The 54172-nt window shown below is 73.0% G+C and carries 50 protein-coding genes and 1 pseudogene (1 of these 51 cut by a window edge); 17 read left to right on the top strand and 34 right to left on the bottom strand.

The genetic code is table 11. The features are described from left to right. The 4 genes in view from ACZ7HT_RS19260 to argC are tightly spaced (each overlapping or abutting the next) and all read right to left on the bottom strand, a layout consistent with a single transcriptional unit that may run on beyond the window. Positions 1–208, bottom strand: partial view of an acetylornithine transaminase gene (locus ACZ7HT_RS19260; protein WP_471167001.1) — the 5' portion only. It extends 992 nt beyond the left edge of the window; the window shows 208 of its 1200 coding nt (coding positions 1–208); its start codon is at positions 206–208; its stop codon lies off the left edge, out of view. Continuing rightward, the gene (gene argB, locus ACZ7HT_RS19265) at positions 205–1110 is read right to left on the bottom strand and encodes an acetylglutamate kinase (protein ID WP_391477521.1); all 906 of its coding nucleotides are present in this window, start codon (positions 1108–1110) and stop codon (positions 205–207) included. The genes ACZ7HT_RS19260 and argB overlap by 4 nt, the downstream gene beginning before the upstream one ends. Then, entirely contained in the window at positions 1107–2258 is a 1152-nt protein-coding gene (gene argJ / locus ACZ7HT_RS19270) for a bifunctional glutamate N-acetyltransferase/amino-acid acetyltransferase ArgJ (RefSeq protein WP_471167005.1), read from the bottom strand. Before argJ ends, argB begins: the two co-directional genes overlap by 4 nt. Beyond that, the gene (gene argC, locus ACZ7HT_RS19275; protein WP_471167008.1) at positions 2255–3283 is read right to left on the bottom strand and encodes an N-acetyl-gamma-glutamyl-phosphate reductase; all 1029 of its coding nucleotides are present in this window, start codon (positions 3281–3283) and stop codon (positions 2255–2257) included. Before argC ends, argJ begins: the two co-directional genes overlap by 4 nt. Positions 3284–3624: 341 nt before the next feature. Between argC and argG the strand changes: the two genes are divergently transcribed. Further along, positions 3625–5079, top strand: coding sequence for an argininosuccinate synthase (gene argG / locus ACZ7HT_RS19280; protein WP_116161942.1), 1455 nt, complete (start codon positions 3625–3627; stop codon positions 5077–5079). Between the two features lie 128 nt (positions 5080–5207). Next, positions 5208–6047 (top strand): sigma factor-like helix-turn-helix DNA-binding protein, encoded by an 840-nt coding sequence (locus ACZ7HT_RS19285; protein WP_471167011.1) that lies wholly within the window; start codon positions 5208–5210, stop codon positions 6045–6047. 99 nt (positions 6048–6146) lie between these two features. Here the strand turns inward: ACZ7HT_RS19285 and ACZ7HT_RS19290 are convergent, their stop codons facing one another. The 4 genes from ACZ7HT_RS19290 to ACZ7HT_RS19305 form a co-directional block, all read right to left on the bottom strand. Next, the gene (locus ACZ7HT_RS19290) at positions 6147–7310 is read right to left on the bottom strand and encodes a methyltransferase (RefSeq protein WP_471167014.1); all 1164 of its coding nucleotides are present in this window, start codon (positions 7308–7310) and stop codon (positions 6147–6149) included. A gap of 66 nt (positions 7311–7376) precedes the next feature. Continuing rightward, complete coding sequence (locus ACZ7HT_RS19295) at positions 7377–7952, bottom strand: histidine phosphatase family protein (RefSeq protein ID WP_471167130.1); 576 nt, start codon at positions 7950–7952, stop codon at positions 7377–7379. Between the two features lie 69 nt (positions 7953–8021). After that, the gene (locus ACZ7HT_RS19300) at positions 8022–8474 is read right to left on the bottom strand and encodes a GNAT family N-acetyltransferase (RefSeq protein WP_471167017.1); all 453 of its coding nucleotides are present in this window, start codon (positions 8472–8474) and stop codon (positions 8022–8024) included. 104 nt (positions 8475–8578) lie between these two features. Next, positions 8579–10015 carry an aminotransferase-like domain-containing protein gene (locus ACZ7HT_RS19305; protein ID WP_471167019.1) on the bottom strand — a complete coding sequence of 479 codons (1437 nt, stop codon included), beginning with the start codon at positions 10013–10015 and terminating at the stop codon, positions 8579–8581. Here ACZ7HT_RS19305 and ACZ7HT_RS19310 point away from each other — a divergent pair. Continuing rightward, complete coding sequence (locus ACZ7HT_RS19310) at positions 10014–11000, top strand: DMT family transporter (RefSeq protein ID WP_471167022.1); 987 nt, start codon at positions 10014–10016, stop codon at positions 10998–11000. The two genes, ACZ7HT_RS19305 and ACZ7HT_RS19310, sit on opposite strands and share 2 nt — an antisense overlap. Positions 11001–11093: 93 nt before the next feature. Continuing rightward, positions 11094–11297 carry a DUF1918 domain-containing protein gene (locus tag ACZ7HT_RS19315; protein WP_471167025.1) on the top strand — a complete coding sequence of 68 codons (204 nt, stop codon included), beginning with the start codon at positions 11094–11096 and terminating at the stop codon, positions 11295–11297. A gap of 1 nt (position 11298) precedes the next feature. On the opposite strand, the gene ACZ7HT_RS19320 is transcribed toward ACZ7HT_RS19315, so the two are convergent. Further along, positions 11299–12525 (bottom strand): glycoside hydrolase family 10-like protein, encoded by a 1227-nt coding sequence (locus ACZ7HT_RS19320; protein ID WP_471167027.1) that lies wholly within the window; start codon positions 12523–12525, stop codon positions 11299–11301. Positions 12526–12725: 200 nt separating this feature from the next. Between ACZ7HT_RS19320 and ACZ7HT_RS19325 the strand changes: the two genes are divergently transcribed. Continuing rightward, the gene (locus tag ACZ7HT_RS19325; RefSeq protein ID WP_471167030.1) at positions 12726–13586 is read left to right on the top strand and encodes a 3-hydroxybutyryl-CoA dehydrogenase; all 861 of its coding nucleotides are present in this window, start codon (positions 12726–12728) and stop codon (positions 13584–13586) included. A gap of 117 nt (positions 13587–13703) precedes the next feature. On the opposite strand, the gene ACZ7HT_RS19330 is transcribed toward ACZ7HT_RS19325, so the two are convergent. From ACZ7HT_RS19330 to infC, 10 genes are all read right to left on the bottom strand, one after another. Then, complete coding sequence (locus ACZ7HT_RS19330; RefSeq protein WP_471167033.1) at positions 13704–14234, bottom strand: NUDIX domain-containing protein; 531 nt, start codon at positions 14232–14234, stop codon at positions 13704–13706. A gap of 62 nt (positions 14235–14296) precedes the next feature. Then, entirely contained in the window at positions 14297–15637 is a 1341-nt protein-coding gene (locus tag ACZ7HT_RS19335) for a transcriptional regulator (RefSeq protein ID WP_471167133.1), read from the bottom strand. Between the two features lie 324 nt (positions 15638–15961). Beyond that, positions 15962–17029, bottom strand: coding sequence for a PP2C family protein-serine/threonine phosphatase (locus ACZ7HT_RS19340; protein ID WP_471167036.1), 1068 nt, complete (start codon positions 17027–17029; stop codon positions 15962–15964). 275 nt (positions 17030–17304) lie between these two features. Next, complete coding sequence (pheT, locus tag ACZ7HT_RS19345) at positions 17305–19836, bottom strand: phenylalanine--tRNA ligase subunit beta (protein ID WP_471167038.1); 2532 nt, start codon at positions 19834–19836, stop codon at positions 17305–17307. Next, the gene (gene pheS / locus ACZ7HT_RS19350) at positions 19836–20963 is read right to left on the bottom strand and encodes a phenylalanine--tRNA ligase subunit alpha (protein ID WP_471167040.1); all 1128 of its coding nucleotides are present in this window, start codon (positions 20961–20963) and stop codon (positions 19836–19838) included. Before pheS ends, pheT begins: the two co-directional genes overlap by 1 nt. Positions 20964–21119: 156 nt before the next feature. Next, entirely contained in the window at positions 21120–22391 is a 1272-nt protein-coding gene (locus ACZ7HT_RS19355; RefSeq protein WP_471167043.1) for a sensor histidine kinase, read from the bottom strand. An 80-nt stretch (positions 22392–22471) separates the two neighbouring features. Continuing rightward, entirely contained in the window at positions 22472–23311 is an 840-nt protein-coding gene (locus ACZ7HT_RS19360; protein ID WP_116161927.1) for a TrmH family RNA methyltransferase, read from the bottom strand. Between the two features lie 181 nt (positions 23312–23492). Beyond that, a complete protein-coding gene (rplT, locus tag ACZ7HT_RS19365; protein WP_056566486.1) occupies positions 23493–23879 on the bottom strand; it encodes a 50S ribosomal protein L20 in 387 nt (128 codons plus the stop codon). Positions 23880–23985: 106 nt separating this feature from the next. Next, complete coding sequence (gene rpmI, locus ACZ7HT_RS19370; protein ID WP_015032399.1) at positions 23986–24180, bottom strand: 50S ribosomal protein L35; 195 nt, start codon at positions 24178–24180, stop codon at positions 23986–23988. A 123-nt stretch (positions 24181–24303) separates the two neighbouring features. Beyond that, complete coding sequence (infC, locus tag ACZ7HT_RS19375) at positions 24304–25053, bottom strand: translation initiation factor IF-3 (protein WP_471167049.1); 750 nt, start codon at positions 25051–25053, stop codon at positions 24304–24306. A 285-nt stretch (positions 25054–25338) separates the two neighbouring features. Here infC and ACZ7HT_RS19380 point away from each other — a divergent pair, with 285 nt between their 5' ends. Further along, positions 25339–25707: a DUF1844 domain-containing protein gene (locus tag ACZ7HT_RS19380; protein ID WP_041128341.1), complete on the top strand. Its 369-nt coding sequence runs from the start codon at positions 25339–25341 to the stop codon at positions 25705–25707. A gap of 8 nt (positions 25708–25715) precedes the next feature. Here the strand turns inward: ACZ7HT_RS19380 and ACZ7HT_RS19385 are convergent, their stop codons facing one another. The 3 genes from ACZ7HT_RS19385 to ACZ7HT_RS19395 are packed head-to-tail and all read right to left on the bottom strand — an operon-like array spanning position 25716 to position 28694. Beyond that, positions 25716–26450, bottom strand: a complete 735-nt coding sequence (locus ACZ7HT_RS19385; protein ID WP_471167052.1) for an SseB family protein — start codon at positions 26448–26450, stop codon at positions 25716–25718. Positions 26451–26484: 34 nt separating this feature from the next. Then, positions 26485–27666, bottom strand: a complete 1182-nt coding sequence (gene mycP / locus ACZ7HT_RS19390; RefSeq protein WP_471167136.1) for a type VII secretion-associated serine protease mycosin — start codon at positions 27664–27666, stop codon at positions 26485–26487. Next, a complete protein-coding gene (locus ACZ7HT_RS19395; RefSeq protein WP_471167054.1) occupies positions 27666–28694 on the bottom strand; it encodes a hypothetical protein in 1029 nt (342 codons plus the stop codon). Before ACZ7HT_RS19395 ends, mycP begins: the two co-directional genes overlap by 1 nt. A gap of 319 nt (positions 28695–29013) precedes the next feature. Here ACZ7HT_RS19395 and ACZ7HT_RS19400 point away from each other — a divergent pair, with 319 nt between their 5' ends. Further along, positions 29014–30216 (top strand): amino acid deaminase/aldolase, encoded by a 1203-nt coding sequence (locus ACZ7HT_RS19400; RefSeq protein WP_471167056.1) that lies wholly within the window; start codon positions 29014–29016, stop codon positions 30214–30216. Positions 30217–30219: 3 nt separating this feature from the next. Here the strand turns inward: ACZ7HT_RS19400 and ACZ7HT_RS19405 are convergent, their stop codons facing one another. The 4 genes from ACZ7HT_RS19405 to ACZ7HT_RS19420 form a co-directional block, all read right to left on the bottom strand. Continuing rightward, entirely contained in the window at positions 30220–31038 is an 819-nt protein-coding gene (locus ACZ7HT_RS19405) for a haloacid dehalogenase-like hydrolase (protein ID WP_471167059.1), read from the bottom strand. Positions 31039–31510: 472 nt separating this feature from the next. After that, positions 31511–32296, bottom strand: coding sequence for a 3-oxoacyl-ACP reductase (locus tag ACZ7HT_RS19410; RefSeq protein WP_471167138.1), 786 nt, complete (start codon positions 32294–32296; stop codon positions 31511–31513). A gap of 5 nt (positions 32297–32301) precedes the next feature. Next, positions 32302–33666 carry an aldehyde dehydrogenase family protein gene (locus ACZ7HT_RS19415; RefSeq protein ID WP_471167062.1) on the bottom strand — a complete coding sequence of 455 codons (1365 nt, stop codon included), beginning with the start codon at positions 33664–33666 and terminating at the stop codon, positions 32302–32304. A gap of 25 nt (positions 33667–33691) precedes the next feature. After that, positions 33692–35056: a glutamine synthetase family protein gene (locus ACZ7HT_RS19420; RefSeq protein ID WP_471167065.1), complete on the bottom strand. Its 1365-nt coding sequence runs from the start codon at positions 35054–35056 to the stop codon at positions 33692–33694. Between the two features lie 89 nt (positions 35057–35145). Here ACZ7HT_RS19420 and ACZ7HT_RS19425 point away from each other — a divergent pair, with 89 nt between their 5' ends. From ACZ7HT_RS19425 to ACZ7HT_RS19435, 3 genes are all read left to right on the top strand, one after another. After that, positions 35146–35874, top strand: coding sequence for a FadR/GntR family transcriptional regulator (locus ACZ7HT_RS19425; protein ID WP_189804500.1), 729 nt, complete (start codon positions 35146–35148; stop codon positions 35872–35874). A 237-nt stretch (positions 35875–36111) separates the two neighbouring features. Further along, positions 36112–37545 (top strand): ethanolamine permease, encoded by a 1434-nt coding sequence (gene eat / locus ACZ7HT_RS19430; RefSeq protein ID WP_471167069.1) that lies wholly within the window; start codon positions 36112–36114, stop codon positions 37543–37545. A gap of 28 nt (positions 37546–37573) precedes the next feature. Then, a complete protein-coding gene (locus ACZ7HT_RS19435) occupies positions 37574–38254 on the top strand; it encodes a gamma-glutamyl-gamma-aminobutyrate hydrolase family protein (RefSeq protein ID WP_471167071.1) in 681 nt (226 codons plus the stop codon). 55 nt (positions 38255–38309) lie between these two features. Here ACZ7HT_RS19435 and ACZ7HT_RS19440 read toward each other — a convergent pair whose 3' ends face one another. After that, a complete protein-coding gene (locus tag ACZ7HT_RS19440) occupies positions 38310–39752 on the bottom strand; it encodes a purine-cytosine permease family protein (protein WP_471167074.1) in 1443 nt (480 codons plus the stop codon). Between the two features lie 67 nt (positions 39753–39819). Here ACZ7HT_RS19440 and ACZ7HT_RS19445 point away from each other — a divergent pair, with 67 nt between their 5' ends. Continuing rightward, positions 39820–40524, top strand: coding sequence for a TetR/AcrR family transcriptional regulator (locus ACZ7HT_RS19445; protein ID WP_471167077.1), 705 nt, complete (start codon positions 39820–39822; stop codon positions 40522–40524). Between the two features lie 187 nt (positions 40525–40711). Next, positions 40712–42343, top strand: coding sequence for an amidohydrolase (locus ACZ7HT_RS19450; RefSeq protein WP_471167079.1), 1632 nt, complete (start codon positions 40712–40714; stop codon positions 42341–42343). A 41-nt stretch (positions 42344–42384) separates the two neighbouring features. On the opposite strand, the gene ACZ7HT_RS19455 is transcribed toward ACZ7HT_RS19450, so the two are convergent. After that, a complete protein-coding gene (locus tag ACZ7HT_RS19455; RefSeq protein ID WP_471167081.1) occupies positions 42385–43326 on the bottom strand; it encodes a LysR family transcriptional regulator in 942 nt (313 codons plus the stop codon). 70 nt (positions 43327–43396) lie between these two features. On the opposite strand from ACZ7HT_RS19455, the gene ACZ7HT_RS19460 reads away from it, so the two are divergent. Beyond that, a complete protein-coding gene (locus tag ACZ7HT_RS19460) occupies positions 43397–44557 on the top strand; it encodes a TDT family transporter (RefSeq protein ID WP_471167083.1) in 1161 nt (386 codons plus the stop codon). On the opposite strand, the pseudogene ACZ7HT_RS19465 reads toward ACZ7HT_RS19460, so the two are convergent. The 4 genes and pseudogenes from ACZ7HT_RS19465 to ACZ7HT_RS19480 all read right to left on the bottom strand — a co-directional run bounded on the left by ACZ7HT_RS19465 (position 44484) and on the right by ACZ7HT_RS19480 (position 48483). Continuing rightward, positions 44484–44946: pseudogene (locus ACZ7HT_RS19465) on the bottom strand (helical backbone metal receptor). The gene ACZ7HT_RS19460 and the pseudogene ACZ7HT_RS19465 sit on opposite strands and share 74 nt — an antisense overlap. Next, complete coding sequence (locus ACZ7HT_RS19470) at positions 44943–45494, bottom strand: helix-turn-helix domain-containing protein (RefSeq protein WP_471167085.1); 552 nt, start codon at positions 45492–45494, stop codon at positions 44943–44945. The pseudogene ACZ7HT_RS19465 and the gene ACZ7HT_RS19470 overlap by 4 nt, the downstream one beginning before the upstream one ends. Positions 45495–45635: 141 nt before the next feature. Further along, on the bottom strand, positions 45636–47444 hold the full coding sequence (locus tag ACZ7HT_RS19475; protein ID WP_471167088.1) for an ABC transporter permease/substrate binding protein: 1809 nt from the start codon (positions 47442–47444) through the stop codon (positions 45636–45638). Beyond that, positions 47437–48483, bottom strand: coding sequence for a quaternary amine ABC transporter ATP-binding protein (locus ACZ7HT_RS19480; protein WP_471167091.1), 1047 nt, complete (start codon positions 48481–48483; stop codon positions 47437–47439). The genes ACZ7HT_RS19475 and ACZ7HT_RS19480 overlap by 8 nt, the downstream gene beginning before the upstream one ends. Before the next feature lie 337 nt (positions 48484–48820). Here ACZ7HT_RS19480 and ACZ7HT_RS19485 point away from each other — a divergent pair, with 337 nt between their 5' ends. After that, on the top strand, positions 48821–49726 hold the full coding sequence (locus ACZ7HT_RS19485; protein ID WP_471167141.1) for a 5'-3' exonuclease: 906 nt from the start codon (positions 48821–48823) through the stop codon (positions 49724–49726). A 91-nt stretch (positions 49727–49817) separates the two neighbouring features. After that, positions 49818–50654 carry a siderophore-interacting protein gene (locus ACZ7HT_RS19490; protein WP_471167094.1) on the top strand — a complete coding sequence of 279 codons (837 nt, stop codon included), beginning with the start codon at positions 49818–49820 and terminating at the stop codon, positions 50652–50654. 40 nt (positions 50655–50694) lie between these two features. Here ACZ7HT_RS19490 and ACZ7HT_RS19495 read toward each other — a convergent pair whose 3' ends face one another. After that, a complete protein-coding gene (locus ACZ7HT_RS19495; protein ID WP_471167097.1) occupies positions 50695–51345 on the bottom strand; it encodes a MerR family transcriptional regulator in 651 nt (216 codons plus the stop codon). 218 nt (positions 51346–51563) lie between these two features. Between ACZ7HT_RS19495 and ACZ7HT_RS19500 the strand changes: the two genes are divergently transcribed. Both ACZ7HT_RS19500 and ACZ7HT_RS19505 read left to right on the top strand, forming a co-directional pair. After that, on the top strand, positions 51564–52472 hold the full coding sequence (locus ACZ7HT_RS19500) for a hypothetical protein (RefSeq protein ID WP_471167100.1): 909 nt from the start codon (positions 51564–51566) through the stop codon (positions 52470–52472). A 39-nt stretch (positions 52473–52511) separates the two neighbouring features. Beyond that, a complete protein-coding gene (locus tag ACZ7HT_RS19505) occupies positions 52512–53444 on the top strand; it encodes an ADP-ribosylglycohydrolase family protein (protein ID WP_471167103.1) in 933 nt (310 codons plus the stop codon). A 22-nt stretch (positions 53445–53466) separates the two neighbouring features. Here ACZ7HT_RS19505 and ACZ7HT_RS19510 read toward each other — a convergent pair. Beyond that, positions 53467–54172, bottom strand: a 706-nt coding sequence (locus ACZ7HT_RS19510) for a methyltransferase domain-containing protein (protein ID WP_471167106.1), incomplete at its 5' end; no start/stop codon positions are given.

Genomic DNA, 54172 nt, shown 5'->3' on the forward strand with positions numbered 1-54172 from the left:
CGATCTGCTTGGACACGGCGTCGACGACCGCCGGGTGGGCGTGGCCGAGGGCGTTGACGGCGATGCCGCCGACGAAGTCGAGGTACTCCTTGCCGTCGGCGTCCCAGACCTTGGCGCCCTCGCCGCGGACGAGCGGCAGCCGGGGGGTGCCGTAGTTGTTCATGAGCGAGCCCTGCCACCGCTGGGTCAGCTCGGTGTTGCCGGTCATCGGTCCCCCTGTCCGTCCGGCACGACCATCGTGCCGATGCCCTCGTCGGTGAAGATCTCCAGCAGGATGGAGTGCTGGACGCGGCCGTCGATGACGCGGGCCGTGGTGACCCCGTTGCGTACGGCGTGCAGGCAGCCCTCCATCTTGGGGACCATGCCGCTGGAGAGGTCGGGCAGGAGCTTCTCCAGCTGGGTCGCGGTGAGCCTGCTGATGACCTCGTCGCTGTTGGGCCAGTCCTCGTAGAGGCCCTCGACGTCGGTCAGGACCATCAGGGTCTCGGCACCCAGCGCCGCAGCGAGTGCCGCAGCCGCCGTATCAGCATTGACGTTGTAGACGTGTCCGTCGTCCTGGGAGCGGGCGATGGAGGAGATGACCGGGATCCGGCCGTCCTCCAGGAGCGCCTCGATGGCTCCGGTCTCGATGGCGGTGATCTCGCCGACCCGGCCGATGTCGACCCGCTCGCCGTCGATGACCGGCTGGTGCTTGGTGGCGGTGATGGTGCGGGCGTCCTCGCCGGTCATGCCGACGGCGAAGGGGCCGTGCTGGTTGAGCAGTCCGACGAGCTCGCGCTGGACCTGGCCGGCGAGCACCATCCGTACGACGTCCATGGCCTCGGGGGTGGTGACCCGCAGGCCGGCCTTGAACTCGCTGACCAGGCCGGCCTGGTCGAGGGCGCGATTGATCTGCGGGCCGCCGCCGTGCACCACGACCGGCTTGAGGCCGGCGTGCCGCAGGAAGACGACGTCCTGGGCGAAGGCGGCCTTGAGGTCCTCGTCGATCATGGCGTTGCCGCCGAACTTGATGACGACGGTCTTGCCGTGGTGGCGAGTCAGCCAGGGCAGGGCCTCGATGAGGATCTGCGCCTTCGGGAGGGCGGTGTGCTTCCGCGCGGTGTTGCTCATGACGAGTACGCGCTGTTCTCGTGGACGTAGTCGGCGGTGAGGTCGTTCGCCCAGATGACGGCGGACTCGGTGCCGGCGGCCAGGTCGGCGGTGATGACGACCTCCCGGTAGCGCATGTCGACCAGGTCGCGGTCCTCGCCGACGGAGCCGTTCTTGCAGACCCAGACGCCGTTGATGGCGACGTTCAGCTCGTCGGGCTCGAAGGCGGCGGACGTGGTGCCGATGGCGGAGAGCACCCGGCCCCAGTTGGGGTCCTCGCCGTGGATGGCGCACTTGAGGAGGTTGTTGCGGGCGATGGAGCGGCCCACCTCGACGGCGTCGTCCTCGGTCGCGGCGTTGATCACCTCGATGCGGATGTCCTTGCTGGCGCCCTCGGCGTCGCCGATGAGCTGGCGGGCGAGGTCGTCGCAGACGGTCCGTACGGCCTCGGCGAACTCGTCCTGCCCGGGGGTGACTCCGGCGGCGCCGGAGGCGAGGAGGAGGACGGTGTCGTTCGTGGACATGCAGCCGTCGGAGTCGACCCGGTCGAAGGTGAGCCGGGTGGCGGTGCGCAGGGCGGCGTCGAGGCCCTTGGCGTCGACGTCGGCGTCGGTGGTGAGGACGACGAGCATGGTGGCGAGGCCGGGGGCGAGCATGCCGGCGCCCTTGGCCATGCCGCCGACGGTCCAGCCGTCCTGGGTGACGACCGCGGTCTTGTGGACGGTGTCGGTGGTCTTGATGGCGATGGCGGCCTTCTCGCCGCCGTGCTCGGAGAGTTCGGCGGCGGCCGTCTCGACGCCGGGGAGCAGCTTGTCCATGGGGAGCAGGACGCCGATGAGGCCGGTGGAGGCGACGGCGACCTCGCCGGCGCCGACTCCGAGGACGGCGGCGACCTTCTCGGCGGTGGCGTGGGTGTCCTGGAAGCCCTTGGGGCCGGTGCAGGCGTTGGCGCCGCCGGAGTTGAGGACGACGGCGGTCAGCTCGCCGTCGGCGAGGACCTGCTGGGACCAGAGGACCGGGGCGGCCTTGACGCGGTTGGAGGTGAAGACTCCCGCGGCGGCGCGGCGGGGCCCGGTGTTGACCACGAGGGCCAGGTCCGGGTTGCCGTTCGACTTGATCCCGGCCGCGATGCCCGCGGCCGTGAATCCCTTCGCTGCGGTGACGCTCATGGAGCGACTCCAATCGTGGAGAGTCCGGTGTCCTCGGGCAGCCCGAGGGCGATGTTCATGCTCTGCACCGCGCCGCCGGCGGTGCCCTTGGTGAGGTTGTCGATGGCGCTGATGGCGATGATCCGGTTCGCGTTGGCGTCGTACGCGACCTGCACCTGAACGGCGTTGGAACCGTAGACGGACGACGTCGCCGGCCACTGGCCCTCGGGCAGCAGGTGGACGAAGGGCTCGTCCGCGTAGGCCTTCTCGTAGGCGGTGCGTACGGACTCGGCGGTGACGCCGGGCTTCGCGGCGGCCGTGCAGGTGGCGAGGATGCCGCGGGGCATCGGGGCCAGGGTGGGCGTGAAGGAGACGGTGACCCGCTCCCCCGCCGGTCCGCTGAGGTTCTGGATCATCTCGGGCGTGTGGCGGTGGCCGCCGCCGACGCCGTACGGGGACATGCTGCCCATGACCTCGCTGCCGAGCAGGTGCGGCTTGAGGGCCTTGCCGGCACCGGAGGTGCCGGAGGCGGCGACGATCACGGCCTCGGGCTCGGCGAGACCGGCCGCGTACGCCGGGAAGAGGGCGAGCGAGACGGCGGTGGGGTAGCAGCCGGGGACCGCGACGCGCTTGGACCCCTCCAGGGCGGCGCGGGCACCCGGCAGTTCGGGGAGGCCGTAGGGCCAGGTCCCGGCGTGCGGGGAGCCGTAGTACGTCTCCCAGTCGGCCGGGTCCTTGAGGCGGAAGTCGGCGCCCATGTCGACGACGAGCACGTCGGGCCCGAGCTGCTCGGCGACGGCGGCGGACTGGCCGTGCGGCAGCGCGAGGAAGACCACGTCGTGTCCGGCGAGCTCCTCGGCGGTGGTGGGCGCGAGGACGCGGTCGGCGAGCGGGAGCAGGTGGGGCTGGAGGGCCCCGAGTCGCTGTCCGGCGTTGGAGTGGCCGGTCAGCGTCCCGATCTCCACGTGGGGGTGGGCGATGAGGAGACGCAGGAGCTCCCCACCCGCGTATCCGCTCGCACCCGCCACTGCTACTCGTACCGTCATCGAAACCCTCCTCATGGATGGCATGACTATACGTGTCGCCGAACTTTTATGCAACGACGTCGCGCTCTACGCGCCGGGCGCGCCGGCCCACACCTCCGGTGTACATCCGTTCCAAACCGGTCGCCCGCCACGGCACGGCCCGACATCCCCCGATCGGCGGCTTCCGGTGGCCCTGTCGACGGACGTGCCACAGGATCCGAACGTGGGCTCGGCGGCCGCGCCCCGTCAGGCGCACGAGGGCACCGCCGGACCGGGCGGGCATTCCCGCACTCCGGGCGGCCAGGAACCGGTCGCGAAACCCACCCTTTGCATGACCATGCGAGTTGATGCATACTCTTCCCATGTCCAAGGTCCTCACCTCCCTGCCCGCCGGCGAGCGCGTCGGCATCGCCTTCTCCGGCGGCCTCGACACGTCCGTCGCCGTCGCATGGATGCGCGACAAGGGCGCCATCCCCTGCACCTACACCGCCGACATCGGCCAGTACGACGAGCCCGACATCGCCTCGGTGCCCGGCCGCGCGAAGACCTACGGTGCCGAGATCGCGCGCCTGGTCGACTGCCGTGCCGCGCTGGTCGAGGAAGGCCTGGCCGCGCTCACCTGCGGCGCGTTCCACATCCGCTCGGGCGGCCGCGCCTACTTCAACACCACCCCGCTCGGCCGTGCCGTCACCGGCACCCTCCTCGTCCGGGCGATGCTCGAGGACAACGTCCAGATCTGGGGCGACGGCTCGACCTTCAAGGGCAACGACATCGAGCGGTTCTACCGCTACGGCCTGCTCGCCAACCCACACCTGCGGATCTACAAGCCCTGGCTGGACGCGGACTTCGTCACCGAGCTCGGCGGCCGCAAGGAGATGTCGGAGTGGCTGGTCGCCCACGACCTCCCCTACCGGGACAGCACCGAGAAGGCGTACTCCACCGACGCCAACATCTGGGGCGCCACGCACGAGGCGAAGACGCTGGAGCACCTGGACACGGGTGTCGAGACCGTCGACCCGATCATGGGCGTGAAGTTCTGGGACCCGTCGGTCGAGATCGCCACCGAGGACGTCACCATCGGCTTCGAGCAGGGCCGCCCGGTGTCGATCAACGGCAAGGAGTTCCACTCCGCCGTCGACCTGGTCATGGAGGCCAACGCCATCGGCGGCCGCCACGGCATGGGCATGTCCGACCAGATCGAGAACCGGATCATCGAGGCCAAGAGCCGCGGGATCTACGAGGCCCCCGGCATGGCGCTGCTGCACGCCGCGTACGAGCGCCTGGTCAACGCGATCCACAACGAGGACACCCTCGCCCAGTACCACAACGAGGGCCGCCGCCTCGGCCGGCTCATGTACGAGGGCCGGTGGCTGGACCCGCAGGCCCTCATGGTCCGCGAGTCGCTCCAGCGCTGGGTCGGCGCCGCCATCACCGGCGAGGTGACGCTGCGACTGCGGCGCGGCGAGGACTACTCGATCCTCGACACGACGGGCCCGGCGTTCAGCTACCACCCGGACAAGCTGTCCATGGAGCGCACCGAGGACTCGGCCTTCGGCCCGGTGGACCGGATCGGCCAGCTCACCATGCGCAACCTCGACATCGCCGACTCCCGCGCCAAGCTGGAGCAGTATGCGGGCCTCGGCCTGATCGGCACCGGCAGCCCCACCATCGGTGCCGCCCAGGCGGCCGCGACCGGGCTGATCGGCACCATGCCGCAGCTGCCCGAGGGCGGCGCCGAGGCCATCGCCTCCCGCGGCGAGGTCTCCGAGGACGAGGAGATGCTGGACCGGGCCGCGATGGAGTTCGGCACGGACTGACGCCCCGCCTGAGAGGCCGGTTCGACACCTTCGTGTCGGACCGGCCTTTTCCGTCTCCCCTGGCGCTGTCACATCCCGGCGGGTCCTCACGTCAACGCGGTGAGGGAACCGAAGAGGAGTGGGACGCCATGCACGACGACACGTTTCTGACCGCCCTGACCGGGCGGTTCGACGCCCACGAGGAACAGCTGCGGGCCGTCGCCCTGCGGATCACGGGGTCGCCGGAGGAGGCCGAGGAGGCGCTCGCGGCCGCGCGGGCGGGCCTCGGACGGGACGACGGCGCGACGGTACGGGCCTGGCTGACGGCGGCCGTGGGGCAGGCGTGCGTACGGGGCCTCCAGGGACGGGAAACGGAGGCGCGGTGGCGCGGCGGACCTGAGGGGGCCGGCCGGTCCTCGGGGTCTCTCCCGGACGGGGTCGACTCCCTGTGGCTGATGTCGCTCGTGATGCTGGAGAGGCTCGGGGACGAGGAGCGGCTCGCCTATGTCCTGCACGATCTGTTCGGGCTGCCCGCGCACGAGACCGCGCGGATCATCGGCTGCTCCGCCGATGCGGCCGCGCGGCTCGCCCGGCGGGCCCGGGAACGGATCCGGGGTGGCGGGGCGGCCCGTACCGAGGGCGAGCGGGGGCGGCAGCGCGCGGTGGTGGACCGGTTCCTGGCGGCCGCACGCGCGCGTGACGCCCGCGCGCTGGTGGCCGTCCTCGACCCGGACGTCGTCGCGTACTCCGAGGGCGGCCCGGTGCACGGGGTCGCGGCTGTCGCCGAGGCGGCCGCGGCCTTCGCGCGGTGCGCGGACGTGTCACGGGCCGCGCTGGTCGACGGGGCCGTCGGCGCGGTCGGGTTCGCCGCCGGCCGGCCCGTCTCGGCGGTCGCGGCCACGCTCCGCCGGGACCGGATCGTCACCGTGTCCCTGACCCTCGGCGAGGACCGGGTGCGCGCGCTCGACCTGGCCTTTCCCGACAGCTGAGGCACGGGGAACCCCGGTGAACGGGTCTGCAGAACCGGTCGACCGGACCCGTCACCCGGACGGGTCCGCAGAGCCGGTCGGCGGGACCGGTCGGCGGGACTAGTCCCCGCGCACCGCGCGCAGGACGACGAACTTCCGGTCGCTCGCGACGAGTTCGCTGTTGCCGAAGATCCGGCGGAGCGTCACGTGATAGCCGAGGTGCCGGTTGCCGATGACCCACAGCTCACCGCCGGGCCGCAGCGCGCGCCGCGCGTCCGCGAACATCCGGCGGGCGGTGCGGTCGGTGGTGGCCTGGTGGCTGTGGAACGGCGGGTTGTTGAGGACGAGGTCCACGGAACCGGCGGCGAGCTCGGTGAGCCCGTCGCCGACGAGGAACTCGGCCTTGCGGTCCGCGCCGAGGTGGGCGCGGAAGTTCTCCTCGGCCGAGGCGACCGCCGGGTACGACTCGTCGGCGAAGACCAGTTCCGCCTCGGGTTCGTGGAGGGCGATGGCGAGGCCGACCACGCCGTTGCCGCAGCCCAGGTCGGCGACCCGGGCCCGGCCGAGCCCGCCGGGCAGGTTCGCGAGGAAGAAGCGGGTGCCGATGTCGAGGCGGTCGGCGCAGAAGACCCCGGCGTGGTTGGTGACGGTCAGTCCGGGCAGGCCGGGCGCGGGGGTGTCCGCGGGGAGGCCGTAGCGGTACGGCCACGGGTTCGGCCCGGGGGTGGCGGCCGGGTCGGGGGTGGTGAAGATGAGCCGGGCCTTCTTCACCGCGAGCGAGGTGCGGGTGGGGCCGAGGATCCGCTCGAAGAGCTTGAGCGTGGAGGTGTGGATGTCCTTGACCATGCCGGCGCCGACGATCACCGTGCCCTCGTGCACGGCGGGTGCGAGCCGGTGCAGCTGGTCCTCCAGGAGCGCGAGGCTCTTGGGGACCCGGACGAGGAGGACGTCGATCCGCTCGGGCGGCGGGTCCTGGGTGGTGAGCAGCCGGACGGCGTCCGGGGCGGCTCCGGCGCGTGCGAGGTTGGCCCGGGTCGCCTGCTCGCCGAGGTACGAGTCGGTGATCTGGACGAGTTCGCGGGGTCCGGCGGCCTGCAGCGCGGTGACGAGGGCTCCCCAGCGGTCGCCGAGGACGGCGACGGCGCCGGAGAGGTCGGTCCCGGCCTCGGCGAGGTGCCCGAGGAGGTACTCGTCGGACGCGTCCCAGGCGCGCAGCTGCTCGCGCGGGTCCTCGGGGAAGCGGGTCAGCGTGAAGGCGCCCCATGACGTGCTCAAACGGTTCATCGTGCTCTCAGGCTAGCCGGTCCGGACCGCCGGTTCCCGCCGTCGGGGCGGGGCGGGGGCCCGGTGTCAGTGCGGGGCGGTGTCGAGGTGGAGGTGCCAGAGGCCTGGGCGGCCGGTGAGGGTGACGGTGGAGAGGGGGCGGACGTCCACGTTCCAGTAGGTGGCGGGTGGTGCCTTGAGGGCGTACACGAGGGCGGCCCGGACGACGGAGGGTTCGGCGACGGCGACGATGGAGCCGTCCTCGGCGGGGCGGGTGTCGAGCCAGTTCCCTATGCGGGTGATGAAGGCGAGGAGCGGTTCGCCGCCGTGCGGGGCCGAGCGGGCGTCGGTGAGCCAGGCGTCGACGGCGGCCGGTTCGAGGGCGGCGACCTCGGCGAGGGTCAGTCCGCGCCAGCGGCCCATGTCGCAGTCGCGGAGCGCGGGCTGGGCGAGCGGCGCGTAGCCGAGGGCGGTGCCGGTGGCGCGGCTGCGCGGGGTCGGGGAGCAGTAGCGCAGTTCGGCCGCGCCGAGCGGGATGAGGGCGGGCGCGGCCTGCTGCACCTCGTACCAGCCGGCCTCGTCCAGTGGCCGGTCGTCGTCGAAGCGTTCGGCGAGCAGGGAGGAGCTGCGTGCCGCCGTGACGAGCGTCACCCGAAGACCCATGGCCGCGATCGTGAGGCCGGTGGCGCCGCTGGTCAAGGGGTCATTCGGAGGGACCGGAGGGGGCCGGGCTCACTGCTGCCCGAGAGCCATCCACTTGTCCGGATTCTGAAGTGGCGTGAAACCCACCTTCTCGTACACGCCGTGCGCGTCGGCGGTGGCGAGCATGATGCGGCGCAGTCCGTACGGGGCGAGGTGGTCGCGGACGGCGGTGACGAGCGCGGTGCCGAGGCCGGTGCCGCGGGCCGGTCGGTCGACGTAGACGTCGCAGAGCCAGGCGAAGGTGGCGTAGTCGGTGACGACGCGTGCGTAGGCGCTCATCTCGCCGGTCTCGCGGTGGTAGGCGCCGAGGTTCAGCGAGCCCGCGATGGCGCTGTCCTGCTGTGCGCGAGGTCGGCCGAGGGCCCAGTAGGCGTCGGTGGAGAGCCAGTGGTGGACGCGGGCGGCGTCGATCCGGGCGGGGTCGGCTGAGATCTCGTACGCCCCGTGCATGACGGGGGTGCCGGTGGTGGCGCTGTCGCTCATGGGCGAAGGCTTCCAGGGGGCCGACGGGCTTGTCAGGTGAATTTGCCCCGGGCCAGGGACGGGGGCGTGCCGTGCGGGGTTCCGGCGCGGCACGCCCCCCGGGGTCAGCCGGTGAGCTCGTCCACCGCCGTCCGCAGGCGGCGTACGCCCTCGGCGATCTCCGTCGGGCCCGCGACACCCGCGAAACTCAGCCGGATGTGGCCGGCGGGGGGTTCGGCGCAGAAGTAGGGGCGGCCGGGGGCGGCGGTGACCCCGGCGCGCAGGCCGGCGGCGAGGAGGGAGGCCTCGGGGAGGGTGTCGGGGAGGCGCAGCCAGAGCTGGTAGCCGCCGGAGGGGATGTGCGGGAGGGCGAGTTCGGGGAGGTGGTGGGCGAGGGCGCCGGTCATGAGCTCGCGGCGGTTCCTGAGCTCCTGGGCGACGGCGCGGAGGTGGCGGGGCCAGGCCGGGGAGCCGACGAGTTCGAGCGCGGCCTCCTGGAGGGGCCGGGGGACGAAGAAGCTGTCGACGACCTGGATGGCGCGCAGCCGTTCCAGGACGGGTCCCCGGGCGGCGAGGGCGCCGACGCGGAGGCTCGCCGAGGTGATCTTGGTGAGCGAGCGGACGTGGACGACGACTCCGTCGGGGTCCTCGGCGGCGAGCGGTGCGGGGAGCGGACCCGCGTCCTCGTGGACGAGGCGGCGGGCGAAGTCGTCCTCGACGACGAAGGCCCCGGCGGCGCGGGCGATACGGACGACCTCCCGGCCGCGTTCGGGGCGCAGCACGGTCCCGGTCGGGTTCTGGAAGAGCGGCTGGCAGACGAAGACGCGGGCGCCGGTGGCGCGGAAGGCGGCTTCGAGGAGTTCGGGGCGCACTCCGTCGGCGTCGGTCGGCACGGGGACGGGGCGGAGTCCGGCGGCGCGGGCGACGGCGAGCATGCCCGGGTAGGTGGGCGACTCGACGAGGACGGGGGTGCCGGGCGGGGCGAGGGCGCGCAGGGCGGTGCTGATCGCGGACTGGCCGCCGGCGGTGATGAGGACCTCGGCCGCGGTGACGCTGCCGCCGATCTCGCGGGCGAACCATTCGCGCAGTTCGGGCAGGCCGTCGGTGGGGGGCCTGCCCCAGGCGCCGGGGCGGCGGCCGGCCCGGGCGAGGGCGGCGGCGAGGGCGCTCTCGGGCTGGAGGGAGGGGTGCAGGTAGCCGCCGTTGAACTCGATCACGCCGGGCGGGGGCGCGGAGAGGGTGACGAGGACGCCGGAGGCGTCGACGGCCCGGGGGACGAGTTCGGTGGCGCTGTCGGCGCTGAGGGCGACCTCCTGCCAGGAGGTGTCGCCCACGACCGGGGTGGGGGTGCGGGGTTCCGCGCGGAAGGCGCCGGCGCCGGGGCGGGTGACGACGAGCCCTTCGGCGGCGAGCTGCGCGAGGGCCCGGGTGACGGTGACCGGGGAGACGCGGTAGCGCTCGACGAGCGCCCGGCTCGATGGCAGCTTTCCGCCAGGAGAGTAGCGGTTCAGTTCCGCTCTCAGGGATTTCGCCAGTTCCGCGACACTGCTACGCTCATGCATGAGAACACAGGATAGCGCTACTACCCGGACCACGATAGCGGTCACCGCTACGGGAACCCCCGGAATCGGGTCCGCCGCCAAGGCCGCCGAGGCCGCCGGCACCACGGGCGCCCGCGCCGCCGCCGACCCCCGGACCCGCGGCACCCTGCTCGCCGGACTCGGCGTGATCTCCTTCTCCCTCACCTTCCCGTCCACCGTCTGGGGCCTGGAGAGCTTCGGCCCCTGGTCGCTGGTGGCCGTGCGCTCCACCCTCGCCGCGCTCATCGCCGGCGCCTTCCTGCTCGCGGGCCGGGTGCCGCTGCCCGAGCGCCGCCACTGGGCGGGCCTCGCGGTGGTCGCCTGCGGTGTCGTCATCGGCTTCCCGCTCCTGACCACCCTGGCCCTGCAGACCTCCACCACCTCGCACGCCGCCGTGGTCGTGGGCCTCCTGCCGCTCACCACCGCGACCCTCGCCGCCCTGCGGACCGGCCGCCGGCCGTCCCGTAGCTTCTGGATCGCGGCCGCCTCCGGCGCCGTGGTGGTGCTCGGCTTCACGCTCAAGGAGAGCGGCGGCTCCTTCTCCACGGGCGACCTGTACCTCTTCGGGGCGCTGCTCGTGTGCGCGGCCGGATACACCGAGGGCGGCCGGCTCGCCAGGCTCATGCCGGGCTGGCAGGTCATCGGCTGGGCCCTGGTCCTCTGCCTTCCGCTGATGGCGGTCGCCTCGGCCGTGACGCTGTCGATCGAGCCGGTGCGTCTGACCGCGCACGGCGTCATCGGCCTCGTGTGGGTCGCCGCCGGCTCCACCTTCTTCGGGCTGTACGTCTGGTACCGCGGGATGGCCGCGATCGGCATCCCCAAGGCCAGTCAGCTCCAGCTCGCCCAGCCGCTCCTCACCCTCTTCTGGTCGGTCTTCCTGCTCGGCGAGACCCTGCCGCCGGCCGCCCCGGTCGCCGCGGTGGCGGTCCTGGTCTGCATCGCGGTCACCCAGCGGGCGAAGAGCTGACGCGACGAATCCGGGCGGAACGGGTCACAATGGCAGACAGAGGCCCTGCGCAGTACGGGGCAGGACCGGCCCGGTCGCGAGGAGGTCAGCTCGATGCAGGCGAGCGTGGGTGACAAGCTGCTGGTACACGGCCGGACCGTGGGTCACCACGACCGCACGGCCAAGGTCCTTCAGGTACTGGGGGAGAACGGCAATCCCCCGTACCGCGTGAAGTTCGAGGACGACGGTCACGAGGCCCTGGTGTCGCCGGGCCCCGATTCCGTCGTACGCCACCGCCCGGAGGCGGGGGCCGGCTGAGTCACCGCTTCGGCGGACGGACCCTGGTCGGGTAGTGGTCGGCCACCACCGTGGTCATCGCCCCGATCGGGTCCGCGGCGACCTCCTTCGCGGAGAAGAAGCAGTGACCGCCGACCGAGGGGTACGGGGCGGCCAGGTCCAGATGGCGTGAGAGCTCCCGCGGGTCCTGCCAGGCGGCGGGCTGGGCGGGATCGCCCGCCTTGTAGAGCGCCTCGCCGAGGTAGAGCCCGACACCGGTGTCCCGGACCACCGCGTCCCACCAGGGCACCAGCTTGGCGTAGTCGGCGGCCGGCAGACCGATGTTCCAGTACAGCTGGGGCATCACGTAGTCGATCCAGCCCTCCCGGATCCACTTCCGGGTGTCGGCGTGGAGGTCGTCGTACGTCTGGACACCGGCGCGGGTGTCCGAGCCCTCCGGGTCGGTGGCGATGTTCCGCCAGACCCCGAAGGGGCTGATGCCGAAGGCCGTGTGGTTCCTGATCTCCTTGATCCGCGAGGACATCTCCGAGACGAGCAGGTCGGTGTTGTTCCGCCGCCAGGACGCCTTGTCGGGGAAGTCCCCGCCGTACCGCGCGTACGTCTCGTCGTCGGCGAAGACCTGCCCGGCCACCGGGTACGGATAGAAGTAGTCGTCCCAGTGCACGGCGTCGATCTCGTAGCGGCGCAGCGCGTCCAGCATCGCGTCCTGGACGAAGCTCCGGACCTCGGGCAGCCCCGGGTCGTAGTACAGCTTCCCGCCGTAGGGCAGTACCCATTCCGGGTGGATCCGCGCCGGGTGGGAGGCGACGAGCCTGCTCGGGTCCGTGTGGTTCGCCACGCGGTACGGGTTGAACCAGGCGTGCAGTTCGAGCCCCCGGGCGTGGGCCTCGTCGACGGCCGTGCCCAGCGGGTCCCAGCCGGGGTCCCGGCCCTGGGTGCCGGTGAGGTACTGCGCCCACGGCTCGTACGGCGAGGGCCACAGCGCGTCGGCGGTCGGCCGGACCTGGAGGACCACCGTGTTGAGCCGGCGCTCGACCGCCGTGTCCAGGTGGCGGAGGAGTTCGGCGCGCTGCTGCCCGGCGGTCAGCCCGGGGCGGGAGGGCCAGTCACGGTTGGCGACCGTCGCCAGCCACGTCCCGCGGAACTCCCTCTTTCGGTGGGGCCTTCTCCGTACCACCGGTGCGCCGTCGGCCGCCGGGGCCGCTGTCGTCCCCGTCACGGCGAGCGCCGCTCCGGCGGCGCCGGCCACGAACCCTCTTCTGCCGAAAGGCCGCACTTGTACCCCTCCTCTGTCGGATACGTCACACGCACCCGGACAGCATGCCCGGCTCAGACGATCGATCATCGGTTAATGAGCGGTAACGTCGTGGGGGTAGAGGCGGGCGCATCCGGAATCACACGGGCGCCCCGTCGACGGAGAAGAGCGAAAGGCACGAGGTGACGGACTCCATGGCCGACATTGAGCGCGTCGGAGTGGTGGGCTGCGGCCAGATGGGCGCAGGCATCGCAGAGGTGTGTGCCCGGAGCGGGCTCGACGTGAAGGTCGCCGAGACCACCGGCGAAGCGCTGGAGATCGGCCGCACACGGCTCTACAACTCGCTGTCGAAGGCCGCCGAGCGCGGCAAGATCAGCGAGGAGGAGCGGGACGCGACGCTCGCCCGTCTCAGCTTCACCACCGACCTGGGCGAGTTCGCCGACCGCGACCTCGTCATCGAGGCGGTCGTGGAGAACGAGCAGGTCAAGACCGAGATCTTCCAGGTCCTCGACCAGGTGATCACCCGGCCGGACGCCATCCTGGCCTCGAACACCTCCTCCATCCCGCTGGTGAAGCTGGCCGTGGCGACCTCCCGCCCCGACCAGGTCATCGGCATCCACTTCTTCAACCCGGCCCCCGTGCAGAAGCTCGTCGAGCTGATCCCGGCCCTCACCACCTCCGAGGGCACGATCAGCCGGGCGCAGGCCTTCGCGGAGAAGGTGCTCGGCAAGCACGCGATCCGCGCCCAGGACCGCTCCGGCTTCGTGGTGAACGCGCTGCTCGTGCCGTACCTGCTCTCGGCGATCCGGATGTTCGAGTCGGGCATCGCGAGCCGCGAGGACATCGACAACGGCATGGAGTTCGGCTGCGCCCACCCGATGGGCCCGCTGAAGCTCTCCGACCTGATCGGCCTGGACACGATCGCGTCGATCGCCGACTCGATGTACTCGGAGTTCAAGGAGCCGCTGTACGCCGCTCCCCCGCTGCTGCAGCGCATGGTGGACGCGGGCCGTCTCGGCCGCAAGACGGGCTCGGGCTTCTACCCGTACAACTGACCCGAGGTCCCCATCCAGACCCGGAGTCCGGCGTCCGACCCCTGACGCCGTCGCTCCGGCCGGACGGCCCGCACCCCCGCACAGGTACGGGCCGTCCGGCACATTCGCTCCCGCGTCTCAGCCGAGGCGCAGATGGTGGAGCATCAGCAGTCCCGCGGCCATGTTGGCGGCCGGGATCTCGCCCCGGCCGATCATCCCGGGGATCTCCTTCAGCGGGACCCACGCCCGCCGCGAGGACTCGAAGGCGTCCTCGGGCGGTCCCGTGTAGGTGGCCCCCTCCGCCCAGTAGAGGTGATGGCGGGCGTCGGTGAGGCCGTTCGAGGGTTCGACGGTGAGGAGATGGCGCAGCGGCCCCGGCCGCCAGCCGGTCTCCTCCTCCATCTCGCGGGCGGCGGCGGCCTCGATGTCCTCGCCGTCCTCGACGATGCCGGCGGCCAGTTCCCAGCCCCAGCTGTCGGTGATGAAGCGGTGGCGCCAGAGCATCAGGACTTCGTCGGCCTCGTTGACGGCCGTCGCGGCGGCGACCGGGCGGAGCCGGATCAGATAGTGGTCGAGGTGGCGGCCGTCGGGGAGTTCGACGTCCGCGAGGTTCACTCGGAACCAGCGATTCTCATAGACAGCGCGTTCGCTGAGTTTCGTCCACTGCACGTTCTTGCCACCTTCCGATCGGTCGGTGCTTGTTTGGTGGCAATATCGCAGCAGTTGGCGGCTCACAGTGGAACGCGCAGCGCCCCTTCGATGAGAGCGGCCGCCTCCCGGGCCTCCCCGGCGCCGCTCGCCAGGAGATCCCCCCGCACCTGCGTCAGCCGGTCCCGCAGCCGCCGCGACTCCATCCCCCGCGCCCGCTCCGTCATCTCCACCGCCGTACGCGCCGCCCCGTCGGCCTCCCCCTGCCGCAGCTCGACGCGGCACAGCATGGCGAGCCGGTGCACCCGGCCCCGGTCGTGCGAGGGCACCCCGACCGCCGCCGCCGCGTGCTCATGGGCCGCGTCGAGTTCACCCAGACCGAGGAGCGCCTCCGCCACCTGGACGTTGACGAACCCCGGCTGGACGTAGCCCGTCTCGACCGGCTCCTCCCCCGGCCTTATCCGCTCCGCCGCCGCCTCGGCCCGCCGGATGCACGCCAGCGCGGCCGCCCCGTCGCCCAGATGCGCGTACGCCTTCGCCTGCATCGCCGTCAGATCCGCTGCGAGCGCCGGGGTGATCTGCCGCCCCGCCGCCCGCAGCGCCGCCTCCGCGAACGCCACGGCCTGCCGGTACTCCCCCGTGAACAGCGACTGGTTGACGAGGAGCGCGATCACGTACGCGCCGAGCCCCCGGTCCCCGCTCGCCTTCGCGAGCCGCAGCGCCTGGTGGAAGTAGCGCTGGGCGAGACCGTGCGCGTCCGCGTCGTAGGCACAGATTCCGGCCACCGCGAGGAGCCCGCCGGTGGCCCGGTGCAGCTGCCGCCCCAGCGCGTCGCCGTACGCGCCCCTCAGCAGCGGCGCGGTCTGCGTGTTCAGGAAGCCGACGATCCGCGCCCGGGTCGCGATGCCCCCGGCCCGTCGGTACATCTGTTCGTAGTGTGACCGGGCCGCGGTCAGGACGGCGATGTCGGCCGCCGAGACGGTCGTCGGGCCCGTACGGGAGACGTCCACGTCCTCCGGCGGGTTCTCCCACTCCCACACCGGCATCACCGCCGGGGTGCCGGTCACCGCCGGGGCGGCCACGATGTGCGGCCGCTGCTGCTCGTCGGAGCGCCAGAGCGCCGCCGCCCGCTCGACGAAGCCGGACAGCGGCGACCCGGCGGCCGCCGCCGGGCCTCCCGGCACCCCGAGGCCGATGTCGTCCAGGGTCACCTGCCGGCGCAGCCGCACGGCGAGCACCTCGCAGATCAGGTCCGGCACCTGGCCGCGCGGCCGCTGGCCCTTCAACCAGCGGGCCACGGCGGTGTGTTCGTACCGCAGGGCGAGGCCCCTGGCCCGGCCCGCCCGGTTCACATGGGCGGCCAGGCCGGCGTTCGAGACGCCCGCCTCGTCGAGCAGGGCGTCGAGCAGGGTGTTGGGCTGCATGGCCGCTCCGATCGCTCGCATGGCCGCTCCGCTCGCTCGGTGAACTCAGCGTAGCGGTGGCCGAATTCATACGGGTCGAACCGAACGGAAGCCCCCCGTACCGGTGATTTCGCACGGGGTGTGAACGAAGTACCCGTTCTCCCGGCCCGCGTACTCTGCCACGCCCGCCCCGGCCCCGGTTGACTGTGCTTCTCGCCGCAAGGCGACGACCGGGCCGCCGGCTCCCCCTCGTACAGTGCGGCCGCCCGGTCCGCGTCGCCCGCCCCGCTGATCTGCCCGACACTCCGTGGCGGGGCGGGCGGCGCCGGCCCCGATCCCTTCCGCTCAGCAGTGGGAGGAGGGGGCGGGCCGGGGGCGGCGCAGCCCGGGTTCGGCGGGCTGCGCCGGCACCCGGACACGGTCGTTGCGCACGACGAGCAGCGCGATGTCGTCGGCGAGCCGGCCGCCCGTGTGGCGCAGCAGGGCCGCGTGGACCCGGCGGACCAGGGCGGCGGGCGCCTCGCCGGGCACCCCGGCCAGCGCGGCGTCGAGCGCGAAGAACCGGCCCCGGTGGTCCCGGGCCTCCTCCGCGCCGTCGGTGTGCAGGACCAGCGTCTCGCCGGGCAGCAGCCGGGCCGCCGTGTACGGCACGAGCACGGCGGGCAGCGGCAGCACCCCGAGCGGGGGCAGCGGGTCCCCGACCGGGAACCGCTCCGCCCGCCGTCCCAGACGGTACGGGCCGGGGTGGCCGCAGTTGAGGACGGCGAGCCGCCCGTCGGAGCGGACCTCCACGAGCAGCAGCGTGACGAACTCCTCCGCCGCCGGGTGTTCGGGCTCCGCCCCGGCCCTCGCCGGGTGCTCCTCCCGCCCCCGCTCCCGCAGATGACGCTCCAGAGCCCGCTCCAGACGCCGCAGCACCCCGGCCAGTTCGGGCTCGTCGTGCGCGGCCTCGCGGAAGCTGCCGAGCACGGCGACCACCGCGCCGAGCGCGGCGAGCCCGTGGCCCCGGACGTCCCCGATGACGATCCGCACCCCGTAGGGGGTGGCCACCGCCTCGTACAGGTCGCCGCCGACGGACGCGCCCCGGGAGGCGGACAACTGCCCGGCGGCCAGTGCGAGTCCGTCGAGACGGGCGGGCAGGGGGCGCAGCAGGACCCGCTGGGTGGCGGCCGCGACGGCCCGGACCCGGGCGAGCTCCCGCGCGAGCCCGCGCCGGACGCCGAGCACCAGGCCGAGTCCGACGCTGACGAAGACGACACTGGTGGCGATCCGTAGGGGCAGCCCCGGCTGCCGGGCCATGGGACAGCCGTACGTCCATGTGAGGGCCACGGCGCCCCACGTGGTGGGAAGAGCGAGCGGGGCCAGCCGGCGAAGCCGGGAGCCATCGGCGAGCAACGACCTGGTACGGATCATGCACGGCCCTTTCCGAGCCCCGACAGCGCCCGAAGGCCCTGCGGCCCACAGGTCCGCCCCTGTGGCCGCGTCGATTCTGCCGACCGCGCGGTCCGCCATGGAACAGCCCTCGGCGATCTCACCCGAAGGAGTGAGCGCCTCCGCCGCGCCGCCCTGCGCCAGGGCCGCGCCACGCGCACGGACGGCCGGATCCCGTGCGCGCGTGCGGACCGTGAACGGCGGAGGGCCGCCCCGGGGAGTCCCCGGGGCGGCCCTCCTGGTGGTGCCGCTGTGCGTCAGGCGCCGCGCAGGACGGCGCCGGTGCGCTCGGCGGCCAGGGCCACCGCGGCGTCACGGGCCGCGCTGGCCTCGTCGACGGTCAGGGTGCGGTCCGGGGCGCGGAACTTCAGCGCGTACGCCAGGGACTTGCTGCCCTCGCCGAGCTGGTCGCCGGTGTAGACGTCGAACAGCCGGATGGACTCCAGGAGTTCACCCGCGCCCTCGGTGAGGGCGGCCTCGACGTCGGCGGCCGGGACGCCGGAGGCGACGACCAGGGCGACGTCCTGGGTGGCGACCGGGAAGGAGGAGATCCGGGGGGCCTTCACAGGGCCCTCGTTCGCCTTCTCCAGGAGGTCCAGGTCGATCTCCATCGCGCAGGCGCGGGCCGGGAGGCCGAACGCCTTCACCACGCGCGGGTGGAGCTCGCCGGCGTGGCCGACGAGGACCTTCTCGCCGTCCACCTCGACGTGGAACGCGGCGCAGCGGCCCGGGTGCCAGGGTGCGTGCTGGTCGGCGCTGATGATCAGCTCGACCCCGGCCTCGGCGGCCACGGTCCGGCCGGCCTCGACCGCGTCCGCCCAGTCGGACGGACGGCCCTTGCCCCACCAGCCGGCCTGCTCGCGCGCACCGGCGAGGACGACGGCGGCGCGGCGCGGCTGCGCGGGCAGCACGGCGTTGACGCGGGCGATCTCCTCGTCGGAGGGGCGGCGGTCGACGCCCAGGCGGACGGCGACGCCCGGCTGGCCCTCGGTCGGCCGGAAGACCAGACCGGTCTCGAAGAGCGCCAGGTCGTGGCTGCCGCGGCTCTCGTTGCGGCGGAGCGCGCCGAGCAGGCCCGGGAGCAGCGTCGTACGGAGCGCGGGCTCCTCGTCGGAGAGCGGGTTGACCAGCTTCACGAGGCGGCGACGGTCGTCGTCCGCGTCGAGACCGAGCTGGTCGAGGACCTGCTCGCCGATGAACGGGTAGTTCGGCGCCTCGACGTAGCCGGCGCCGGCCAGCGCGCGGCCCACCCGGCGGTGGACGCGCTGGCGGTCGGTGAGCCCGCGGCCGGCCGGGGGCTTCGGCAGCGTGGAGGGCAGGTTCTCGTAGCCCTCCAGGCGGATGACCTCTTCGGCCAGGTCGTTCGGCACGTAGAGGTCGGGACGCCACGACGGGACGGTGACGACGAGCTCGTCCTGGCCGTAGACGTCGCAGCCGACCTCCTGGAGGCGCCGGACGACGATCTCGCGGCCGTAGTCGACACCCGCGACCTTGTCGGGGTGGTTCGCCGGCATGGTGAGGGTGTGCGGCGCGGAGGGGGCGGCGACCTCGGTGACGCCGGCCTCGGCGGTGCCGCCCGCGAGCAGCACGAGCAGGTCGACGCAGCGCTGCGCGGCAGCGGCGGCGGCCTGCGGGTCGACACCGCGCTCGTAGCGCTTGGACGCCTCGGAGCCCAGCTTGTGGCGGCGGGCCGTGCGGGCGATCGAGATCGCGTCGAAGTGCGCGGACTCGATGACGACCTCGGTGGTGCCGGTGACGATGCCGGTCTCCGGGTCGGTCACCGGGTCGGCGATCTCCGTGTGGGCGCCACCCATGACGCCCGCGAGGCCGATCGGTCCGCGGTTGTCGGTGATGACCAGGTCGCCGGTGTCGAGGACCCGCGCCTTGCCGTCGAGGGTGGTGAGCTTCTCGCCGGCGGCGGCGCGGCGGACCCCGATGGGGCCGTCGATCCGCGTGCGGTCGTAGGCGTGCAGCGGCTGGCCGAGCTCGAGCATCACGTAGTTGGAGATGTCGACGGTCAGCGAGATCGGGCGCATGCCGGCCTTCTGCAGGCGGCGCTGCAGCCAGATCGGGCTGCGGGCCTCGGGGTCGAGGCCGACGACCGTACGGGCGGTGAAGCGGTCGCAGCCGATCGGGTCGGCGATCTGGACCGGGTAGCCGTACGAGTTCGGCGCGGGCACGTCGAGGAGCGCCGGGTCGCGCAGCGGCAGGCCGTAGGCGGTGGCGGTCTCGCGGGCGACGCCGCGCATCGAGAGGCAGTAGCCGCGGTCCGGGGTGACGGCGATGTCGAGGACCTCGTCGAACAGCTCCAGGAGGACCGTGGCGTCGGTGCCGACCTCGTGCTCCGGCGGCAGCACGATGATGCCGTGCGTGCCGTCGTCGCCCATGCCGAGCTCGTCGCCGGAGCAGATCATGCCCCGGGAGACGCGGCCGTACGTCTTGCGCTCGGCGATCTGGAAGTCACCGGGGAGCACGGCGCCGGGCAGGGCCACGACGACCTTGTCGCCCTCGGCGAAGTTCCGGGCGCCGCAGATGATCTCCTGGGGCTCGCCGGTGCCGTTGGCCTGGCCGACGTCGACGGTGCAGAAGCGGATGGGCTTCTTGAACTCCGTCAGCTCCTCGATGGTGAGGACCCTGCCGACCACCAGCGGGCCGGTCAGGCCGGCGCCGAGCTGCTCGACGGTCTCGACCTCGAGGCCTGCCGAAATGAGCTTGGCCTGGACGTCGCGGCCGGTAACCGTCGCCGGCAGGTCGACGTACTCCCGCAGCCAAGAAAGCGGGACCCGCATCAGATCTCCATCCCGAACGGCCGGGTGAACCGGACGTCACCCTCGACCATGTCTCGCATGTCTTCCACGTTGTGGCGGAACATCAGCATTCGCTCGATGCCGAACCCGAAGGCGAATCCGCTGTACTTCTCGGGGTCCACACCGGTGGCGACGAGCACCTTCGGGTTGACCATGCCGCAGCCGCCGAGCTCGATCCAGCCCTCGCTGCCGCAGGTGCGGCAGGGACGGTCCGGGTTGCCGACGGACTCGCCGCGGCAGACGTAGCAGAGCATGTCCATCTCTGCGGACGGCTCGGTGAAGGGGAAGAAGTTCGGCCGCAGCCGGGTCTTCATGTCCGGGCCGAAGAGCGCCTGGACCATGTGGTCGAGGGTGCCCTTGAGGTCGGCCATGGTCAGGCCCTCGTCGACGGCGAGCAGCTCGATCTGGTGGAAGACCGGGGTGTGCGTGGCGTCGAGCTCGTCGGTGCGGTAGACGCGGCCGGGGCACACCACGTAGACCGGGGGCTCCCGGTCGATGAGGGTGCGGGCCTGGACCGGCGAGGTGTGCGTACGGAGCACGACGCCGGACTCGTCGCCCGTGGTCCCTTCAGGGCCCTGGACGAAGAACGTGTCCTGCATCTGCCGGGCCGGGTGGTCCGGGACGAAGTTGAGGGCGTCGAAGTTGAACCACTCCGCCTCCACCTCGGGGCCCTCGGCGATCTCGTACCCCATGGCGACGAAGACGTCGGCGACCCGCTCCATGAGCGTGGTCAGCGGGTGCCGGGCGCCGGCCGGGACGCGGTCGTACGGCAGGGTGACGTCGACGGCCTCCTCCACCAGGACGCGGGCGTCGCGCTCGGCCTCCAGCTCGGTCTGCCGGGCGGCGAGCGCCTTGGAGACGATGCCGCGGGCCTGGCCCACGACCTTTCCGGCGGCGGCCTTGGCCTGCGGGGGCAGGGCGCCGATCTCCCGGTTGGCGAGCGCCAGCGGCGAGGTGCCACCGGTGTGCGCGGTCTTCGCATGCGCGAGCGCGTCGAGGTCGCCTGCGGCCGCGAAGGCGGCGAGCGCCTCGTCCCGCATGCGCTCGATCTCTTCCGGTTTCAAGGCCTCGACCTCGACCGGGTCGTACGACTTATTCGGTGCCGACATCTCTTCCCGTGCTTCCGTTGGCTGGCTGGGCGGCCCCGCTCGACGTCAAGGGCGCAAACGTGCCAAAGGACGAGTCTAACGGGGCGCGGGGACGCGAATGAGCCCGTGGGCAGGCCGCGCGGCCACTGATCTCGTACGGTCTCGGCTGCCGAGACGTCAGAGGAGGTGGGCCGGGGTGCCGACGGGCAGGATAAATCGGAACTCGGCCCCGCCACGGGGGCCCCGTCCGACGGTGATCGTGCCGCCGTGGGCCTCGACGACGCCCTTGACGATGTAGAGGCCGAGGCCGGTGCCGCCGCGCTTGCTGCCCCGCCAGAAGCGGGTGAAGACGCGGCTCATCGACGCTTCGGGGATGCCGGGTCCCTCGTCGCTCACGGTGACCTCCGTCCCCTCTTCTCCGTCGTCGCCCAGCGTGGTGGGCGCCACCTCGATGGTGACGGTTCCCTCGCCGTGGCGCACCGCATTTTCCAGGAGGTTCCCGAGGATCTGGTCGATCTTGTCGGGGTCCGCCCAGAGCGCGGGCAGCTGCGGCCTGATCCGTACGAAGAAACGGTCCGGGGACTGGCCGGCGGTCGTGTGCACCTGGATGTGCCGGCCGACGGCGGCGGCGAGGTCGACGGGCTGGCGGCGCACTTCGAGGCGGCCGGAGTCGATCCGGGAGATGTCGAGGAGTTCGGCGATGAGCCGCTTGATGCGGCCGGCGTCGGCGTCGACGGTCTCCAGCATGAGCCGCTTCTGCTCGTCGTTGAACCGCTCCCACTTGTCGAGGAGGGTGGCGGTGAAGCCCTTCACGGAGGTGAGCGGGGAGCGCAGTTCGTGCGCGACGGTGGCGATGAGCTCGGCGTGGCTGCGCTCGGTGCGGCGGCGCGCCTCGGTGCCGCGCAGGGAGACCACGACGCGCTGGACGGGTCCGGTGGGGTGCTCGCGGACGTACCGGGCGGAGACGAGGACCTCGCGGCCGCCGGGGAGCAGCAGGTTGCGCTCGGGCTGGCCGCGGCGGGTGGCGAGTCCGCCGTACGGATCGGTCAGCGCCCACCAGCGGCGTCCCTTGAGGTCCTCCAGGGGCAGCGCCTCGTCGAGGGGGAGGCCGAGGGCCCGGTCGCCGGGGACGGCGGTGATGCGGCCGGCGGCGGCGTTGAAGCAGACGACGCGACCGGTCTCGTCGGCGATGACGAGACCGTCGGGCAGGTCGTCGGGGTCGACCCCGGCGAAGCCGACGGGCTCGGCGGGACCGGGCGCGCCGGCGGGGCCCGGCGGGCTCGTGGGTCCGGCCGGTGCGATCCCGGGCTCGGGCGCCTCCCGGGCGGGCGGCTGAGCGCCGGGTCCCGGCTGTTCTGGGGCGGGCGGCGCGGCGCCGGGTCCCGGCTGTTCCGGGGCGTGCGCCGGGGCGCTCCGTGCCTGTGCGGGACTGTCCGTGCCGACCGTCATCCCCGTACCCCACCCCTCCGTGCAGTGCAGTGGGCCCCGAGTGCGTCACTCTACTGGGCCGGGAGGGCGGAATGGACCCCTCAGGCGGAGGTTCGGGGGCGCTGGGCGCGCGCGGAGGCGTACAGGCAGACCGCGGCGGCGGTGGCGAGGTTGAGGCTCTCGGCCTTGCCGTGGATGGGGACGCGGACGACGGCGTCGGCGAGCGCCCGGGTCTCCTCGGGCAGTCCCCAGGCCTCGTTGCCGAAGATCCAGGCGGTGGGCCCGCCCATGGTTCCGGCGTCGAGCTCGTCGTCGAGGTCGTCCTGTCCGGCCCCGTCGGCGGCGAGGATCCGTACGCCCGCGCTCTTGAGTCCGGCGACGGCCTGCTCGACGGGGACGCCGACGGCCACCGGGAGGTGGAAGAGGGAGCCGACGGAGGCGCGGACGGACTTGGGGTTGTAGAGGTCGACGGAGGCGTCGGTGAGGACGACGGCGTCGGCGCCGGCCGCGTCGGCGCAGCGCAGCACGGTGCCGGCGTTCCCGGGGTCGCGGACGTGCGCGAGGACGGCGACCAGCTTGGGCCGGGCGGCGATGATGTCCTCGAACGGCGAGTCGAGGAAGCGGCAGACGCCGACGAGGCCCTGCGGGGTGACGGTCTGGGAGACCTCGGCGAGGACGGCGTCGGAGGCGAAGTGGACGCGGGCGCCGGCGGCGCGGGCCGCGTCGACGATGGCGGTGTAGCGCTCGGCGGCTTCGACGGTGGTGAACAGCTCGACGAGGGTGGGCTCGCCACCGGAGCCGCGGTGCTCGACGGCCTCGCGGACGGCCTGCGGGCCCTCGGCGATGAAGAGGCGGTCCTTGCCCCGGAAGTTGCGCTTGGCGAGCCGCCGGGCGGCGACGACGCGCGGGGAACGCGGGGAGATCAGCTCGGGGGTGACCATGAGGTGCGGCGGTTCTCTCTTCGGGGCCGGGTGGCTTCGGGATCCGTGGCTTCGGTGAGCGGGGCGGCGGCTTCGGGCCTGTCGGGCCCGGTTCCACCGAACACCTTCCAGGGGGCAGACGCACCCGGACCCGCAGGCGCGAGGCCTGCGGGTCCGGGCAGAAGTACTGCGGCCTGGAAGATCAGGCGGCGACCTTCGGGGCGTTGACGTCGGCCGGGAGGGCCTTCTGCGCGACCTCGACCAGCGCGGCGAACGCGTTGATGTCGTTGACGGCCAGCTCGGCGAGGATCTTGCGGTCCACCTCGATGTTGGCGGCCTTCAGACCCTGGATGAGGCGGTTGTACGTCATGCCGTTCTGGCGGGCAGCGGCGTTGATGCGCTGGATCCACAGCTGACGGAAGTCGCCCTTGCGCTTCTTGCGGTCGTTGTAGTTGTAGACCAGCGAGTGGGTGACCTGCTCCTTGGCCTTGCGGTACAGGCGCGAACGCTGACCGCGGTAGCCGGAGGCCGCCTCGAGAATCGCCCGGCGCTTCTTGTGGGCGTTGACTGCCCGCTTGACGCGTGCCACTTGTTAACTCCTTGTAGCGGGGTCGTGGTTGGATTCACACGACCCGAAAAACGAATGGGTCCCGGACTTGGCCGGAAGCCCCCGTCACCGAGGGCGGGTGATCAGATCAGATGCCCAGCATCTTCTTGATCTTGGCCGCGTCGCCCGGGGCCATCTCGGCGTTGCCGGTGAGGCGACGCGTCAGCTTGGACGACTTGTGCTCGAGCAGGTGGCGCTTGCCGGCGCGCTCGCGCAGGATCTTGCCGGAGCCGGTGACCTTGAAGCGCTTCTTGGCACCGGAGTGCGTCTTGTTCTTCGGCATCGCGCCGTATCTCCTCGTCAGTGGCGCTCCCCCCGGTGCGGGCACCGGACAAGCGGGAGCGTCAGTTCTTCGTGTGGTGGTTCCGGGCGGGGCCCCGGGCTGCCTGGATGGCAGCCCGTCGGGTCACGCCTCGGGGGTCTCGGCCGGAGCCTCGGCCTCGGCCTCGACGACCGGAGCCTCGAGCTCGGCCTCGCCGGCCGGAGCCTCGGACGTCTCCTCAGCGGTGACACCCTGACGCTCGGCCTTGCGTGCGGCCTGCGCCTCACGCGCCTCGGCCATGGCCTCGGTCTTCTTCTTGTGCGGGCCGAGAACCATGATCATGTTCCGGCCGTCCTGCTTCGGGTTGGACTCGATGAAGCCAAGCTCCTCGACGTCCGACGCCAGCCGCTGCAGCAGCCGGAATCCAAGCTCGGGGCGGGACTGCTCACGACCACGGAACATGATCGTGATCTTGACCTTGTCACCCTGCTTGAGGAACCGGACGACGTGACCCTTCTTGGTGTCGTAGTCGTGCGGGTCGATCTTCGGCCGGAGCTTCATCTCCTTGATGACCGTGTGCGCCTGGTTCTTGCGCGCCTCACGGGCCTTCATGGCCGACTCGTACTTGAACTTCCCGTAGTCCATGAGCTTGCACACGGGCGGACGGGCGTTCGCCGCGACCTCGACCAGGTCGAGGTCGTACTCCTGTGCGAGCTCCAGGGCCTTGGCAAGCGGAACAATCCCGACCTGCTCGCCGCTGGGTCCGACAAGTCGCACCTCGGGAACGCGAATCCTGTCGTTGATGCGGGGCTCGGCGCTGATGGATCCTCCTCGGTAGCACCACGCGACCGCCTGGCGGACGGACGCGCAACGTCTGTTTTTTCTGAAGACCAACCGAGCCGGTACATGAAAAATGCCCCGGACGGGACACAGGCGGGGCTCCGCGGAAATACCGGAGCACCGCCGCGGTCAACCGCGGGGCGCACTTCGGGCGGCTCCATCGTCCGTACGGAACGATGGGCGCCACCTGACCGGTGACCCGCCACCCGTGAGGGTGGTCAGGTGGGAGTACGGAGCCTCCACTTGTGGGCCGGGCACGCAGGTGTCCAGCCGGTCGTTACACAAGGTTAGCAGGACCCGGCGGTCGGCGCGAACCGTACGTCCGCTTATCGTGTGGGCATGAGCGAGACGCCCCAGAACGAGTCCACGGACACCCCCGACTTCGAGAGCATGACCCGCGACATCGCGGAGGTCCCGGCGGTCGAGGTGATCGTGACCGTCGCCGTCAACCTGATGAGCGCCGCCGCCGTGAAGCTCGGGCTCACCGAGGAGGGCGAGAAGCACAAGGACCTCGACGAGGCCCGGAAGCTGATCCACGCGCTCGCGGGCCTCCTGGACGCCGGCGCGACGGAGGTCTCCTCCTTCCACGCGGCTCCCCTGCGGGACGGCCTGAAGTCCCTCCAGCTCGCCTTCCGCGAGGCCTCCCTGATCCCGGACGAGCCGGGCCAGGGACCGGGCGAGAAGTACACCGGACCGGTGTACGGCTAGAAGCCTCTTTAGTTCTTTACGTAGAAGGGCTCGCCCGGAGGCGTGGCCGAGGCCGGCAGGAGTGCCAGGTCGAGGCCCCGCACCAGGCGGGCCCTCAGTGTTTCGTCGGCGGCCAGGGCGCGGGCCACGCGCTGGGCGGCCTCCGCCGGGGAGGCGTCCGCGGCGAGGACCAGGGCGAGGGTGCCGTCGGCGGTGCCGGGCCCCAGGTGGGCGCGGAGCACCGCGGGCTCGGCGGCCACGGCGGCGCGGACCGCTTCCCGTACGGCCGGGTCGTCGAGCGGGTCGGTGCTGGAGCGGCCCTCGGCGAGGGCGAGCAGGGCGGCGCCGGTCACCTGGTACGGCACGGGCCCGGCCATGTCGAGGACCAGGGTGTCGGCCTTCTCGTGGACGAGGGCGGCGAGGGCCTGGTGGGTCGGGACGGCGACGGGCCTGGCCTGCGGGTCCCACAAGGCGAGCGCGGCGGTCGAGGTGAACGCCGGAAGGGCCCGCCGGTCGCCGGCCGTGAGGGTGGGGACGGCCATGTCGCTGGTCTTCTCCTGCTTGAGGCCGGTCTCGGGGTCGATCTCGACCTCGCCGAGGACGGCGACCACGGGGACGAGCAGCCGGGCGCCCTTGAGCGCCTCCAGGACCGGGCCGTGGGCGGTTCTGTCCTCCGCCCAGGCCGCGAGGGCCGCGGCGAGCCGCGGGTCGGCGGTGCCGTCGTCTTCGGAGAAACCGGGGTCAGGGATGTTCTTGAGCGCCACGCACCGAGCCTAACCGCCCGGTCCGGTCCGCCTGCTAGGAGGTCCGGTGGGCGCGGCGGAGTATCACCGCGGTGAGGAGCAGCAGGGCGCCGAGTCCGCCGGCGACGGGGGCGAGCAGGCCGAAGGGGCGGCTCTCCTCGGCGGCGGGGAGGGGGCCTGGCCCGAAGTAGCGGCCCTGGTATCCGGAGGCGACGGACTTGGGGTCGCCGGCCTTGATCCGGCTGCCGGCGGCGATCGCGGCGGCCGGGTCGACCGTCCCGTACCCCTTGGCGTCGCTGCGGCCGCCCTTCGGCCGGTTGCGGGCGGTGTCGACGAGCAGCCGCTTGATCTGGGCCGGGGTGAGGTCGGGGTGGGCGGAGCGGACGAGGGCGACGGCCCCGGAGACGAACGCGGCGGCGGCGCTGGTGCCCCAGCCCTCGTAGTAGCGGTGGTCGGGGTCGGCGATGACGATGTCGTCGCCGGGGGCGCTGACGGTGGCGTACCAGCGGCGGGTGGAGAAGGCGGCGTGGGTGCCGTAGCGGTCGACGGCGGCGGCGGCGATGACGCCGGGGTAGGCGGCGGGGTAGGAGATGTGGTCGCCCTTCTCGCCTCCGTTGCCGGCGGAGGCGACGACGGAGACGCCCCGGGCGAGGGCGTACTGGACGGCGGCGTCCTCGCCGGCGTCGGGGTGGGCGGACTTGGAGTCGTCGCCGAGGGAGAGGTTGATGACGTCGGCGCCGTGGTCGGCGGCCCAGCGGATGCCCTCGGCGAGGGCCGTGCCGCGGGTCTTGCGGGCCTTGTCGCGGGCCTTGTCGGTGGACTCCAGGATGACCCGCACGGGCAGGATCCGGACGTCGGGGGCGACGCCGAGGACGCCGTCCTCGGCGCCGGGGCCGTGGCCGTGCCCGGCGATGATGCCGGCCATGGCGGTGCCGTGGCGGGCCCAGGCGCGGTCGCCCTTCGAGGCGCCGAAGCCGACGAGGTCGCGTCCGGCGAGGACCGAACCCGCGAGGTCCGGGTGGTCGGCGTCGACGCCGGTGTCGAGGACGGCGACGGTGATGCCCCGGCCCTTGGTGGTGCGCCAGGCCTCCGTGGTGTGCAGGGCTTCGAGGCCCCACTGGCGGGCCCGGATGGTGTCGGCGTGCGCGGGGGCGGTGGTGGCGGGCAGCACGGAGAACGCGGCGGCGAGCAGGGCGACCGCGCCGCCGCGGGCCCGGCGGCGGTGGGTGGGTCGGATCACCGGGCGTTCTCCTTGGCGGCCGTGGTGGCGGCCGTGCGCAGCAGTCGTACGAGGCGTTCGGTGATGCCCTTGGCCTCGTGGCCGAGGCCGGACTGGGCGGTGGCGTCGGTACGGTTCGCGGTCATGGCCCGGTCGGCGGGCACGGGGCCGCCGTCGACGGTCCGGCCGTCGGCGAAGCCGGAGACGGCGGTGACGACGACGGGGAGGTCGGCGGGGGCGTTCAGCCACCAGGCGGCGCGCTGCGGGGCGCGGAAGCGGGCGGCGACGGTGCCGGGGCCGGCGAGGGCCGGAGGGACGTCGGCGCCGAGGCGGGTGGTGAGGTCCTGGCCCAGGGTGCGCTGGTCGGACGCATCGGCCCGGGTGAAGACGAGCCCGACGGTGATCACGCTGCTGGCGGTGGCGTCGGTGTACGTGGCGCGCAGGACGCGCGCGCAGCCGAGCGGCTCGACGGTGGCGAGGAGGCCCTTGGCGAGGACGGCGGGGGTGCAGTCGGCGTCGGGGGCGACGACGATCCGGGTCCAGGTGCGGTCGGCACCGCCGGGGCCGGCGCCGGGGCCGGTCAGGGTGCGGGGGAAGAGGGTGTCGACGGGGGCGTCGTGCCAGAGGTCCTTCGCCTCCGCGTACCCGACGGGTTCGACGGGCTTCCCGGGCTCGGCCGCGGCCAGCCACACCCCGGCGAGCGCACCGCCGATGAGCCCGAACCCGAGCACGGCACAGACGGCGACGGCGACGGTCCGCCCGACCCGCCGCTCCCGCACGACCCGCAGCCGCGCGGTGACCTCGACGGGCATCTCGACGGACACCTCGGGCGGGAGCGCGCCGGGGCCTCGGTAGGGGGGCGCGGGGACGGTCAGGGACCCGGCCGCCGGGGCGGGCCGGGCAGGACCGGCGGGGGCGGGCACGGGCTGGGGCCCGGACGGGGCGACTCCGGGCCGGGGCCCCACCCCGGTCGCCGCGAGGCGGCCCGGGCCGGGCGTCGGACGGGTGGAGGCGCCCATCGGTCCGGCGGGGGCCGTGGAAGGCACGGGCGGGGCAGCCGCCGGGTGTCGGGGAGCGGTCGTCGTGCCGGCGGGGGCCGTCGTCGGGCGGGGCGGCGTGGCCGGGGGGACGGCTGCGGGGCGGGGGGCCGTGGCCGCCGGGGGGATTCTGCGGAGGCGGGTCGTGGTCTCCGTTGCCGGGGGGTCCGTCGGGAGCAGGGCTTCCGTGATGCGGGACGGTGTGGGCTCGCCGGTCATCCCCGTTCCCCCGCTCGTGTCGACAATGCCCGTCACTCTACGGGCTGTTCCCCCGCGCACGGGAACCCAGGGGCTACCCACCCGTAAACCCGTCTGGCAAGCTCGGGCCATGACTCCCCGTGCCGCCGACCGGGCTCGTTACGACCGGGCCACCGCTCATCTCGACGCGCCCGTGGCGATCGTCGACCTGGAGGCCTTCGACGCGAACGCGGCGGACCTCGTGCGCCGGGCCGGGGGCAAGCCGATCCGGGTGGCGAGCAAGTCCGTGCGGTGCCGGGCGCTGCTGGAGCGGGTGCTGGCGCGGGACGGGTTCGCCGGGATCATGTCGTTCACGCTGGACGAGTCGTTGTGGCTGGCCCGTGCCGGATTCGAGGACGTGCTGCTCGCGTATCCGTCGGCGGACCGGTCCGGGTTCGGGGAGCTCGCGCGGGATCCGAAGCTCGCCGCCGCGGTGACCGTCATGGTGGACGACGTGGCGCAGCTCGATCTGATCGACGCCGCCCGCGCGGGCGGGACGGAGGAGGTGCGGGTCTGTCTGGAGCTGGACACGGCGCTGCACCTGTTCGGGGGGCGGATACGGGTCGGGGCCCGGCGTTCCCCGCTCCGGACGCCCGCCGACCTGGCCGAGCTGGCCCGGTCCGTGGTGCGGCGGCCCGGTTTCCGGCTCGTCGGGATCATGGCGTACGAGGGGCATGTCGCCGGGGTCGGGGACTCGGTCGCGGGCCGGCCGCTGCGTTCGCGGGCGATCCGGCTGATGCAGTCCGCCGCCCGCAAGGAGCTCGCGGAGCGCAGGGCGGCCGTGGTGCGGGCCGTCCGGGCGGTGGCGCCGGACCTGGAGTTCGTGAACGGCGGCGGCACCGGCAGCGTGCAGCACACGGCCGCCGAGGACGCGGTGACCGAGATCGCGGCGGGTTCGGGCCTTTTCGTGCCGCGCCTCTTCGACGACTACACGTCCTTCTCGGGCCGCCCCGCCGCGCTCTTCGCGCAGCCGGTGGTCCGCCGCCCCGGTGTGGGCGTGGTGACGGTGCTCGGCGGCGGCTACCCGGCGTCGGGTGTCGCGGGCCCGGACCGGCTGCCCGTCCCGTACCTGCCGGAGGGGCTGCGGTACGACGCCCAGGAGGGTCCGGGCGAGGTGCAGACCCCGCTGCTCGGCTCCCCCGCCGACGACCTGCGGATCGGCGACAAGGTCTGGTTCCGGCACGCGAAGGCCGGGGAGCTGTGCGAGCGGTTCGAGAGCCTGCACCTGGTCGAGGGCGATCGCGTGACGGCGACCGTGCCCACGTACCGGGGTGAGGGGATGACCTTCCTCTAGCCTCTAGTACACGGAGTCGAGCTGGTCCGGGACCACCGTGCCGTCCGTGCGGCGGACCGGGGCCGGCGTGCCGTCGCTCGCCGTGTAGCCGGTCGTGGCGCAGGGGTACGGGGTCGTCTTCCGCTTCTTCGGCTCGATGAACATGGGGTTGACGAGCCAGCGCCCGTCGCCGTTCTCGTAGGCCCGGCACATGAGTTCGTTCTTGTTGCGGTTGAGGACCAGGCGCAGTCCGGTGGCGTCCCGCAGGAAGGAGACGTCGGTGTCGGAGTCGCCGGCGGCGAGGACCTGGCGGCGGGCGGCGGGCTGGACGCGCTCGGCGGCGGGGCCGTGGACGCCGAGGATCTCCTGGTTGATCCAGCAGCGCTTGCCGTCGATGTAGGTGATCATCGCGTCCTCGCCGTCGCGGACGGTGCCGCAGCCCTTGAGGTGGCTGGTGAGGCGGCCGTGGTCGGTGGTGTTGCGGATGCCGACCGCGTGGGAGGGGTCGACGCCGGCGCCCTTCGCCCAGACGTCGACGACGGGTTCGGGTGAGGCGGAGACGATCCAGACGTCGAAGCCGCCGTCCTTGAGGGCGCGGATGAGGTCCCGCTGCTGGTCGTAGTAGCGGACCCAGCCGGTGACCTGCGCGCTGCCGACCCGCTGGGTCGCGCCCTGCGGGGCGGCGAGGTTCTCGGCGCGGGCGGCGGCCGCGAAGGAGGCGGCCTGGCGGGTGGTCCAGCCGTGCAGGAGCTGGGCGAGCCAGGCGTACTGGGGCTCCATGCGGCGGTGGTCGTAGCCGGCGAAGGCCGTCGCGCCGGCGGTCGTGGTGCCGTTCCCGTACACGGAGAGGAGTTCGTCGGCGCAGCGCGTGCCGGTGGCCGTGGGGAGGGTGCGGACGCCGGTGGGGCAGGCCGCGCGGAGGAACGCGGCGGCCCCCGGAGCACGACGGTTGGTGTTGGACCAGTCGCCATGCTCCGGGGACCGAATGCTCTCGTTGCGCAGGAGCCATTGGAGCTCTCTCCCGGATGAATCCAGGAGACTCCCTCCTCCCTCACGGGGGCGGGTTTGACGGCGCTTATGTCCGTCCGGCGACGATCCTCCCGACCGCCGGAGCAAGTACGAGACCCGCTCGGGTTGTTGGGGGTTTGGTTGTCACCCCCGACATGGCGCTGATCCTATCAGCGCCATGGAGTGATGCTGTGGCGTTTCGCTCCCTTGCTGTCGATTCGCACTCTCCAGGGTGAACGCACGACAGCCGGGCGCCTTGCGACGCCCGGCTGTCGGGTGGGGGGATCCGGGGTGGCGGCGGCGAGGCCTAGAGCGGGGTCACGTACGCCCCGGAGATGCCGCCGTCGACGAGGAAGTCGCTGGCGTTGACGAAGGAGGAGTCGTCGCTCGCGAGGAAGGCGACGGCGGCGGCGATCTCCTCGGCCTCGGCGAAACGGCCGACGGGGATGTGGACGAGGCGGCGCGCGGCCCGCTCGGGGTCCTTGGCGAACAGCTCCTGGAGAAGGGGGGTGTTGACCGGCCCGGGGCACAGGGCGTTGACGCGGATGCCCTCGCGGGCGAACTGGACGCCCAGCTCGCGTGACATGGCGAGGACGCCGCCCTTGGACGCGGTGTACGAGATCTGGCTGGTCGCGGCGCCCATGATGGCGACGAAGGAGGCGGTGTTGATGATGGAGCCCTTGCCCTGGCGGCGCATGTAGGGCAGGGCGGCCTTGCAGCAGAGGTAGACGGAGGTGAGGTTGACGTCCTGGACGCGCTTCCAGGCCTCCAGGCCGGTCTCCAGGATGGAGTCGTCGTCGGGGGGCGAGATGCCGGCGTTGTTGAAGGCGATGTCGACGGAGCCGTACGTGTCGAAGGCGACCTTGAAGAGGTTCTCGACCTGCTCGGGGTCCGTGACGTCGACCTGCACGAAGGTGCCGCCGACCTCCTCCGCGGCCGCCTTGCCGGCGGTCTCGTCGATGTCGCCGCAGACGACGTTGGCGCCTTCGGAGGCGAGCCGGCGGGCGGTGGCGAGGCCGATGCCGCTGCCGGCTCCGGTGATGACGGCGGTGCGGCCGACGAGCCGGCGGCAGATGTTCTCTTCGTTGCTGATGGTGATCACAGTGCGGGGCCCTCCGTGCTGATGAAGACGTTCTTGGTCTCGGTGAAGGCGGTCAGGGCGTCGGGGCCGAGTTCGCGGCCGAGGCCGGACTGCTGGTACCCGCCGAACGGGGTCCAGTAGCGGACGCTGGAGTGGGAGTTGACGGAGAGGTTGCCGGCCCGGACGGCGCGGGAGGTGCGCAGGGCGCGGCCGACGTCGCGGGTCCAGAGGGAGCCGGACAGGCCGTACTCGGTGGCGTTGGCGAGGCGGATCGCGTCGGCCTCGTCCTCGAAGGGGAGGACGACGGCGACGGGTCCGAAGATCTCCTCGACGGCGCAGGGGGCGTTCTCGGGGACTCCGGTGAGGACGGTCGGCGGGAACCAGAAGCCGGGGCCTTCCGGGGCCTTCCCCCGGATGCCTTCGAGGTCGTCGGTGACGTAGGAGCGGACGCGGTCGAGCTGGGCGCGGGAGATGAGCGGGCCCATCTGGGTGCGCTCGTCGGAGGGGTCGCCGACGACGATCTCCTCGATGGCGGGGGTGAGGAGCTCAAGGAAGCGGTCGTACACGCTCCGCTGGACGAGGATGCGGGTGCGGGCGCAGCAGTCCTGGCCGCTGTTGTCGAGGAAGGCCATCGGCGCCGCGGCGGCGGCCGCCTCCAGGTCCGCGTCGGCGAAGACGATGTTGGGGCTCTTGCCGCCGAGTTCGAGGGTGACCCGCTTCACCTGGTCGGCGCACTTCGCCATGATCGACTTTCCGACCCGGGTGGAGCCGGTGAAGACGATCTTGGCGATGCCGGGGTGTTCGACGAGGGCGTTCCCGGCGACGGGGCCGGTGCCGGGGAGTACCTGGAAGAGGCCTTCGGGCAGGCCTGCCTCCAGGGCGAGTTCGGCGAGGCGGAGCGCGGTGAGCGGGGTGGTCTCGGCCGGCTTGAGGAGGACGGCGTTGCCGGCGGCGAGGGCGGGTGCGGTGGCCCAGGCGGCGATCGGCATGGGGAAGTTCCAGGGCGCGATGACACCGACGACGCCGAGCGGTTCGAGGATCGTGATGTCGAGGCCGCCGGCCACCGGGATCTGGCGGCCGTTGAGGCGCTCCACTCCCCCGGCGGCGAAGTCGAGCAGGTCGCGGACGTTGCCTGCCTCCCAGCGGGCGTTGCCGATGGTGTGGCCGGCCTCGGTGACCTCCAGACGGGCCAGTTCCTCGATGTGGTCGTCGACGACGGCGGCGAAGCGGCGGAGCAGCCGGGCCCGGTCGGCGGGCGCGGCGGCGGCCCAGCCGCGCTGGGCGGCGCCGGCGCGGGCGACGGCGGCGTCGACCTCGGCGGGGGTGGCGGCGGGGACGGTGGCGACGAGTTCCTCGGTCGCCGGGTTCAGTACCTGGAGCAACGCTTTCCTCTCTTTACTCGCCGACTCAGTGGCGTTCGAAGGAGCGGCGCAGCTCCCAGTCGGTCACCGCGGCGTCGAAGGCGTCGAGTTCGACGCGGGCCATGTTGCGGTAGTGGGCGACGACCTCGGCGCCGAAGGCGGCCTTGGCGATCTCGCTGGTCTCCCAGAGTTCGGCGGCCTCGCGCAGCGTGGTGGGGACGTGCGCGTACTCGCCGGTGTACGCGTTCCCGGTGCAGGGCGCGGGCAGTTCGAGGCGCTGCTCGATGCCGTACAGGCCGGCGGCGATCAGGCCGGCGACGGCGAGGTGGGGGTTGACGTCGCCGCCGGGGAGGCGGTTCTCGAAGCGGGTGGAGCGGCCGTGGCCGACGACGCGGAGGGCACAGGTGCGGTTGTCGTGGCCCCAGGCGACGGCGGTGGGCGCGAAGGAGCCGGGCTGGAACCGCTTGTAGGAGTTGATGTTCGGGGCGTAGAGGAGGGAGAAGTCGCGGAGGGCGGCGAGCTGTCCGGCGAGGAAGTGCCGCATGGTCTCGGACATCCCCTGCGGGTCGTCCCCGGCCATCACGTTCTCTCCGTCGGCGTTCTGGAGGGAGAGGTGGATGTGGCAGGAGTTGCCCTCGCGCTCGTTGTACTTCGCCATGAAGGTGAGCGAGTAGCCCTCCTGGGCGGCGATCTCCTTGGCGCCCGTCTTGTAGACGGCGTGCTGGTCGCAGGTGACGAGGGCCTCGTCGTACTTGAAGGCGATCTCGTGCTGGCCGGGGTTGCACTCGCCCTTGGCGGACTCGACGGTGAGTCCGGCGCCGGCCATCTCGTTGCGGATGCGGCGCAGGAGCGGTTCGATGCGTCCGGTACCGAGGACGGAGTAGTCGATGTTGTACTGGTTGGCGGGGGTGAGGCCGCGGTAGTTCGCGTCCCAGGCCTGCTCGTAGCTGTCCTTGAAGACGATGAACTCGAGCTCGGTGCCGACGTGGGCCGTGAGGCCGAGCTCCGCGAGGCGCTCCAGCTGGCGTCGGAGGATCTGGCGGGGCGCGGCGACGACCGGGGTGCCGTCGGCCCAGGCGAGGTCGGCGGTCACCATGGCGGTGGCCTCGTTCCAGGGCAGGCGGCGGAGGGTGGTGAGGTCGGGGTGCATCGCGAAGTCGCCGTAGCCGCGGTCCCAGGAGGACATCTCGTAGCCGTCGACGGTGTTCATCTCGGTGTCGACGGCGAGGAGGTAGTTGCAGCCCTCGGTGCCGTGGCCGAGGACCTCGTCCAGGAAGAACGGTGCGGCGAACCGCTTGCCCTGGAGGCGTCCCTGCATGTCGGGGAAGGCCAGGACGACGGTGTCGATCTCGCCGCTCGCGACGAGGGCGCGCAGCTCCTCGACGGTGAGCGGGGGTGTGCGGTCTGCCACGGGAATGCTCCTCCTTCGGCCTGCCGGGAGCCATAAGGTATTGCGGAAGACCATTGCTTGGGAAGTCCTGGAGAAAGGGAAACGAGAACGTGGCCAGTACGAGTGAATCGGCGGACCGGCTGACGCCCGTGCTGCGGCCGGTGCGGGCGGGCAACGGCTTCGAGGAGGCCCTGGAGCAGATCCTCCAGGTGGTGCGGCTCGGTCTGGTGCCGGGCGGGGAGCGGCTGCCCGCCGAGCGGGAGCTCGCCGACCGGATGGGGATCAGCCGGGTGACCCTGCGCGAGGTCCTGAAGGTCCTCCAGGAGCAGGGGCTCGTGGAGAGCCGGCGGGGCAGGTACGGCGGCACGTTCGTGCTGCCGAGGACGCAGACGGCCGACGAGGACGAGCTGCGCCGCCGGATCGCCACGGTCGACATGGAGGACACCCTGCGCTTCCGTGAGGTCCTGGAGGTGGGGGCCGCCGGGCTCTGCGCGGCCCACGGCCTCGACGCGGCGGGCGCCGAGCGGCTGCGGACGGCCGTCGCGGCGACCCATGACGCCCCGCTGGCCGATTACCGCCGTCAGGACACCCTGCTCCACCTCACGCTCGCGGAGCTCTCCGGCTCGCCGACGCTGACGGCCCAGTACGCGGCCGTGCGCGCGACGGTGAACGACCTCCTGGACTGCATCCCCCTGCTCGTACGCAACCTGGAGCACTCCCAGCACCAGCACACGGCCCTGGTGGAGGCGGTCCTCGACGGGGACGCGGACGCGGCGCGCGAGGTGATGCGGGAGCACTGCGCGGGCACGGCGGCACTGCTGCGGGGCTTCCTGACGTGAGGGTCGGGCAAGGCCCGGACGTGAGGGTCAGGACAGGCCCGGACGCGGGGGTCGGGACAGGCCCGGACGCGAGGGTCGGGCGAGGCCCTGACGTGAAGTTCGGGCGAGCCCGGACGTGACCCCGGCATGACGTCCCGCGTAACCCGAAAGTAACGCACGGGGGTTGCGCTCCCCCGTCGGCCACCGCAAAGGTATGGCTCCAATCCATTGGGCCCGTTGCGGGGAGCTGACGCTGCCATGACGCTCGAAGACACCACGCCGTCGAAGGACGACTACCTCGAACGCCGGGCCCTGCGCCGCGGCAGCGCCGGCTGGCTGCTGCTCACGGGCCTCGGCGTGGCGTACGTCGTGTCCGGGGACTACTCCGGCTGGAACATCGGCCTGTCGAAGGGCGGTTTCGGCGGGCTCGCCGTCGCCACCGTCCTGATGGGCGCGATGTACGCCTGCCTGGTCTTCGCGCTCGCCGAACTGTCCGCCATCCTGCCCACCGCGGGCGGCGGCTACGGCTTCGCCCGCCGGGCGCTGGGCACCTGGGGCGGCTTCCTCACCGGCACCGCGATCCTCATCGAGTACATCCTGGCCCCCGCCGCGATCTCCATCTTCATCGGCGACTACGTGAAGTCCCTCGGCCTCTTCGGCCTGGAGTCCGGCTGGCCGGTCTATCTGGCCTGCTTCGTCCTCTTCATCGGGATCCACCTGTGGGGCGTGGGCGAGGCGCTGCGTTTCAGCCTGATCGTGACGGCGATCGCGGTCACGGCCCTGGTCGTCTTCGCGCTCGGCGCGTTCACCGACTTCCACGTGGACGGCCTGAACGACATCCCGGTCGACGGCGGGGCCCTCGGCGCGAACTCCTGGCTGCCGTTCGGGCTGCTCGGGATCTGGGCGGCGTTCCCCTTCGGCATGTGGTTCTTCCTCGGCGTCGAGGGCGTGCCGCTGGCCGCCGAGGAGGCGAAGGACCCGGTGCGGTCGATGCCGAGGGCGCTCGCGCTGTCCATGGGGATCCTGGTGCTGCTCGCCGTCGTGACCTTCTTCGCCGCCACCGGGGCGCGGGGCGCGGCCGCCGTGCAGGAGGCGGGCAATCCGCTGGTCGTGGCGCTCCAGGGCGACGGGGAGCCGACGGCGCTCAGCCGCTTCGTGAACTACGCGGGCCTCGCGGGCCTGGTCGCGTCCTTCTTCTCCCTCATCTACGCCGGCTCGCGCCAGCTGTTCGCCCTCTCCCGGGCCGGCTACCTGCCCCGGTTCCTCTCCCTGACCAGCCGCCGCAAGTCGCCGTACCTGGGACTCCTCATCCCGGGCGCCATCGGCTTCGCGCTCGCCGCCGGGACCGGGAACGGGGCGCGGATGCTGAACATCGCGGTCTTCGGCGCCACCATCTCGTACGCCCTGATGGCGCTCTCCCACATCGTGCTCCGCCGCCGCGAGCCGGGCCTCCACCGGCCGTACCGCACGCCCGGCGGGATCGTGACCTCGTCGGTGGCCTTCGTCCTGGCCCTCTCGGCGCTGGTCGCGACGTTCCTGGTGGACCGGACGGCGGCGTTCATGGCGCTCGGGGTGTACGTGATCGCCCTCGCCTACTTCGCGTTCTACAGTCGGCACCATCTGGTGGCCAGGGCGCCCGAGGAGGAGTTCGCGGCGCTCGCCGCGGCCGAGGCCGAACTCGAACGCGACTGATGTCCCTTCCCTTCCTGGAGGACCTTCCGTGACCAAGCCTCTCATCGGCGTGACCACCTACCTGGACCAGGCGCGCTGGGGCGTGTGGGACATGCCCGCCGCGCTGCTCCCGGCGCAGTACCCGCGTCTCGTACGGGACAGCGGGGGGTTCCCGGTGATGCTCCCGCCGGGCGGGCCGGAGGACGCGGCGGCGGTCCTGGCCCGGCTCGACGGGCTCGTCGTCGCGGGCGGGGCGGACGTCGAGCCCGTACGGTACGGGGCCGAGCCCGACCCCCGCACCGGCCCGCCGGCCCGCGCCCGGGACACCTGGGAGCTGGCCCTGATCGACGCGGCCCTGGCCTCCGGCACTCCCCTGCTCGGCATCTGCCGGGGCATGCAGCTCCTGAACGTGGCCCTCGGCGGCACCCTGATCCAGCACCTGGACGGGCACGTGGAGGCGGTCGGGGTGATCGGCCGGCACGCGGTGAAGCCGGTGCCGGGCACCCGGTACGCCTCGCTGGTGCCCGAGCTCACCGAGGTCCCGACCTACCACCACCAGGCCGTGGACCGGCTCGGCACGGGGCTCACGCCCTCGGCGCACGCGGAGGACGGCACGGTGGAGGCGGTGGAACTGGCGGCGCCGGCCTGGGTGCTCGGGGTCCAGTGGCACCCGGAGATGGGCGAGGACCTGAGGGTGATGCGGGGCCTGGTGGAGGCGGCGGCGCGCTAGACGCGCGCGGGACATGGAGCGGGGCGACCGGGGTGGGCTCCGGTCGCCCCGCGGTTCAGTGGGCGGCGGTGGTCGCCGCGACCGCGCGGCGCCCCAGCACCACGTACAGCACGGTGGAGACCACCATGCCGACCGGCAGGGAGAGGTCCATGCCGCCGAGGGCGGCGGCGACCGGGCCGGTGTAGAGGGTGTCGACGCAGAGGGCGGCGGCGGCCACGCCCGCCACGAGGGAGCCGGCCCCCGCCCAGTTGACGCCGCCGGTGAACCAGAAGGGGCTGCCGGGGGTCTCGTCCGAGAGCGTGACGCCGTCGTACCGGTTGCGGCGCAGCACGACGTCCGTCACGTAGACGGCCATCAGCGGGCCGATCAGGACGGTGATCATCTGGAGGGCGTTGCTGACGGTGTCGAGGAAGTTGGAGATCAGCAGCCCGTAGAGGGTGAGGCTCACCGCGACGGTGCCGTCGAAGAGGACGCTGACGGTCCGGCGGATGCGCAGGCCGACGGCCTGGAGGGCGAGGCCCGCGCTGTAGGCGGTCAGGGCGTTGATGGAGATCGTGCCCAGGACCAGAGACAGCAGGAACACCGGCACGAACCAGCCGGGCAGGATCTCCTGGAGCGCGTTCTGAGGGTCGGTCATGTCGACGGCCGTCGCGGCGAACGCGCCGAGCGCGCAGACGACCACGCTGGGAACGAAGGAGCCGAGGGCGGTCCATCCGGCGACGGCCTTCGGTGAGGCGGTGCGGGGCAGATAGCGCGAGAAGTCGGCGCTCGTCGTGTACGAGAGCGGGCCCGAGGCGACCATCGCCGTGCCCGCGACGAGCACTGCCCACAGGTCCGTGCCGGTCAGTGCCTCGGCCGGGGCGTACGAGAAGTCGGCGTGCTCGAAGACCGCCAGCGCGACGACGGTGAAGGTGCCCGCCAGGGCCAGCGTGATCGGCAGGTACAGCTTGATGATCAGCGCGTGCCCGTACACGCTGATGCCGAGGGTCAGCGCGGCGATGACCACGACGACGACGATCTTCACCGGGGTGTTCGCCGTGATACCGGCCTTCTCGACCAGCGCGAAGGCGGCGGTCGCGGCGGCGGCCAGGTTGAGGGCGAAGTAGCAGACGGAGACGAGCCAGCCGCCGATCGCGTTGTTCACGCGGTTGCCGATGACGCCGTACAAGGCACGGGTGATGACCTCGCTGGGCGCGCCCGCGGCCGGGCCCGGGGTGGCGACCAGACCGGTGAGCACGCTGAAGAGGTTGCCGACGACGATCACGGCGAGCGACTGCCAGAGCGTCAGGCCCATCAGGACCAGCGCGCCGCCGACGACGAGGCTCAGGTAGTTGACGCTGGCTGCCGCCCAGACGGAGAACAGTTCGCGGGGATTGCCGTGGCGCTCCGCGTCGGAGATGTGATCGATGCCGTGGGCCTCGATGCGGCCGGGCCGGTCGGCGGCCGGCGGGGTGACCTCGGCGCGGGCGGCGCCGGGGTCGGGAATCGTGGAAGCCATGCGGCCCTCCGGATGCGTGTAGCCCACCTGGTTGCTTATTGGTCGCACACTCAATAGCATCACCGGTATGCCGTCAAGCGTCCAGCGCAAGAGAATTCGGAAGACGCCCGAGGCCCGCAGGGCGGAGATCGTCGAGACCGCGGCCCGGGTCGCCCTCACCGAGGGCCTGGAGTGCGTCACGCTCCGGCGCATCGCCGAGGAGCTCGCCGTACGACCCGGTCTGATCAGCCACTACTTCCCGTCGGCGGAGGATCTCGTCGCCGAGGCGTTCAGCGTCGCCGCCACCGGAGAGCTCGACGCCCTGCTGCCCGCCGACCGCCCGGACGGGTCCCCGACGCAGTACCTCGCGCGCTACTTCGCCCTCTCGGGCGGAGAGGCGTACGACGACATCAGCCGCCTGTGGATCAACGCCCGGCACCTCAGCCGCTACCGGCCCGTGCTCCGCGACCGGGTCGCCGAACAGGAACTCGCCTCCGACGACCGCCTCTCGGACCTCATCCGCGAGGGCGTCGCACGGGGCGAGTTCCGCACGGACGACCCGCGCGCGGCGGCCATCCAGATCCTGGTGGTCGTCGACGGCCTCGGCGCCCACGCCAACACCGACCGGAGCGACCGACCGGAGACGGTGACGCGGATGGCGGTGACGACGGCGGAACGCGAACTCGGGCTGCGGTACGGGGCCCTGACGGACGTACGGCTGCCGGGGGAACCGGGTGAGCCGACGGTGCCGACCGAGCCGACCGAGCCGACCGAACGGGCCCAACCGGGCTAGGCGACCGACGCCGGGCCCCACCGGCCTAGGCGACCGCCGCCGGGCCCACCGGCCTACGCGACCGACGCCGGGCCCCACCGGCCTACGCGACCGCCGACCGCCGACCGTCACCCCACACCCACCGACACCGAGCCGCACCCACCGCCCCCGCCCCCCACTCCCCTTCGCACTCTTCCTGGAGCCACCCGTGCGCACCCGACTCGTCCTGCACTCCGCCCGTCTGCTCGACCCCGGCACGGGGGCGTTCCTGCCGGAGACGGCACTCGCCGTCTCCGACGACGGCCGGATCTCCGCCCTGGGCGACGACCGCGAGATCCGGACGCTGGCCGGTCCGGCGAGCACCGTCGTCGACCTCAAGGGGGCCGTCGTCACCCCGGGCTTCGTCGACGGCCACGTGCACCCGGTGACCGGCGCCGAACTCACCCACGGCCTCGACCTGTCGTACTGCGCCGACCTCGACGACGTGCGGGAGGCGCTGGCCCGCGAGGTGCGGACCCTCGACCGGGGCCAGTGGCTGTTCGGCTGGGGTCTTGACCCGAACGTCTTCGGCGACCGGCCCGTCGGCACCGCCCCCTTCGACGCGGTGCTCGACGGGATCCCGGCCTTCCTGCTGCTGTTCGACGCCCACTCGGCCCTGGCCAGCCGCCGGGCCCTCGAACTCGCCGGGGTCGACGGCCCCCGCACCTTCGCCCAGGCCTCGGCCGAGGTCGTCTGCGACGCCGACGGACGCCCGACCGGACTGCTCCAGGAGGACGCGGCCTGCGAGCTGGTCGAGCGGGTCGCCCCCCGGCCGACCCGCGAGGAGAGCCGGGAGCGGCTCGCGGAGGCCCTGCGGGGCATGGCGGCGGCGGGTCTCACCGGCGGTCACGCCATGGACGCCAACGGGGACAGCCTCGCCCTGTACGGGGAGCTCGACGCGGCCGGTGAGCTGCCGCTGCGGCTCCGGGTCGCGCCCTGGTGCCAGCCGGGCACCGACGCCGACGGCGTGCGCGCGCTGATCGAGCAGCAGGGCGTGGGCGGAGAGCTGTGGCGGGTCGCGGGCGTGAAGCTGTTCATGGACGGGACGATCGACAACGGCACGGCGTGGCTGGAGCGGCCGGACTGCCACGGCGAGTCCACGCACGCGTTCTGGCCGGACCCCGAGGCGTACGCGCGGATCATCGGGGAGCTGCACCGGGCGGGGGTGCCGACGGCGACGCACGCGATCGGCGACGCGGCCGTACGGCACGTGCTCGACTCCGTCGAGAAGGCGCGGGCGGGCGGGGACGGCGGTGCGGTACGGCACCGGGTCGAGCACATCGAGACGGTGCCGGACGGTACTCTGCGCCGCTTCGCGGACCTGGGCGTCCTGGCGTCGATGCAGCCGACGCACTGCTGCGACTTCACCCGCGCCGACCACACCGACAACTGGTCGCGGCGCCTCGGCGAGGAGCGGGCCGCGCGCGCGTGGCGCTGCCGGGACCTGTCGGACTCGGGGGCCACCGTGGTCCTCGGCTCGGACTGGCCGATCGCGCCGTTCCCGCCGCTGGGCGTGATGGCCGGGGCCCGGCACCGGCGCCCGAGCCGTGACCTCGGTCAGGCGCCGCACGGACCGGAGCAGGCGCTGACGCCACTGGAGGCGCTGCGCGGGCTGACGACGGCGGCGGCGTACGCGGCGGGCGAGGAGCACGAGGCGGGGCGTCTGGCCGTGGGCTTCCGCGCCGACCTGACGGCGCTGGGGGCGGACCCCCTGACGACCCCGTCGACGGAACTCCCGGACGTCCCGGTCCGGCTGACGACGGTGTCGGGCCGGGTGACGTTCCGCGCGGCCGACCTCTGACGGCCCCCGGTTGCGGCCCGCCGCCCGCGCGGGCCCCGCGCCTACCCCCGCGTCAGCGACAGCAGGTCGCGTGCCGGGCCCGAAGGCCGGTGGCCCGCCGGCCAGACCGCGCGGAGGTCGCGGCGGAGGAGGACCCCCTCCACCGGGATGGCGACCAGGCGGCGCGACGCCAGTTCCTCCGTGATCGCGAGCTCGCTCAGGACGGCCGGCCCGGCGCCGCTCACCGCCGCCGCCTTCACCGCGGTCGTGGAGGCGAGTTCGAGGAGCGGCTGCGCGAGCCCCCCGTGCGCGGAGAGCGCCGCGTCGAGGACCTGCCGGGTGCCCGAGCCGCGTTCCCGCAGGACCAGCGGGGTCGCGGCGAGCTCCGCCGGGTCGAGCGGCCTGCGGCGCCGGGCCCACGGATGCGAGGGCGCGGCGACGAGCGCGAGCCGGTCGTGGGCGACGACGACCCCGTCGAGGCCGTCCGGCACGGCGAGCCCCTCGACGAAGCCGACGTCCGCCTCGCCGGCGAAGAGCCGCTCGGCGACGGCGGCGGAGTTCCCGGCCTGGAGCGACACGGCGGTGTCGGGGCGCTGCGCGCGCAGCGCGATCAGCCAGCCCGGCATCAGGTACTCGGCGATCGTCATGGACGCGGCCACCCGCAGCCGCGAGTCCCGCCGCCCGCGCAGCGCCTGCGCGCCCGCGTCGAAGGCCTCCGCGGCCTCCACGATCCGCCGCGCCCAGTCGGTGACGAGCGCGCCCGCGTCGGTGAGCCGTGAGCCGCGCGGCGAACGGTCGAGGAGCGCCACGCCGAGCTGCCGCTCCATCGAGCGGATGCGGCTGCTCGCGGCGGGCTGGGTGATCCCGACCTCGCGGGCGGCCGCGCCGAGGCTGCCGTGCCGGGCGACGGCGAGGAGCAGTTCGAGCGCGCCTAGGTCGGGCACCCGGTGGGAGAGGCCCCGGTGGAGGAGGGGGGTGGGCGTCGCGCCCGGCTCACTGCTCATAAGATCAGCTTATGGCCTCATAGCCACAACGTCCCTGGTGGGGGCCGTTCCGGCGCGAAACGATCGAGACATGGCAAGCCTCGCACCTTCCCGCCCCGCTCTTCGCGCCACCACCCCCGGCGCCCGGGCGACCCGCTCCGTCCGTCACCTCGGGCCCAACTGGTACGCCTCCGTGATGGGCACGGCCATCGTCGCCAACGCCGGCGCCGCCCTCCCCCTCGACGTCCCCGGTCTCCGTACGGCCTGCGCCGCGGTCTGGGCCCTGTCGCTCTCGATGCTGCTCGCCCTGGTCGCCGCCCGCGCCGCGCACTGGGCCCGCCACCGGGACCAGGCCCGCGCCCACCTGATGGACCCGGCGATGGCACCGTTCTACGGCTGTCTGTCGATGGCGCTGCTCGCCGTCGGAGGCGGGGCGGTGATCGTGGGCCGGGACTGGATCGGGCTCCCGGCGGCCGTCGCCCTCGACGCCGCCCTGTTCACCGCCGGAACGGTGATCGGCCTGGCGGCCGCGGTGGGCATCCCGTATCTGATGGTGGTGCACCACCGGATCGAGGGCGCGTCGCCGGTGTGGCTGCTGCCGGTCGTCGCCCCGATGGTCTCCGCCGCGCTCGGCCCGCTGCTCGTGCCCCAGCTGCCCGCCGGGCAGGCCCAGCAGACCCTGCTGATCGGGTGCTACGCGCTGTTCGGCGTCAGTCTGCTCGCCACCCTGGTCATGCTGCCGCTGGTCTTCGGACGGCTCGTCACCGGCGGCCCGCTGCCGCTCGCGCTGACCCCCACCCTCTTCCTGGTCCTCGGCCCGCTGGGCCAGTCGACGACCGCCGCGAACAAGTTCGCCGACACGGCCGCGGGCGTGCTGCCCGCCCCGTACGCCCGTGGCTTCGCCGCCTTCGCCGTCCTCTACGGGGTGCCCGTGACGGGCTTCGCGCTGCTGTGGCTGGCGCTCGCCGGGGCGATGGTGCTGCGGGCGCGGCGGCGGGGCATGGGCTTCGCGATGACCTTCTGGGCGTTCACCTTCCCGGTCGGCACGTGTGTGACCGGCGCCGAGGGCCTGGCCCGGCACACCGGTCTGGACGTCTTCCGGTGGCTCGCGATCGGCTTGTACGTGCTCCTCGTGGCGGCCTGGCTGGTGGCCGGTTTCCACACCCTGCGCGGGCTGTTCAGCGGTGCGCTGCTCGCAGCGCCCGGGACAGCACCCGCGGCGCTTCGGCCAGTGACGGCCCGTACCAGGTGAGCATGCGTCCGTCGACGAGGGGTTCCAGAGGAGCGACTCCGACGACCGACCCCACCGGTTCCACCGCCTCCCAGGCCGCCTCCGCCTCGTCCAGCCAGCGGGGCCGCGCCGGCGCCCCGCACGCGGCCAGGACCCGTTCCAGCTCCCGCAGGGCCTGGTCGAGGGTGCGGATCTCGGTGACGAGGACGTCGAGTCCGGCGGGGTGGTGAGCACACCCGAGGTCACGGGCACCCGCACCGGCCCGACCAGAGAAGCCCCACCAGTCCGGGCCCCTCCGGTGCCAGCCAAGCACGGACGTCGCCGGTACCTGCACCCCCAGTGACCACGGTCTCGGTGAGGGAGGGCACGAGGGAGACGACCCTCCGTGCGGTCCCCCGGACGGCCGTCATTCCACCTCGGCCTCGACGTGGTCCCCGATGGCGACGACGAGGAGGCGGGTGCCGGGCTCGGTGGCGCGCCAGCGGTGCCGTACCCCGCCGGAGAGGTACAGGGTGTCGCCGCGGCCGAGCCGGTGGGCGCGGCCCTCGGCCTCGACCTCGGCGGCGCCGTCGGCCACGTAGAGGAGCTCGTCGTTCCGGTGCTGGAACTCGCGCCCCGCGTCCTGCTCGCCGGTGAACTCCAGGGCGTGCAGCTGGTGGCGGCCGCGGACCAGCGCGCGGACGCCCGGGGGCATGCCGGGGGTGCGCTCCCCGGCCCGTACGACGTCGACCGTGCGGGAGGCCTCGGCGGCGGCGAGGAGTTCGCCGGCCGTGGTCTCCAGGGCCCCGGCGACGAGTTCGAGGGAGCGGCGGCTGGGGCGGGCGCGCTCGTTCTCGACCTGGCTGAGGAAGGGCACGGAGAGGCCGCTGCGGGAGGCGACGACGGCCAGGGTCAGCTGGAGCGCTCTGCGGCGCCTCTTGACGGCCGCGCCCACGCGGGGGGCTTCCTTCTCGTCCATGTCGGCTCCCTCCCTCTGCTCGTACCGGTCGGTTACCTGAACCTTACGCAGCTTTGGGCCGGGGTTTCGCGTCGTGACGAAAAGGGGCGGTCGCCGAACACGTTCGGCGACCGCCCCTTTTCAGCCAGTGAGCGAGGCGTCCTACTGCGGGGTGAGCTTCTCCGCGAGGCCCGGGTTCCGGTCCAGCCAGGTGCGGACGGCCTGCTGCTCCTTGCCCTTGCCGGTCTCCTGGATGACGGCTTCGAGGTCCGTGAGCTGCTTCTCGGTCAGCGAGAAGTTCTTCAGCCAGGCGCCGACCTCGGGGTTCTCCGCGGCGAACCCCTTGCGGGCGAGGGTGTGGACGCCGTCGCCCTTGCCCCAGGCGCCCTTGGGGTCCTTGAGCTTCTTCAGGTCGTGGGCGGAGTAGGCCCAGTGCGGGGACCACAGGGTGACGACGACGGGTTCCTTGCGGTCGTACGCCCGCTTCAGCTCGGCGAGCATGCCGGGCGTGGAACCGTCGACGACCTTGTACTCACCCTCCAGGCCGTACTCCTTGAGGACCTTGTCCTTGAGGATGCCCATCATTCCGGCGCTGGGCTCGATGCCGACGATGCGGCCCTTGAACTGCCCGGCCTTCCCCTTGAGGTCAGCGAGGGAGTCGACGCCCTTGACGTACGAGGGGACCGAGAGCTCCAGGGAGGTGGGGCCGTACCAGGAGCCGAGGTCCTCCAGCTTGTTCTGGTACTTCTTCCAGTACTGGGCGTGGGTGACGGGGAGCCAGGAGTCGGTCTGGAAGTCGAGCTGCCCGCCCGCCAGGCCGGTGTAGAGCGCGCCGGCCTCCAGCTGCTTGGTCTCGACCTCGTAGCCGCGGCGCTCCAGGAGCTCCTTCCAGAGGTACGTGGAGGCGGTGCCCTCGTCCCAGGGGATGTAGCCGATGCTGACCTTCTTGCCGTGGCCGCCGTTCGCACCCGCGGCGGAGGCCGCGCCGCCCGGGCCGCCGAGGAAGCCCATGCCGCCGGCGGCGAGCGCGAGGACGACGACGCCGACGAGTGCGGTGACGGGCTGCGGGCGGTGGGCCCACAGCTTGGCGCCGACCCGCTTCGCGCCGAGTGCGGCGCGGGCCTTGGCGGCGGCGCGGCGGCCCAGCGGGGAGACCTGGCGGCCGAGCTCGCCGGTCATCCGGTCCAGGTACATGGCGAGGACGACGATGGAGACGCCGGCCTCGAAGCCGAGGCCGATGTCGACGTTGCCGATGGCGCGGTAGACGGCGCCGCCGAGCCCGCCGCCGCCGACCATGCCGGCGATGACGACCATGGAGAGGCCGAGCATGATGACCTGGTTGACGCCGGCCATGATGGTCGGCAGGGCGAGCGGCAGCTGCACGCGCAGCAGCGTGTTGCGCGGGGTGGTGCCGAACGCCTCGGCGGCCTCGACGAGTTCGCCGTCGACCTGACGGATGCCCAGCTCGGTCATGCGCACGCCCGGGGGCAGCGCGAAGACGATGGTGGCGATGATGCCGGGGACCACGCCGACGCCGAAGAAGATGATGCCGGGGATGAGGTAGACCATCGCCGGCATGGTCTGCATGAAGTCGAGGACGGGCCGCAGGACGGCGCTGACGGTCTTCGAGCGGGCAGCCCAGATGCCGAGCGGGACGGCGATCACGAGGGTGACGAGGGTGGAGACGAGGACGAGGGAGAGCGTCGCCATGGCCTCGTCCCACAGCTGGACCGAGTCGACGAGCGCGAAGCCCGCGAAGGCCAGGACACCGGCGGCGAGTCCGCGCAGCCACCAGGCGACGACGGCGAGGATGCCGGCGAAGAGCAGCGGCTGGGGTGCGGACAGGACGGCGTCGATGCCGTCGTAGAGGCCGGTGACACCGGAGCTGACGGCGTCGAAGAGCCAGGAGAACTGGGCCTGGAGCCAGTCGACGGAGCTGTCGACCCACTGGCCGAGGGGGAGCCTAGGCATGGGCGGTCACCTCCTGGGACGCCAGTCCGCCCAACACGGCGAGAAGCTTTTCCTTCTGTACGACTCCGAGGGCGGAGCCGCCGGAGTCCTGGACGACCACCGGGTGCGGGCCCTCGGCAGCGAGGGCGCACAGGTCGGCGAGGAGCGTGTCGGGGCCGACGGCCGGGGCGTCCGGGGCGACGGGCCCGGTGGGCGCGGTCATGACGGCGGCGGCGGTGAGCACGCGGGAGCGGTCGACGTCCTGGATGAAGGAGGCGACGTAGTCGTCGGCGGGGCGGACGAGGATGTCCTCGGCGGTGCCGAGCTGGACGATCCTGCCGTCGCGCATGACGGCGATCCGGTCGCCGAGGCGCATGGCCTCGTTGAGGTCGTGGGTGATGAAGACGATGGTCTTCTTCAGGCGCTGCTGCAGCACGAGGAGCTGGTCCTGCATGTCGCGGCGGATCAGCGGGTCGAGCGCACTGAAGGACTCGTCCATCAGGAGCAGGTCGGCGTCGGTGGCGAGGGCGCGGGCGAGGCCGACGCGCTGCTGCATGCCGCCGGAGAGCTCGTCGGGCCAGGACTTCTCCCAGCCGGCGAGGCCGCACAGTTCGAGGGCCTCGGCGGCGCGGGTCTCGCGCTCGGCGCGGGGCACGCCCTGGACCTCCAGGCCGTAGGCGGCGTTCTCCAGGACGTTTCGGTGCGGGAAGAGCGCGAAGTGCTGGAAGACCATGCTGATCTTGGTGGAGCGGACCTCGCGCAGCTCGCGGGGGGAGAGCGCGGTGAGATCGTTGCCGTCGTAGAGGACGCGCCCCGCGGTGGGTTCGAGCAGGCCGTTGAGCATGCGGAGGAGGGTGGACTTCCCGGAGCCGGACAGACCCATCACGACGAAGATCTGGCCGGGCTCGACGCTGAATCCGGCGTCGACGACGGCGGCGGTCGTCCCCTCGGCGCGCAGCTCGTCGCGGTCGGCGCCGTCGGCGAGCCTGCGGACGGCTTCGTCGGGTCGTCTGCCGAACACCTTGTACAGATGGTCGGCCTGGAGCCTGGACACATACACCTCACGGGTAGCAATGAAGAACGGCCCCACCACCCCCGCGCGGCTGGGCCGTGGAGCGGGCGGGATCGGCCCGCGGGCCCGTCGCGTACGGGATTCCTTTTCGTTGAATTCCGTACCGGGTTCCGCTCCGGGCTCGCGCCTGCCCGGCTTCACAGGGTGCAAACGCAAAGGTGACGGGGGTCACGCGGGCGGTTCCGGGGGTGGGGGTGCGGGGGGGCGCGGCGGCCTGCCGCTCGGAGGGGACTGCCGGGGGGAGGCGACTCCGGGTGGGGGGACCGTCGATGCGGGGGGACTGTCGGTGGGGTGCGGCATGATCGGGGGTGTGACGCGACGCCTGATGCTCCTCGACACCGCCAGCCTCTACTTCCGCGCGTACTTCGGCGTGCCGGACTCCGTCCGGGCGCCGGACGGCACCCCGGTGAACGCCGTGCGCGGGCTGCTCGACTTCATCACCCGGCTCGTCCAGGACCACCACCCCGACGATCTGGTGGCCTGCTGGGACGAGGACTGGCGACCGCAGTGGCGGGTCGACCTGATCCCCTCGTACAAGGCGCACCGGGTAGCCGTGGAGACGGAGACGGGCCCCGACGAGGAGGAGATCCCGGACACCCTGTCCCCGCAGGTGCCGGTGATCGAGGAGGTCCTGGCGGCGCTCGGCATCGCGCGGGTCGGGTCGGCGGGGTACGAGGCGGACGACGTGATCGGGACGCTGACGGCGCGCGCCGGCGGGCCGGTGGACATCGTCACCGGCGACCGCGACCTGTTCCAGCTGGTGGACGACGCCCGGGGCGTCCGCGTGCTCTACCCGCGCAAGGGCGTCGGCGACTGCGACCTGGTGGACGCGGAGCTGATCCGCACGAAGTACGGGGTGCGGCCCGACCAGTACGCCGACTTCGCGGCACTGCGCGGCGACGCCAGCGACGGGCTGCCCGGGGTGAAGGGCATCGGCGAGAAGACGGCGGCGCAGCTGATCACGGAGTACGGGGACCTGGCGGGCGTCCGGGCGGCGGCGGAGGACCGGACGTCGAAGCTGACCCCGGCGAAGCGGCGCGGGATCGTGGAGGCGGCCGCCTACCTGGACGTGGCGCCGACGGTGGTGCGGGTCGCCGCCGACGCACCGCTCCCGGAGTTCGACCCCGCCCTGCCGGCCGCTCCCCGCGACCCGGCGGCCCTGGAGGCGCTGGTGAAGCGCTGGGGTCTGGGCGGCGCGGTGGGCCGTCTGCTGCCGGTCCTGGAGCGCTGAGCACGCGGGTCTCACCGGCAGCGCTGGGCCTCTTCCGCCTCGGGATGCTAGCTTAGGCATACCTAAGTACGCAGAGTCAGGAGAGCCCGTCGTGGCAGAGCAGCCGGCCCGCAAGGCACCGAAGGCCACCGAAGCCCGTGTGGTGCACACCGAGCGGATCACTCCGCACATGGTGCGGGTCGTGCTGGGCGGCCCCGGGCTCGACGGCTTCGCGGCCGACGCGTACACCGACCACTACGTGAAGCTGCTCTTCGCCCCGGAGGGCGTCTCCTACCCGGAGCCGTTCGACATGGAGCGGATCCGGGCGGAGTTCCCCCGGGAACAGTGGCCGACGACGCGGACGTACACGGTGCGGGCCTGGGACCCGGTCCACCGCGAGCTGACCATCGACTTCGTGGTCCACGGCGACGAGGGCCTGGCGGGCCCGTGGGCGGCGCGCGCCCAGGCGGGCGAGACCGTGCGCTTCCTCGGCCCCGGCGGCGGCTACGCGCCGGACGCGGCGGCGGACTGGCACCTGCTCGTCGGTGACGAGAGCGCGCTGCCGGCGATCGCGGTGGCCCTGGAGCGGCTGCCCGAGAGCGCGCGGGCGCACGTCCTGATCGAGGTCTCGGACGCGGCCGAGGAGCAGAAGCTGGCGACGGCGAAGGGCATCGAGGCCACCTGGCTGCACCGCGGCGAGCGCCCGGTGGGCGAGGCGCTGGTCGCGGCGGTCACGGCCCTGGACTTCCCGTCGGGTGACGTGCACGCCTTCGTGCACGGCGAGGCGGGCTTCGTGAAGGAGCTGCGCCGGCACCTGCGGCTCGACCGGGGCGTGCCGCGGGAGCGCCTGTCGATCTCGGGCTACTGGCGCCAGGGCAAGACGGACGAGGGCTGGCGCGCGATGAAGCGCGACTGGAACGACCAGGTGGAGCGCGAGCAGGAGAATTGAGACGAGGGGCCCGGGGCGGCGAAGGCCCCGGGCCCCTCCGTCACTCCGCTCCCCCGTCCCGCTCCTCCAGGCCGAAGACCTGGTTCGAGGCGTCCATGTGGGCCAGGCGGCGCAGCGCGGAGAAGATCGCGTCGCCGAGGACCGTGCCGACGACCGCGCTCTCGACGAGCTCCTCCCGCGCCACGTGCCGCGCCACGTAGTCCAGGTCGGCGCGCGCGACCTGCTCCGCCGCGTCCGCGTACGTGTCCAGGACGTCGACGAACCTGCCGTGCCCCAGCTCCGCGAGGGCCACGAGGGTCACTGCGAGGACCTCCGCCGCCGGGCTTGACGGGTCGGCGTGCCAGCCGCGCGCCGCGATCAGCCCGGCGACCGTCTCGCGCGCCTCCTCGACACCGTCCCCGGGCTCGCGGTCGTAGCGCGGGACCAGGGGCTTGGTCGCCGCGCCCAGCACGTTGTGCACCGACTCCTCGGGATCGTCGACCGCGAGGACCACGCCCCGGATCGCCGCCACCGACAGGCCGCCCACGTCGAGGAGCGCCCGGATCAGGCGCAGCCGCCGTACGTGCGTCTCTCCGTACGAAGCCTGGTTCGGGCTCGTCAGCTCACCGGCGGGCAGCAGCCCTTCCCGTACGTAGAACTTGATCGTCGGCACCGACACCCCGGCCCTACGGCTCAACTCTCCGATGCGCACAGCGCGTTCACCTTCCAGATTCCTCTCCGGCCTTGCCGACCGACACCCCCATCATAGATAGTGGCGCTATCAGATAGCGGCGAGTGCCACTATCTATCCATCGCAGGGGGATGCGTATGTCTTCGTCACGATCTTCGTCACGGCTTTCGTCACGCCCACAGACCTCGGTCACGCCACCGGCCCGGCTTCACCGCCCCCTGGTCTGGTTCTCCGCCTCGATGGCCGTCCTGGCCGCCGTCTCCGCCGTCGGCATCGTCGTCGACGACCGCATGCTGGTCGGCGTCCCCATCTGGACCAAGCCGTTCAAGTTCTCGGTCTCGTTCATCGCCTACGGGCTCTCGCTGGCCTGGATGCTCTCGCTGCTCCCCCGGGGCCGGCGGGCCGGCTGGTGGGCCGGGACGGTGCTCACCGTCGCCAGCGTCGTCGAGATGGTGCTGATCACCCTCCAGGTGATCCGCGGCACCCAGAGCCACTTCAACCAGGCGACCCCCTTCGACACCGCCGTCTTCCAGATCATGGGCGCCACCGTCGCCGTCCTCTGGCTGAGCGCCCTGGTCATCGCGGTGCTCCTGCTCCGCGCCCGGATCCTCGACCGGCCGATGGCCTGGGCCGTCCGGCTGTCCTCCCTGATCGCCCTGGCGGGCGCGGGCGTAGGCTTCCTGATGGTCCGTCCGACACCGGAGCAGCTGGCCACCGACAACCCGCCGATCGTCGGCGCCCACAGCGTCGGCGTCCCGGACGGCGGCCCGTCGATGCCGATCACCGGCTGGGCGAGCAACGGCGGCGACCTGCGGATCCCGCACTTCTTCGGCATGCACGCGCTCCAGCTGCTCCCGCTGCTGCTGATCGCCCTGACCGCCCTCGCCACCCGCTTCCCCGGCCTGGTCCGCCTGGCCGACGAGCGCGTACGGCTGCGCCTCACGCTCACGGCCTCGGCGGCGTACGCGGCGACCTTCGCCCTACTGACCTGGCAGGCCCTGCGCGGCCAGGCCCTCTTCGCCCCGGACGGCACGACGCTCGCAGCCGCGGGAGCCATCGTGCTCCTGGGCGGGACGGCAGCCGCACTGTCCCTCCGCACGACCACCGACTCCCCCACCCCCGCCCGCACCGAGGAGGTCGCGGCATGACGGGCAGCGGGCGGCGGGCACGCGGTCTACCCTGGCCGGATGCCGGACATCGACCGCGCCGTGGGCGCCGTGCTGGGTTCCGCCGTCGGTGACGCGCTGGGCGCTCCCTTCGAGTTCGGCCTGCCCGGTGTCTACCGAGAGCGGTTCCCCGACGGCGTCGGGGAGTTGTGCGGGGGCGGCGGCTGGGATCCGGGCGAGGCGACGGACGACACGCAGATGGCGGTCCTCGTCGGGGAGTCCCTCCTCGAACGGGGCGGCCTCGACCTGCCGGACCTCTTCGCCCGCTTCCGCCGCTGGGCGTCGGCCGACCCCAAGGACATAGGCCTCCAGACCGAGCAGGTCCTCCTGGGCGGCGACCCCTGGGACATCGCGGCCGCGCTTCACTTCCAGGTCAACGGGCGCGCTGCCGGAAACGGTTCGCTGATGCGGTCCTCGACCTCGGCCGTGTACTTCGCGGCGCGGGGGCGGGAGCGGACGATGGACGCCGCCCGGCGCATCGCAGCCCTGACGCACGGCGACGGCGCCGCCTGGGAGGGCACGGCGATCCTCCACGAACTGGTCCGGGTCGCCCTCCTCGGCGAGGACCCGCTCACCGCCCTGCCCACCACGGTGGCCGAGGTGGACCCGGCGCACCGGGAGCGCTGGGCGACGGTACTCGCCCCCGACTGGCAGCCGTCCGACGCCACCGAGTTCAACGGGGCGGTCTGGCCCTGTCTCGGCTCGGCGGTCTGGGCACTGCGCACCACCGACTCCTTCGAGGAGGCCCTCGCCGCCGCCGTCGACCTGGGCGGCGACACCGACACCGTGGCCGCCGTGACCGGCACCCTCGCGGGCGCGGTGTACGGCTCCGGTGCCGTCCCCGCCCGCTGGACGGCCCTCCTCCACATCCCCCTCCCCGGCTCCGCCGACCGCGTCCTGACCGCCGAGGGCCTCCGGAACCTGGCCGAAGCCCTCGCCGCCACCGGGCGCTGACGGCTGCCGGACCGATGGTCCGTCAGGCGGCCGTCCCCTTACGGGCCGTGAGTTGGAAGAGTCGGGCCGTGTGCATGTAGGGAGCGCGCGTGGTCGTGGCGAGTTCCAGGCGTTCCAGGTCGGCGTAGTACGCCGGGTCGTACTTGCGGGCGTCGTCGGTGAGGTAGTCGCAGAAGCTGCGGATGCCGTAGTGGCGGACGCCCCGGCAGCCGAGGTTCTCCAGGATCGGGATGATCTCCTCCGCCGTGTGGAGGGCCAGGTCGGAGTCGAACATCTCGTTCCGGAGCCGGTCGCTGTCCAGGGCCGCCAGAGCGGCGGCAGGATCCAGCTCCCGGACGGCGATGTTCAGCGGCGCCGAGTGCCGGTTGATCGCCATCACGGAGAACAGTCCTCCTTCCGTCAGCGGGGCGAGCACCGTGGCGAGGGTGCCCGGTACGTCGTCCACGTACTGCAGCAGGTTGTGGCACAGCACCACGTCGAAGCCGCCCCCGGCGATCTCCGCCGGAAGTGCGGACACATCGGCCCGGACACAGGTCACCCGTTCCGACAGGCCCCTCTCCGCCGCCCGCGCCTCGGCCGCGGCCAGCATCGTCGGCGCGAGGTCGACGACCGTGACGTGGTGCCCCCGCGCGGCTAGTGATCTGGTTTTGAGGTCGTGGGTCGCCACGTGAGGCGACCCCTGTTTCAGATTGCGGTGTTCGCCTGCGGCCGGTCGCGCGTTCGCGCTG

Source organism: Streptomyces sp. NPDC037410 (assembly GCF_055602235.1).

Excerpts from the sequence above, each read along its gene's own strand:
- argB (WP_391477521.1), bottom strand. The coding sequence starts at position 1,110 with ATGAGCAACACCGCGCGGAAGCACACCGCCCTCCCGAAGGCGCAGATC.
- argJ (WP_471167005.1), bottom strand. The coding sequence starts at position 2,258 with ATGAGCGTCACCGCAGCGAAGGGATTCACGGCCGCGGGCATCGCGGCC.
- argC (WP_471167008.1), bottom strand. The coding sequence starts at position 3,283 with ATGACGGTACGAGTAGCAGTGGCGGGTGCGAGCGGATACGCGGGTGGG.
- argG (WP_116161942.1), top strand. The coding sequence starts at position 3,625 with ATGTCCAAGGTCCTCACCTCCCTGCCCGCCGGCGAGCGCGTCGGCATC.
- ACZ7HT_RS19285 (WP_471167011.1), top strand. The coding sequence starts at position 5,208 with ATGCACGACGACACGTTTCTGACCGCCCTGACCGGGCGGTTCGACGCC.
- ACZ7HT_RS19290 (WP_471167014.1), bottom strand. The coding sequence starts at position 7,310 with ATGAACCGTTTGAGCACGTCATGGGGCGCCTTCACGCTGACCCGCTTC.
- ACZ7HT_RS19295 (WP_471167130.1), bottom strand. The coding sequence starts at position 7,952 with ATGGGTCTTCGGGTGACGCTCGTCACGGCGGCACGCAGCTCCTCCCTG.
- ACZ7HT_RS19300 (WP_471167017.1), bottom strand. The coding sequence starts at position 8,474 with ATGAGCGACAGCGCCACCACCGGCACCCCCGTCATGCACGGGGCGTAC.
- ACZ7HT_RS19310 (WP_471167022.1), top strand. The coding sequence starts at position 10,014 with ATGAGAACACAGGATAGCGCTACTACCCGGACCACGATAGCGGTCACC.
- ACZ7HT_RS19305 (WP_471167019.1), bottom strand. The coding sequence starts at position 10,015 with ATGCATGAGCGTAGCAGTGTCGCGGAACTGGCGAAATCCCTGAGAGCG.
- ACZ7HT_RS19315 (WP_471167025.1), top strand. The coding sequence starts at position 11,094 with ATGCAGGCGAGCGTGGGTGACAAGCTGCTGGTACACGGCCGGACCGTG.
- ACZ7HT_RS19325 (WP_471167030.1), top strand. The coding sequence starts at position 12,726 with ATGGCCGACATTGAGCGCGTCGGAGTGGTGGGCTGCGGCCAGATGGGC.
- ACZ7HT_RS19335 (WP_471167133.1), bottom strand. The coding sequence starts at position 15,637 with ATGCAGCCCAACACCCTGCTCGACGCCCTGCTCGACGAGGCGGGCGTC.
- ACZ7HT_RS19340 (WP_471167036.1), bottom strand. The coding sequence starts at position 17,029 with ATGATCCGTACCAGGTCGTTGCTCGCCGATGGCTCCCGGCTTCGCCGG.
- pheT (WP_471167038.1), bottom strand. The coding sequence starts at position 19,836 with ATGCGGGTCCCGCTTTCTTGGCTGCGGGAGTACGTCGACCTGCCGGCG.
- pheS (WP_471167040.1), bottom strand. The coding sequence starts at position 20,963 with ATGTCGGCACCGAATAAGTCGTACGACCCGGTCGAGGTCGAGGCCTTG.
- ACZ7HT_RS19355 (WP_471167043.1), bottom strand. The coding sequence starts at position 22,391 with ATGACGGTCGGCACGGACAGTCCCGCACAGGCACGGAGCGCCCCGGCG.
- ACZ7HT_RS19360 (WP_116161927.1), bottom strand. The coding sequence starts at position 23,311 with ATGGTCACCCCCGAGCTGATCTCCCCGCGTTCCCCGCGCGTCGTCGCC.
- rpmI (WP_015032399.1), bottom strand. The coding sequence starts at position 24,180 with ATGCCGAAGAACAAGACGCACTCCGGTGCCAAGAAGCGCTTCAAGGTC.
- ACZ7HT_RS19380 (WP_041128341.1), top strand. The coding sequence starts at position 25,339 with ATGAGCGAGACGCCCCAGAACGAGTCCACGGACACCCCCGACTTCGAG.
- ACZ7HT_RS19400 (WP_471167056.1), top strand. The coding sequence starts at position 29,014 with ATGACTCCCCGTGCCGCCGACCGGGCTCGTTACGACCGGGCCACCGCT.
- eat (WP_471167069.1), top strand. The coding sequence starts at position 36,112 with ATGACGCTCGAAGACACCACGCCGTCGAAGGACGACTACCTCGAACGC.
- ACZ7HT_RS19440 (WP_471167074.1), bottom strand. The coding sequence starts at position 39,752 with ATGGCTTCCACGATTCCCGACCCCGGCGCCGCCCGCGCCGAGGTCACC.
- ACZ7HT_RS19445 (WP_471167077.1), top strand. The coding sequence starts at position 39,820 with ATGCCGTCAAGCGTCCAGCGCAAGAGAATTCGGAAGACGCCCGAGGCC.
- ACZ7HT_RS19455 (WP_471167081.1), bottom strand. The coding sequence starts at position 43,326 with ATGAGCAGTGAGCCGGGCGCGACGCCCACCCCCCTCCTCCACCGGGGC.
- ACZ7HT_RS19460 (WP_471167083.1), top strand. The coding sequence starts at position 43,397 with ATGGCAAGCCTCGCACCTTCCCGCCCCGCTCTTCGCGCCACCACCCCC.
- ACZ7HT_RS19470 (WP_471167085.1), bottom strand. The coding sequence starts at position 45,494 with ATGGACGAGAAGGAAGCCCCCCGCGTGGGCGCGGCCGTCAAGAGGCGC.
- ACZ7HT_RS19475 (WP_471167088.1), bottom strand. The coding sequence starts at position 47,444 with ATGCCTAGGCTCCCCCTCGGCCAGTGGGTCGACAGCTCCGTCGACTGG.
- ACZ7HT_RS19485 (WP_471167141.1), top strand. The coding sequence starts at position 48,821 with ATGCTCCTCGACACCGCCAGCCTCTACTTCCGCGCGTACTTCGGCGTG.
- ACZ7HT_RS19500 (WP_471167100.1), top strand. The coding sequence starts at position 51,564 with ATGGCCGTCCTGGCCGCCGTCTCCGCCGTCGGCATCGTCGTCGACGAC.
- ACZ7HT_RS19505 (WP_471167103.1), top strand. The coding sequence starts at position 52,512 with ATGCCGGACATCGACCGCGCCGTGGGCGCCGTGCTGGGTTCCGCCGTC.